Annotated in this window: 61 protein-coding genes, 1 tRNA gene, 1 riboswitch and 1 other annotated feature; of the genes, 59 read left to right on the top strand and 3 right to left on the bottom strand. The window is 43.3% G+C overall.

Translation table 11 applies throughout. The annotated features are described in order from the left end of the window. Positions 1–34: 34 nt before the first annotated feature. The 10 genes from DP120_RS16100 (at position 35) to DP120_RS16145 (ending at position 9,672) form a co-directional block, all read left to right on the top strand. Complete coding sequence (locus DP120_RS16100; RefSeq protein ID WP_112224668.1) at positions 35–1,048, top strand: glyceraldehyde-3-phosphate dehydrogenase; 1,014 nt, start codon at positions 35–37, stop codon at positions 1,046–1,048. Between the two features lie 315 nt (positions 1,049–1,363). Continuing rightward, entirely contained in the window at positions 1,364–1,747 is a 384-nt protein-coding gene (gene speD / locus DP120_RS16105) for an adenosylmethionine decarboxylase (RefSeq protein WP_112224669.1), read from the top strand. A 613-nt stretch (positions 1,748–2,360) separates the two neighbouring features. Then, the gene (nrdR, locus tag DP120_RS16110) at positions 2,361–2,837 is read left to right on the top strand and encodes a transcriptional regulator NrdR (RefSeq protein WP_112224670.1); all 477 of its coding nucleotides are present in this window, start codon (positions 2,361–2,363) and stop codon (positions 2,835–2,837) included. An 11-nt stretch (positions 2,838–2,848) separates the two neighbouring features. After that, positions 2,849–4,210, top strand: a complete 1,362-nt coding sequence (locus DP120_RS16115; RefSeq protein ID WP_112224671.1) for a replication initiation and membrane attachment family protein — start codon at positions 2,849–2,851, stop codon at positions 4,208–4,210. After that, on the top strand, positions 4,211–5,146 hold the full coding sequence (gene dnaI / locus DP120_RS16120) for a primosomal protein DnaI (RefSeq protein ID WP_112224672.1): 936 nt from the start codon (positions 4,211–4,213) through the stop codon (positions 5,144–5,146). A gap of 408 nt (positions 5,147–5,554) precedes the next feature. Continuing rightward, positions 5,555–7,483: a threonine--tRNA ligase gene (gene thrS, locus DP120_RS16125; protein ID WP_112224673.1), complete on the top strand. Its 1,929-nt coding sequence runs from the start codon at positions 5,555–5,557 to the stop codon at positions 7,481–7,483. Positions 7,484–8,047: 564 nt separating this feature from the next. After that, positions 8,048–8,569 carry a translation initiation factor IF-3 gene (infC, locus tag DP120_RS16130; RefSeq protein ID WP_218673378.1) on the top strand — a complete coding sequence of 174 codons (522 nt, stop codon included), beginning with the start codon at positions 8,048–8,050 and terminating at the stop codon, positions 8,567–8,569. Positions 8,570–8,597: 28 nt separating this feature from the next. Next, positions 8,598–8,798, top strand: coding sequence for a 50S ribosomal protein L35 (gene rpmI, locus DP120_RS16135; protein ID WP_084246435.1), 201 nt, complete (start codon positions 8,598–8,600; stop codon positions 8,796–8,798). 174 nt (positions 8,799–8,972) lie between these two features. Next, positions 8,973–9,332, top strand: coding sequence for a 50S ribosomal protein L20 (gene rplT / locus DP120_RS16140; protein WP_084246433.1), 360 nt, complete (start codon positions 8,973–8,975; stop codon positions 9,330–9,332). 61 nt (positions 9,333–9,393) lie between these two features. Continuing rightward, complete coding sequence (locus DP120_RS16145; RefSeq protein WP_112224674.1) at positions 9,394–9,672, top strand: DUF1294 domain-containing protein; 279 nt, start codon at positions 9,394–9,396, stop codon at positions 9,670–9,672. Here DP120_RS16145 and DP120_RS16150 read toward each other — a convergent pair. Further along, complete coding sequence (locus DP120_RS16150) at positions 9,669–10,061, bottom strand: sigma-w pathway protein ysdB (RefSeq protein WP_112224675.1); 393 nt, start codon at positions 10,059–10,061, stop codon at positions 9,669–9,671. The two genes, DP120_RS16145 and DP120_RS16150, sit on opposite strands and share 4 nt — an antisense overlap. 92 nt (positions 10,062–10,153) lie before the next feature. Here DP120_RS16150 and DP120_RS16155 point away from each other — a divergent pair, with 92 nt between their 5' ends. The 12 genes from DP120_RS16155 (at position 10,154) to DP120_RS16210 (ending at position 21,484) form a co-directional block, all read left to right on the top strand. Continuing rightward, positions 10,154–10,639 carry a dUTP diphosphatase gene (locus DP120_RS16155; protein WP_112224676.1) on the top strand — a complete coding sequence of 162 codons (486 nt, stop codon included), beginning with the start codon at positions 10,154–10,156 and terminating at the stop codon, positions 10,637–10,639. 80 nt (positions 10,640–10,719) lie between these two features. Beyond that, on the top strand, positions 10,720–11,808 hold the full coding sequence (locus DP120_RS16160; protein ID WP_112224677.1) for a M42 family metallopeptidase: 1,089 nt from the start codon (positions 10,720–10,722) through the stop codon (positions 11,806–11,808). A gap of 458 nt (positions 11,809–12,266) precedes the next feature. Continuing rightward, positions 12,267–13,205, top strand: coding sequence for a nuclease-related domain-containing protein (locus DP120_RS16165; protein ID WP_112224678.1), 939 nt, complete (start codon positions 12,267–12,269; stop codon positions 13,203–13,205). 438 nt (positions 13,206–13,643) lie between these two features. Further along, entirely contained in the window at positions 13,644–13,859 is a 216-nt protein-coding gene (locus DP120_RS16170; RefSeq protein WP_112224679.1) for a helix-turn-helix transcriptional regulator, read from the top strand. Beyond that, positions 13,849–14,349, top strand: coding sequence for a hypothetical protein (locus DP120_RS16175; RefSeq protein ID WP_112224680.1), 501 nt, complete (start codon positions 13,849–13,851; stop codon positions 14,347–14,349). Before DP120_RS16170 ends, DP120_RS16175 begins: the two co-directional genes overlap by 11 nt. Then, positions 14,346–14,795: a small multi-drug export protein gene (locus tag DP120_RS16180; protein ID WP_112224681.1), complete on the top strand. Its 450-nt coding sequence runs from the start codon at positions 14,346–14,348 to the stop codon at positions 14,793–14,795. The genes DP120_RS16175 and DP120_RS16180 overlap by 4 nt, the downstream gene beginning before the upstream one ends. A gap of 57 nt (positions 14,796–14,852) precedes the next feature. Then, the gene (locus tag DP120_RS16185; RefSeq protein WP_112224682.1) at positions 14,853–15,620 is read left to right on the top strand and encodes a TrmH family RNA methyltransferase; all 768 of its coding nucleotides are present in this window, start codon (positions 14,853–14,855) and stop codon (positions 15,618–15,620) included. A 48-nt stretch (positions 15,621–15,668) separates the two neighbouring features. Next, positions 15,669–15,895, top strand: a binding site (T-box leader). Positions 15,896–15,934: 39 nt separating this feature from the next. Next, complete coding sequence (pheS, locus tag DP120_RS16190) at positions 15,935–16,972, top strand: phenylalanine--tRNA ligase subunit alpha (protein ID WP_101801731.1); 1,038 nt, start codon at positions 15,935–15,937, stop codon at positions 16,970–16,972. 12 nt (positions 16,973–16,984) lie between these two features. Further along, positions 16,985–19,384, top strand: coding sequence for a phenylalanine--tRNA ligase subunit beta (gene pheT / locus DP120_RS16195; protein WP_112224683.1), 2,400 nt, complete (start codon positions 16,985–16,987; stop codon positions 19,382–19,384). 202 nt (positions 19,385–19,586) lie between these two features. Continuing rightward, positions 19,587–20,024, top strand: a complete 438-nt coding sequence (locus DP120_RS16200; RefSeq protein WP_112224684.1) for a type IV pilus modification PilV family protein — start codon at positions 19,587–19,589, stop codon at positions 20,022–20,024. Continuing rightward, the gene (locus DP120_RS16205; protein WP_112224685.1) at positions 20,021–20,488 is read left to right on the top strand and encodes a type II secretion system protein; all 468 of its coding nucleotides are present in this window, start codon (positions 20,021–20,023) and stop codon (positions 20,486–20,488) included. The genes DP120_RS16200 and DP120_RS16205 overlap by 4 nt, the downstream gene beginning before the upstream one ends. A 9-nt stretch (positions 20,489–20,497) precedes the next feature. After that, positions 20,498–21,484, top strand: coding sequence for a hypothetical protein (locus tag DP120_RS16210; RefSeq protein WP_112224686.1), 987 nt, complete (start codon positions 20,498–20,500; stop codon positions 21,482–21,484). Positions 21,485–21,626: 142 nt separating this feature from the next. Here the strand turns inward: DP120_RS16210 and rnhC are convergent, their stop codons facing one another. Continuing rightward, positions 21,627–22,559, bottom strand: a complete 933-nt coding sequence (gene rnhC, locus DP120_RS16215; protein ID WP_112224687.1) for a ribonuclease HIII — start codon at positions 22,557–22,559, stop codon at positions 21,627–21,629. A gap of 131 nt (positions 22,560–22,690) precedes the next feature. Between rnhC and zapA the strand changes: the two genes are divergently transcribed. The 15 genes from zapA to DP120_RS16290 all read left to right on the top strand — a co-directional run bounded on the left by zapA (position 22,691) and on the right by DP120_RS16290 (position 38,548). Next, on the top strand, positions 22,691–22,951 hold the full coding sequence (zapA, locus tag DP120_RS16220; RefSeq protein WP_112224688.1) for a cell division protein ZapA: 261 nt from the start codon (positions 22,691–22,693) through the stop codon (positions 22,949–22,951). Positions 22,952–22,956: 5 nt separating this feature from the next. Continuing rightward, positions 22,957–23,493 (top strand): CvpA family protein, encoded by a 537-nt coding sequence (locus tag DP120_RS16225; protein WP_084246399.1) that lies wholly within the window; start codon positions 22,957–22,959, stop codon positions 23,491–23,493. A gap of 108 nt (positions 23,494–23,601) precedes the next feature. Further along, a complete protein-coding gene (gene polX / locus DP120_RS16230) occupies positions 23,602–25,305 on the top strand; it encodes a DNA polymerase/3'-5' exonuclease PolX (RefSeq protein WP_112224689.1) in 1,704 nt (567 codons plus the stop codon). Positions 25,306–25,317: 12 nt separating this feature from the next. Next, complete coding sequence (locus DP120_RS16235; protein WP_112224690.1) at positions 25,318–27,681, top strand: endonuclease MutS2; 2,364 nt, start codon at positions 25,318–25,320, stop codon at positions 27,679–27,681. Positions 27,682–27,702: 21 nt separating this feature from the next. Beyond that, a complete protein-coding gene (locus tag DP120_RS16240; RefSeq protein WP_084246393.1) occupies positions 27,703–28,116 on the top strand; it encodes a DUF350 domain-containing protein in 414 nt (137 codons plus the stop codon). A 239-nt stretch (positions 28,117–28,355) separates the two neighbouring features. After that, a complete protein-coding gene (locus DP120_RS16245; protein ID WP_112224691.1) occupies positions 28,356–30,047 on the top strand; it encodes an AMP-binding protein in 1,692 nt (563 codons plus the stop codon). Between the two features lie 42 nt (positions 30,048–30,089). Then, positions 30,090–30,719: a TetR/AcrR family transcriptional regulator gene (locus tag DP120_RS16250; RefSeq protein WP_112224692.1), complete on the top strand. Its 630-nt coding sequence runs from the start codon at positions 30,090–30,092 to the stop codon at positions 30,717–30,719. A gap of 17 nt (positions 30,720–30,736) precedes the next feature. After that, complete coding sequence (locus DP120_RS16255; RefSeq protein ID WP_112224693.1) at positions 30,737–31,510, top strand: enoyl-CoA hydratase; 774 nt, start codon at positions 30,737–30,739, stop codon at positions 31,508–31,510. A 20-nt stretch (positions 31,511–31,530) separates the two neighbouring features. Then, positions 31,531–32,304: an electron transfer flavoprotein subunit beta/FixA family protein gene (locus DP120_RS16260; RefSeq protein ID WP_112224694.1), complete on the top strand. Its 774-nt coding sequence runs from the start codon at positions 31,531–31,533 to the stop codon at positions 32,302–32,304. A 99-nt stretch (positions 32,305–32,403) separates the two neighbouring features. Beyond that, positions 32,404–33,369, top strand: a complete 966-nt coding sequence (locus tag DP120_RS16265) for an electron transfer flavoprotein subunit alpha/FixB family protein (RefSeq protein WP_112224695.1) — start codon at positions 32,404–32,406, stop codon at positions 33,367–33,369. Positions 33,370–33,522: 153 nt separating this feature from the next. After that, the gene (gene trxA / locus DP120_RS16270; RefSeq protein WP_084246381.1) at positions 33,523–33,837 is read left to right on the top strand and encodes a thioredoxin; all 315 of its coding nucleotides are present in this window, start codon (positions 33,523–33,525) and stop codon (positions 33,835–33,837) included. A gap of 47 nt (positions 33,838–33,884) precedes the next feature. Beyond that, positions 33,885–35,678: an excinuclease ABC subunit UvrC gene (gene uvrC, locus DP120_RS16275; RefSeq protein ID WP_112224696.1), complete on the top strand. Its 1,794-nt coding sequence runs from the start codon at positions 33,885–33,887 to the stop codon at positions 35,676–35,678. Positions 35,679–35,720: 42 nt separating this feature from the next. Beyond that, positions 35,721–35,894, top strand: a riboswitch (Lysine riboswitch). Next, entirely contained in the window at positions 35,893–36,102 is a 210-nt protein-coding gene (locus tag DP120_RS16280; protein WP_112224697.1) for a hypothetical protein, read from the top strand. It overlaps the preceding riboswitch by 2 nt. After that, positions 36,053–37,264, top strand: a complete 1,212-nt coding sequence (locus tag DP120_RS16285) for an aspartate kinase (RefSeq protein WP_112224698.1) — start codon at positions 36,053–36,055, stop codon at positions 37,262–37,264. The genes DP120_RS16280 and DP120_RS16285 overlap by 50 nt, the downstream gene beginning before the upstream one ends. A gap of 357 nt (positions 37,265–37,621) precedes the next feature. Continuing rightward, on the top strand, positions 37,622–38,548 hold the full coding sequence (locus tag DP120_RS16290) for a nuclease-related domain-containing protein (protein WP_112224699.1): 927 nt from the start codon (positions 37,622–37,624) through the stop codon (positions 38,546–38,548). A 268-nt stretch (positions 38,549–38,816) separates the two neighbouring features. On the opposite strand, the gene DP120_RS16295 is transcribed toward DP120_RS16290, so the two are convergent. Then, on the bottom strand, positions 38,817–39,218 hold the full coding sequence (locus DP120_RS16295) for a YslB family protein (RefSeq protein WP_112224700.1): 402 nt from the start codon (positions 39,216–39,218) through the stop codon (positions 38,817–38,819). 203 nt (positions 39,219–39,421) lie between these two features. On the opposite strand from DP120_RS16295, the gene DP120_RS16300 reads away from it, so the two are divergent. The 22 genes from DP120_RS16300 to DP120_RS16400 all read left to right on the top strand — a co-directional run bounded on the left by DP120_RS16300 (position 39,422) and on the right by DP120_RS16400 (position 56,164). Further along, complete coding sequence (locus DP120_RS16300; protein WP_133257405.1) at positions 39,422–40,033, top strand: succinate dehydrogenase cytochrome b558 subunit; 612 nt, start codon at positions 39,422–39,424, stop codon at positions 40,031–40,033. 45 nt (positions 40,034–40,078) lie between these two features. Beyond that, positions 40,079–41,827: a succinate dehydrogenase flavoprotein subunit gene (gene sdhA / locus DP120_RS16305; protein ID WP_112224702.1), complete on the top strand. Its 1,749-nt coding sequence runs from the start codon at positions 40,079–40,081 to the stop codon at positions 41,825–41,827. 33 nt (positions 41,828–41,860) lie between these two features. Continuing rightward, positions 41,861–42,628, top strand: coding sequence for a succinate dehydrogenase iron-sulfur subunit (gene sdhB / locus DP120_RS16310; protein WP_112224703.1), 768 nt, complete (start codon positions 41,861–41,863; stop codon positions 42,626–42,628). 160 nt (positions 42,629–42,788) lie between these two features. Continuing rightward, a complete protein-coding gene (locus DP120_RS16315) occupies positions 42,789–43,256 on the top strand; it encodes an acyl-CoA thioesterase (protein WP_112224704.1) in 468 nt (155 codons plus the stop codon). A gap of 75 nt (positions 43,257–43,331) precedes the next feature. After that, positions 43,332–43,784 carry a MarR family winged helix-turn-helix transcriptional regulator gene (locus tag DP120_RS16320; protein WP_112224705.1) on the top strand — a complete coding sequence of 151 codons (453 nt, stop codon included), beginning with the start codon at positions 43,332–43,334 and terminating at the stop codon, positions 43,782–43,784. Positions 43,785–43,794: 10 nt separating this feature from the next. Beyond that, the gene (gene racE / locus DP120_RS16325) at positions 43,795–44,604 is read left to right on the top strand and encodes a glutamate racemase (RefSeq protein ID WP_112224706.1); all 810 of its coding nucleotides are present in this window, start codon (positions 43,795–43,797) and stop codon (positions 44,602–44,604) included. A 75-nt stretch (positions 44,605–44,679) separates the two neighbouring features. Continuing rightward, positions 44,680–45,429 (top strand): ribonuclease PH, encoded by a 750-nt coding sequence (gene rph / locus DP120_RS16330; protein WP_112224707.1) that lies wholly within the window; start codon positions 44,680–44,682, stop codon positions 45,427–45,429. Then, positions 45,426–46,016: an XTP/dITP diphosphatase gene (locus DP120_RS16335; protein ID WP_112224708.1), complete on the top strand. Its 591-nt coding sequence runs from the start codon at positions 45,426–45,428 to the stop codon at positions 46,014–46,016. The genes rph and DP120_RS16335 overlap by 4 nt, the downstream gene beginning before the upstream one ends. Positions 46,017–46,171: 155 nt before the next feature. Further along, positions 46,172–46,245, top strand: a tRNA-Arg gene (locus DP120_RS16340). Between the two features lie 145 nt (positions 46,246–46,390). Further along, positions 46,391–47,356 carry a tyrosine-type recombinase/integrase gene (locus DP120_RS16345; RefSeq protein ID WP_233785923.1) on the top strand — a complete coding sequence of 322 codons (966 nt, stop codon included), beginning with the start codon at positions 46,391–46,393 and terminating at the stop codon, positions 47,354–47,356. A 787-nt stretch (positions 47,357–48,143) separates the two neighbouring features. After that, positions 48,144–48,329 (top strand): hypothetical protein, encoded by a 186-nt coding sequence (locus DP120_RS16350; RefSeq protein WP_112224709.1) that lies wholly within the window; start codon positions 48,144–48,146, stop codon positions 48,327–48,329. Beyond that, entirely contained in the window at positions 48,316–48,471 is a 156-nt protein-coding gene (locus DP120_RS18530; protein WP_165843817.1) for a hypothetical protein, read from the top strand. The genes DP120_RS16350 and DP120_RS18530 overlap by 14 nt, the downstream gene beginning before the upstream one ends. 125 nt (positions 48,472–48,596) lie before the next feature. Beyond that, positions 48,597–49,586 (top strand): hypothetical protein, encoded by a 990-nt coding sequence (locus tag DP120_RS16355; RefSeq protein ID WP_112224710.1) that lies wholly within the window; start codon positions 48,597–48,599, stop codon positions 49,584–49,586. A gap of 285 nt (positions 49,587–49,871) precedes the next feature. Continuing rightward, positions 49,872–50,219: a hypothetical protein gene (locus DP120_RS16360; protein WP_112224711.1), complete on the top strand. Its 348-nt coding sequence runs from the start codon at positions 49,872–49,874 to the stop codon at positions 50,217–50,219. Positions 50,220–50,229: 10 nt separating this feature from the next. Continuing rightward, positions 50,230–51,456, top strand: coding sequence for a M26 family metallopeptidase (locus DP120_RS16365; RefSeq protein WP_112224712.1), 1,227 nt, complete (start codon positions 50,230–50,232; stop codon positions 51,454–51,456). Then, positions 51,456–51,719 (top strand): hypothetical protein, encoded by a 264-nt coding sequence (locus tag DP120_RS16370; RefSeq protein WP_112224713.1) that lies wholly within the window; start codon positions 51,456–51,458, stop codon positions 51,717–51,719. Before DP120_RS16365 ends, DP120_RS16370 begins: the two co-directional genes overlap by 1 nt. Positions 51,720–51,736: 17 nt before the next feature. After that, entirely contained in the window at positions 51,737–52,222 is a 486-nt protein-coding gene (locus DP120_RS16375) for a hypothetical protein (RefSeq protein ID WP_112224714.1), read from the top strand. A gap of 55 nt (positions 52,223–52,277) precedes the next feature. Further along, a complete protein-coding gene (locus DP120_RS16380; RefSeq protein ID WP_112224715.1) occupies positions 52,278–53,147 on the top strand; it encodes an SU10 major capsid protein in 870 nt (289 codons plus the stop codon). Positions 53,148–53,231: 84 nt separating this feature from the next. After that, complete coding sequence (locus DP120_RS16385; RefSeq protein ID WP_233785921.1) at positions 53,232–53,402, top strand: helix-turn-helix domain-containing protein; 171 nt, start codon at positions 53,232–53,234, stop codon at positions 53,400–53,402. A gap of 165 nt (positions 53,403–53,567) precedes the next feature. Continuing rightward, on the top strand, positions 53,568–54,458 hold the full coding sequence (locus tag DP120_RS16390; RefSeq protein WP_112224717.1) for a hypothetical protein: 891 nt from the start codon (positions 53,568–53,570) through the stop codon (positions 54,456–54,458). Beyond that, positions 54,442–54,642, top strand: a complete 201-nt coding sequence (locus tag DP120_RS16395) for a hypothetical protein (protein WP_112224718.1) — start codon at positions 54,442–54,444, stop codon at positions 54,640–54,642. Before DP120_RS16390 ends, DP120_RS16395 begins: the two co-directional genes overlap by 17 nt. Before the next feature lie 358 nt (positions 54,643–55,000). Further along, entirely contained in the window at positions 55,001–56,164 is a 1,164-nt protein-coding gene (locus DP120_RS16400) for a hypothetical protein (protein ID WP_112224719.1), read from the top strand. The last annotated feature ends 13 nt before the right edge of the window (positions 56,165–56,177 follow it).

Genomic DNA, 56,177 nt, shown 5'->3' on the forward strand with positions numbered 1-56,177 from the left:
AAATAAGTATAACTTAATTAATGGAGGACTATAAATGACAGTTTCTATTGCAATTAATGGATTTGGCCGTATAGGCCGTATGGTGTTCAGACAGGCAATCTTAATGGATGACATAACTATTTCAGCAGTAAATGCCAGCTATCCTGCTGAAACGTTGGCTCATTTGATAAAGTATGACACAAATCACGGTACCTTCGACGGAGAAGTAAGCGCCGAAGAAGGGGCTATAATTGTTAATGGAAAACGAGTTGAATTGGTCAGCGAACGCGATCCATTGAAACTGCCATGGAAAGCAATGGGTGTGGATATTGTTATTGAAGCTACCGGGAAGTTCAATGCCCGTGATAAGGCAGCTCTTCATCTTGAAGCTGGAGCGAAAAAAGTCATCTTGACTGCTCCTGGGAAAAACGAAGATATTATGATCGTAATGGGTGTCAATGAAGATAAATTGGATATTGATAAGCACGATATCATTTCCAATGCCAGCTGCACGACGAACTGCCTTGCACCAGTTGCCAAAGTTCTCAACGATTCGTTTGGAATCGACAACGGTTTGATGACAACTGTACACGCTTACACGAATGACCAAAAAAACTTGGATAACCCGCATAAGGATCTTCGCCGTGCACGCGCCTGTGCCCAGTCGATCATTCCGACTTCAACCGGAGCAGCAAAAGCTTTGTCGCAAGTCCTGCCTGATCTGGAAGGGAAAATGCACGGATTGGCGCTGCGTGTACCGACACCGAACGTGTCCCTTGTTGACCTTGTGGTTGATTTGAATAAAGACGTTACGGTCGAGGAAGTCAACCAGGCCTTCATCGATGCCGCAAACGGTCCGATGAAAGGGATTTTGAATTTCACAATGGAACCGCTTGTATCCAAAGATTTCAATACAACCACGGATTCAGCCATTGTCGATGGTCTGACTACGATGGTGATCGCAGGCCGCAAAGTGAAAGTCCTGGCATGGTATGACAATGAATGGGGCTACTCAGCTCGGGTAATCGATCTGACAAAACGGGTCGCTTCTGCAATGAGTGTAATATAATGACACAAACCACTTTTTCGTTTAGTATGAAAAAGTGGTTTTTTATTTGTAAGAAAAATCCACGAAAAAAAATAAATCTTTATCAGATTTATTTGTTGCATTTCAACTGAATACATCATATACTATGATTCGTAGCAAAAAAAGCTACTTTCTTCCGGTCGATTCCAAAGCTCAATGAGGAATCAGGACGAAACATTTTTATTCACATGACTGCTTAAAGGGTTAGGACCTCTTTGGACTAACTTTCCCCCGTGGTAGTCAACTTTGAATATTTTGAGCACGAAACCAAAATGATATCAAAGGGGGAAACGAACCATGGAAACAATGGGACGTCACGTAATTGCAGAACTTTGGCAGTGTGATTTTGACAAATTAAACGATATGGATTTTATCGAAAAAACTTTTGTTGATGCAGCACTCAAATCAGGGGCAGAAGTCCGCGAGGTCGCTTTTCATAAATTTGCGCCACAAGGTGTAAGCGGCGTAGTAATCATTTCTGAATCACATTTGACAATCCACAGCTTTCCTGAACACGGCTATGCAAGTGTAGATGTATATACTTGCGGAGATATGGATCCGACTATTGCAGCGGATTATATCGCTAAGGCACTTGGCTCACAATCGAGCGAAGTTAAAGAATTGCAACGTGGAATGGGTCCAGTCGGTGCTGGAAAAACCAAAGTTACAGTAACTGCATAATCCATTTAAACCAAGACATTAAATTAAGACATAAAAGCAGGGGAACTGATCCCCTGCTTTTTCTATTTGTTTGTACATAGTAATATATATTTTATATAGGCCGCTTTGTCGCTTTGGACTAAGCTCTCACAATAAGCCGAGAAGAGCACTCGTCTTATTGCTCCGCTCCGTCCTGGCGCGCTCCTTCGCTGGATTCACTTCTGGACATGATATGAAATTAAGTGGACTTAATAACAAGAGTTGGGCTGTTATGCACTCGGGCGATGGCCCGAGTTAGCTAAGCTCAATCTATTAGTTTTTCTCTAAAAAGTTGAACTAACTAAATTGCATTGTATGGACTGATTCGTTTCTTAAAGAGGTTTCTAGAGATATGAAGCAAAACAGCGAAGACGCCCAGGGGACCAAGCGAAGTGCTGAGATCCACTCGGGTGAAGTGAAACGAGAACGAGTTAGCTCAGCGCAAGCCCCCAGGCAAGCGTAGTTGTTTTGCGGAATATCGATTGTTAAAGATTAGTAATTCTCTAATATTATTAGATTCCAAAATGAAATATTATAAACCCGGAAATTTTGTTATACTTAGAGCAACAGAAAGAGAATTTGGGGAGATGTCAAAATGAAATGTCCGGCTTGTCAGCATAACGGTACCCGCGTCGTGGATTCGCGGCCAGTAGATGAATTGAAATCGATCAGAAGAAGAAGGGAATGCGAAGAATGCGGCTATCGATTCACCACTTTCGAGAAAGTGGAAGAGATGCCGCTGATTGTCGTGAAAAAAGACGGTTCCCGCGAAGAGTTCAGCCGCGAAAAAGTATTGCGCGGCTTGATCCGTGCTTGCGAGAAACGTCCGGTGCCACTGGAAACACTTGAGGAACTGGTTTTCAATATCGAAAAAGATCTTCGCAGAATTGGCAACGCCGAAGTGAAATCCGAACAGGTCGGAGAAATGGTGATGGACCGGCTGGCAGCAATTGACGAAGTGGCTTATGTCCGTTTTGCTTCTGTCTATCGCCAGTTCAAAGATATTAATGTATTTATAGACGAGCTGAAGGATTTATTGAATAAGAATCCGGAAGATAAGATATCCGAGTAAGGCGGTGAATTATGACTGCATTCTATAAAGAGCTGCAGGCGGCTGATGCTTTTAAAATTCGTCTGCCTTATCCATTTTCAAATTACGACCGCCAATTACTGACTCTTCTTTATCAGCCGATGGTCGGTGCAGAAGCCATATCCCTTTACCTGACGCTTTGGGCGGAAGGGGAAGCGGAACGGACGGAGACACCGCATTATACGCTGATGAATACTTTGGGTATGCCGATTGCCAAGATTTTTGAATCGCGTATCCAGCTGGAAGCTATCGGATTATTGAAGACTTATAAAAAAGGGACAGAATCCCGTACCTTTTTATATGAGTTATGCCCACCGCTTGATCCTAAAGATTTTTTCACTGACCCATTGCTGTCGATGTTCCTGTTCAGCAAAATTGGGGATATCGCTTACCGCCGGGTACGGGACCGGTTTATCCTGCCTGCGGAAGACATGGAATCCTTTGAAGAAGTTTCACGGACCTTCACGGATATTTTTCAGCCGGTCCATGCAAAAGCCGGTTATCCGAACGATTCACAAAAAATGCAGCAGCGCAGCAGAAAAGGTTATGAAGCGGAGTATGATTTCGATTTCAACCTTCTCCACCAAGGGCTTTCTGAGCAGCTGGTGCCCAAACGGGTGTTGACTGCATCGATTAAAGACACCATCTGCAAATTGGCTTTCCTGTACGGATGGGGACCGCTTGAAATGCAGAAAGTGATCCTACTGGCCATTGACGATGATTATCGTCTTACTATAGAAGGAATTAAAAAATCCGCATCTGAGTATTATAAGATGACGGTATCTACAACTGCGCCAAAACTGGAACCGGTTCTTGCGAAAGCACCTGAACCGGAAGCTGAGCCGAAGAACCGTCAGGATGAATTGATTCTGTACCTGGAATCTGCATCGCCGATTGATGTGCTCCGGGATATTGCCGGCGGTAAAGAGCCTCTTTCTGCAGATGTGCAGCTTGCCAACAACCTGGTCATGCAGCATGGCATGGAGCCGGCGGTAGTGAACGTGCTGCTGCAATATGTTCTTCTGCGGACCGATATGAAATTGACTAAAGGTTATGTGGAAAAAATCGCTTCACACTGGATCCGTAAAAACGTGTCCACTGCTGCAGAGGCGATGGAACTCGCGCGCACTGAACATGCCCAATATATGAAATGGAAATCGGAAGGCTCGCCTGTTGCCGCCTCGAAATCTTCGTCACGTTCTAACGGCAAGCCTGTCCGTGAGGAAAAACTGCCGGAATGGTTCTATACGAAAGATGAGCCGCAGGCAACAGCTCCACAGAAAAATGAAAGCCTGGAAGTCGAGAAGCAAAAACTCCTGGCAAAACTTGCTTTGAAAAAAGGGAAGGGTGATTAAATGGAACCGATACGGGAAACCTTAAAACGGGTTGTCAATGCACCGGCTTTTTCAGAGCGTTACAATGATATGCGCAAGGAAGTGCTGGAGAACCCAGGCGTCCAGAGTTTTCTTGAAGAAAATGCCTCTGAAATCGATAAAAGCATCGTCGACCGCGGCATGCACAAATTATATGAGTACATCGACCAATCACATGACTGCAATAAATGCCCGAGCTTAGACGGATGCATCAATCATTTGAAGGGCTTCGAACCCAATCTGGTGCTTGAACGCAACACGATCGGCATTGCATATACGCCATGCAAATCTAAGAATGCTTATGACAATAAACGACGTGCAAGCTCCCTGATCCACAGCATGTACATGCCGAAAGAAGTTATGCAGGCGACGCTGTCCAATTTCGAACCGGACGACAGCCGGATGGAAGCATTCCGGGCAGTCGGCGCATTTCTTGATCAGGCAACAGGACCGGATAACCTGCCGGAAAAAGGTTTGTTTTTCTACGGCAAATTCGGGGTGGGAAAATCCTATCTGTTAAGTGCGGTGGCAAATGAGCTGGCGGAGATAAACGTCAAATCGGTTTTGGTATTCGTACCCGAATTCATGCGTGAAATGAAGCAGGCAATCGGCGACCAGACGCTCCAGGAAAAAGTGGACTACGTCAAAAAGGCGGATGTTCTGATGCTGGATGATATTGGAGCGGAAGCGATGTCGAGCTGGACGCGTGATGAAGTGCTGGGAACCATTCTTCATTACCGCATGGCAGAAAAGCTTCCGACTTTCATGACTTCGAATTTCAGCTACTCTGAACTTCAGCATCACCTTACTTATTCTCAACGTGGTGAAAAAGAAGATTTAAAAGCGGCACGTGTTATGGAACGGATTCGTGCACTCACGAGTCCTGTGAAAATGGACGGCCGCAACTGGCGTAATTAAATTTGGTGCGAAGTCATTATAAATGCATTTTATTTACAGTGATTGCATTTTAAATGCTTTCGGTTTATAGTAAATACAATCGAAATATGATTTTAAATGCGACGACGAGGACAATAATGGATTGCACGACTTCCAGAGAGAGAAGCCCAGGCTGAAAGCTTCTTAAGAAACGGCAATCCATTTACCGCCTCCGAGCAGCAGCTGTGAACATTTTATTTAGTAGCAGCTGCCGGCAACCGGCCCGTTAGCCGATGCAGAGCTTCGTCCCATTCAGTTTACTGATTGGGGCAGAAGAAGGGTGGAACCACGAACTGAGCTTCGTCCCTTTGGGATGGGGCTTTTTTGTGTTCCAAAATGTTTCTGCAATTGGATCATGGAAAAAGATGAAAATCAAAAGGAGAGATTGCTATGTCAGACATGATCAATTTAAAATTTCCGGATGGAGCCGTAAAGGAATTCGAACGGGGCACTACAACAGAAGATGTGGCGGGATCAATCAGCCCTGGCCTTCGTAAAAAAGCTTTGGCTGGTAAAATCGGCGACCGCCTTGTTGATTTGAAAGCACCACTGAACGAAGATGGAGACATTGCAATCATCACAGCGGAATCGGATGAAGCATTGGAAATCCTTCGCCACAGTACAGCGCATTTATTGGCGCAGGCGGTTAAACGTCTATACCCGGATGCGAAGCTGGGTGTTGGTCCAGTGATTGAAAATGGTTTCTACTACGATATCGATACAGAATCAGCGATTACTTCTGAAGACCTTCCGAAAATCGAGAAGGAAATGAAGAAAATCATCGGTGAAAATCTTGAAATCGTCTGTCATAGTGTTTCCCGCGCAGAAGCGCAGGAACGTTTTGCAGCAATTGAAGATCCGTACAAACTTGAACTTCTTGAAGCAATTCCGGAAGATGAGCAGGTTACAATCTATGAGCAAGGTGAATTTTTCGATCTTTGCCGCGGCATCCACGTTCCGGCAACAGGCAAGCTGAAAGAATTCAAATTACTGAGTGTGGCCGGTGCATATTGGAGAGGCGACAGCGACAATAAAATGCTGCAGCGTATTTATGGCACTGCGTTCTTCAAAAAAGAAGACTTGAAAGCGCATCTTGAAATGCTTGAAGAAGCAAAAGAACGCGATCATCGTAAAATCGGCAAGGAATTAAATCTGTTCATGAATTCGCAGAAAGTCGGCCAGGGGCTGCCAATGTGGCTGCCGAAAGGCGCGACAATCCGCCGCATCATCGAGCGTTATATTGTTGATAAAGAAGAACGTTTGGGTTACGACCACGTCTACACTCCAGTTCTTGGCAGCGTCGAACTTTATAAGACAAGCGGCCACTGGGACCATTATCAGGACGATATGTTCCCGGTCATGAGCATGGATAACGAAGATTTGGTGCTTCGCCCGATGAACTGTCCGCATCACATGATGATTTTCAAACAGGGTATTCATTCATACCGCCAGATGCCGGTCCGTATCGCGGAACTTGGCACAATGCACCGTTATGAAATGTCCGGCGCCTTATCAGGATTGCAGCGCGTTCGCGGTATGACTTTGAATGATGCGCATTTATTCGTAAGACCTGACCAGATCAAGGACGAATTCAAACGTGTCGTCAATCTGGTGGTGGAAGTCTATAAAGACTTCGACATCAAAGATTATTCATTCCGCGTATCTTACCGTGATCCGGAAGATAAAGAAAAATACTTCGATGACGATGCCATGTGGGAACGTGCACAATCCATGCTGAAAGAAGCAATGGACGAAATGGGCTTGGATTATGTGGAAGCAGAAGGAGAAGCGGCATTCTACGGACCGAAATTGGATGTCCAGGTGAAAACTGCGCTCGGCAAAGAAGAGACTCTTTCTACAGTACAGCTTGATTTCCTGTTGCCTGAACGCTTCGACCTTTCCTATATCGGAGAAGACGGCAAACAGCACCGTCCGGTTGTTATCCACCGTGGTGTCGTTTCAACAATGGAACGTTTTGTCGCATTCCTGATCGAAGAATATAAAGGTGCTTTCCCGACTTGGCTAGCGCCAGTCCAAGTGGAAATCATCCCGGTATCACTCGATGTCCACAGTGACTATGCCAATGAAGTGCAGGAAAAACTGCAGTCGCACAAACTGCGTGCCGATATTGACGGACGCGATGAAAAACTGGGCTACAAGATCCGCGAAGCTCAGATGCAGAAAGTTCCTTATATGCTCGTTCTTGGTGATAAAGAGATGGAAGACGGTTCTGTAAATGTCCGTAAATACGGTGAGCAGAAGTCGGAAAGCATGCCGTTTGATGACTTCCTGTCGATGATTCAGGGAGAACTTCGATAAGTTTGGATTAGAGAAATACCATATATACCGCTTCGGTATACCGCTACGGCGCTATGGACAAGCCTCTCGCAATAAGCCGAGAAGACCACTCGTCTTCTGCCCGGTCGGCATTCGCCTGCTCCTGAACCGCGCCGGCACTGAGAGAGACTTCTAGAGATATGGAGCAAAACAGCGAAGCGCGGTCGAAGGTCTTTCGACCGGCGCTTTGCGACGAAGCTAGCGCAGCGATGCAGGAGCACGAGGTTTTGGCAAGCTTATCTGTTTTGCGGAATATCGTCTATGTAAGGTTTATTGAGATGAACTGTTGACACGCCTATAGGTGCGTGGTATTATAAATAAGGTTATAGAATACTTATATGTGCAAGCAGGAGCACCCGCTTCTCACCTGATCGACCAAATGTTGGCAGGTAGACACGATTTGACTATTTCACGCTGAGGCGTGCTGTCATAAATTGCGGGTGGGCCGAACGAGGTCCATCCGCTTTTTCTTTGGATCGGAACCTGTAAGCCGACATGGTCGGTTACGCATTTTAAGCTATTCGCAACACTATCCGGAGGTGGATTATTATTAGCAAAGACAGTAATGTAAACGAAGGCATTCGTGCACGGGAATTACGGGTTATTGATCAAAATGGTGAACAGCTCGGCATTAAAACGCGCAACGAAGCCCTAGAAATTGCAGGTCGTGTCAACTTGGATCTGGTTCTTGTGGCTCCTCAAGCTAAGCCGCCGGTTGCCCGCATCATGGACCATGGTAAGTTCAAGTTTGAGCAGCAGAAGAAGGAACGTGAGATTCGCAAGAATCAAAAAGTCATCGTAGTGAAAGAGGTTCGTTTGAGCCCTGGAATCGACGACCACGACTTCAACACGAAGCTTCGGAACGCAATCAAGTTCCTTGAAAAAGGCGACAAAGTCAAAGCTTCAATCCGTTTTAAAGGCCGTGCGATTACGCATAAAGAAATCGGACAACGTGTCCTTGAACGCTTCGCAGAAGCGTGCAAAGAAGTTGCTACGGTTGAACAGCGCCCTAAAATGGATGGACGCAGCATGTTCTTGATGCTGGCTCCAGTCAACGAAAAAGAATAACAGTACAATTGTTTAGGAGGAACTCGAAATGCCGAAAATGAAAAGCCATAGCGGTGCGTCAAAACGTTTCAAGAAAACTGGAACTGGTAAAGTAAAACGCAATCGTTCACACACAAGCCACTTATTTGCAAACAAATCGACTAAGCAAAAGCGTAAACTCCGTAAAGGAAAGCTTGTATCTTCAGGCGATTTGAAACGCATTAAATCTTTGATCTACAACATGAAGTAATAACGAAAAGCGAAAACGGCCGTTCAGCTCCGGCAGACTTAAGATGAACTTCCGAAGCGGCGTTTTTTGCCGCACAGGAAGGGCAGCTTAAGACCGAGGAGCTGGCCCGTTGGAGTCTGGACAAGACCGAACCAAAAATCGAATTCTTTATATTCAAGCAGGAGGTAATGTATTATGCCACGCGTAAAAGGTGGAACAGTGACGCGCCAGCGTCGTAAAAAGGTCATTAAATTAGCAAAAGGTTATTATGGTGCGAAGCACATCCTTTTCAAAGTAGCAAACCAACAGGTGATGAAGTCAGGTAACTATGCTTACCGTGACCGTCGCAACAAAAAACGTGACTTCCGCAGATTGTGGATCACTCGTATCAACGCAGCAGCTCGTTTGAACGACATCTCTTACAGCCGTCTAATGAACGGTTTGAAAGTTGCCGGCATCGACATCAACCGCAAAATGCTAGCTGAAATCGCTGTATCTGATGCAGCTGCATTCACAGCACTAGCTGACCAAGCTAAAAAAGCATTGAACAAATAAGATAAATGCACAAAAAAGACTGGCGATCATTCGCCAGTCTTTTTTAATGGAGGAATAGTAAATGTTTATTGTGATTTCCGCTTATATCGCTATTTTATCCCTGATGGCATTAATAATGATGAAAGCCGATAAACGTCAGGCGCAGAAGAGAGGCCAGCGAATTCCAGAAAAAAATCTGTGGAGAGTCGCATTGTTCGGCGGGGGAATCGGCGCCTATATCGGCCTGATGGCATTCCGCCACAAAACCAAGCACACGAATTTCCGGATCGGATTCCTGATGCTGGCGGTTCTTCAAGCAGCGCTGCTCGTCTGGATTTACAGTGAATATGGTCTTCGTTAAGCGTCATTTCCGCTCTTCATCAATTGTTCGATCGGGTTTTTCCAGTTGATGGCGGCATTCGGGTAATTCATTTGGATTTCCTTTTCGAGAAAGTGGAAATCCTCTTTAGTGAAACCTTGCAGCATTGCAGGGTCTTCTGCCCAAACGAAGATTGAAACCACTTCAAACGCGTCGTCGGTCGTGCCGAGGTATTTTTCCCCTTCAAAGATGACGCCGCGCAATGTAATGAAGAAGTTTTTGCGTACATTTTGGACATCATCATAGAAATAATAGGATTTACTTTCGACCGCAGCATCGAATTTTCGTTTCGGGTCGAATACATAGCGCAGCAAACGATAGAATAGATATATAATTAATGCAATAACAATGAAACGGATGATGATGGCCATGCAAAATACCCCCTTGCAAAAGTGGTTGTCATATATAATACGGACATAAAGAATTATGGTTTCAAGATTTATTGAAAAAAAGGAGAATTCTTATGAATTTAGAGAAATTATTCACTATGCAGGAAGAATTGGACAGCTACATACAGACTAATAATGAAGTAAATGAAGATCTTTTCGAAAAAAAAGGGCTTGCGCTCATCGTGGAACTTGCTGAACTCGCGAATGAAACCCGCGCTTTCAAATTCTGGAGCGCCAAAGGACCATCGGAACGTGAAGTGATTCTGGAAGAATACGTGGATTCCATCCATTTTTTATTGTCCCTCGGAATCGAAAAGGACTTGAATATGCTGAATGAATGGCCTGATCCATTAAGTGAGCAGGATTTGACCGCAATCTTTCTGAAGACAAATAAAAGCATACTGAATTTCATGGAGAAGCATTCGATGTCAACTTACCAGACAGTGTGGAGCTGTTACGGTGCAATTGCTGATATTCTCGGATTCACCTACGAGGAAGTACTTGAAGCATATGTCGCGAAAAACCAGAAGAATTACGACCGCCAGAAGGATGGGTATTAATTCTGTTAGATGAATTTTTTGAAAATATACGCAGGTTCATTTATAATGGAGAAGTGAGACTATTTAGGAGGTCGAAATAAATGGTAAAATTAGACGAAACGCTCCAAATGTTAAAAGATTTGACTGATGCAAACGGTATTCCAGGCAATGAACGCCAATCGCGCGAAGTCATGAAGAAATACATAGCGCCTTTTGCAGATTCAGTTGAAACGGACGGGCTGGGAAGCCTGATCGCTAAAAAAGAAGGGCTAGCTGACGGACCGAAAATCATGGTTGCAGGCCACCTTGATGAAGTAGGCTTCATGATTTCCCAGATTGACGATAAAGGATTCCTGAAATTCCAGACTGTCGGCGGATGGTGGAACCAGGTTATGCTGGCACAGCGCGTAACCATCACTACACGCAGCGGCAAGGAATATATCGGCGTTATCGGCTCGAAACCGCCGCATATCCTGTCTCCGGAAGCACGCAAAAAACCTGTTGAAATCAAAGACATGTTCATTGATATCGGCGCATCGTCACGCGACGAAGTAAAAGAATGGGGCATTACACCGGGCGATATGGTGACACCTTATTTTGAATTCAACGTGATGACGAACGAAAAATTCCTTTTGGCAAAAGCCTGGGACAACCGTATCGGCTGCGCAATTGCCATTGATGTGTTGAAAGGTCTTAAAGGCCAGGACCATCCAAATGTCGTTTACGGCGTAGGAACAGTGCAGGAAGAAGTTGGACTTCGCGGCGCGAAAACAGCGACTGCGAAAATCCAGCCGGACATCGGATTTGCAGTGGACGTGGGCATCGCCGGCGACACTCCTGGCATCACAGCTCAGGAATCCAACAGCAAAATGGGTGACGGACCACAAATTCTTCTATTTGACGCTTCCATGGTTTCGCACCGCGGTTTGCGTGAACTGGTTCTTGATACGGCAGACGAAGCTGGCATCCCGTACCAATTCGAAACGATTGCAGGCGGAGGAACAGACGCTGGCTCGATCCACTTGACGGCGAACGGTGTTCCGGCATTGGCGATTGGCGTGGCAACGCGCTACATCCACTCACACGCCGGTATCCTTCACCGCGACGACTATGAAAACGCAGTGAAACTAATCATCGAAGTCATCAAGAAATTGGACAAAGACACAGTAGCGAAAATTACATTTGAATAAAATATGGAGATCCTCTCGCTGTGGCGAGGGGGTTTTTTGTTGTTTTTTTGCGGATTTTGGAAGTGAGTGATCATAGAACCTTGTGAGTGATCATAGAGCTCCCAAAAGTGCTCATAGAATCTGTTGAGTGATCATAGAATCCTGTGAGTGATCATAGAACCCCAAAAAGTGATCATAGAAAATATAACGAGCCGATCTTGTCGCTTTTCGCCTGCGAAAAGCATCCATTTAACGGTTTTGAACTTTGGAAAAGCATTCGCAATGAAGAAATCCGCAAAAAAGTAACAGAAAGAAAGTATTCTCGTCCCAAATCACCAAATAGCCCCTACTTCAAACCCTGAAATATCGCGCATGCCTGTAAAAAAGAAATAAGAAAAATAAATTAACTATTCAAACAGCCAAATGCTATAATCCGAGTAAGCAGAAAGGAGAGAATCAAGATTCTATCTAAAGTTGATATGTTAAAAAGAGCCATTCGGCGACTAAAGGAGAATACACCGGAACGCGAATTGTTGGAAAGGGAATTATTCCTTGCAGAAGCGGGAATCCGTGGGGAGAAGCGGCTTCAAAAAAAGTTTGTGGAATTTTATTCATCTGAACCTTTTGAAATTCTTTGGAATACAAGCCTTACTCTCGGCAACTGGCCAGTGCAGATCGACGGATTGCTGCTAACACAAAAAGTTGCGGTTATTCTCGAGTCGAAAAACATCAGCGGTGAGCTGCATTTTGAAACTAGAACTGGCGAGTTCTTCCGTAATGATGTAAATGGTGTGAAAACAATTATGGATAATCCGGCAGTTCAAGTTGAAAAACATATGCGTTTTATAAGAATGTGGTTTGCTGAAAACAAAATCCCCCTTCCGGTAGACGGCATGCTCGTTTTCACTGCTTTAAAAGCTGAATTATGTTCACTTCCACAAAATACTCGCACCTGCAGACACCACCACATGATTGAACTTCTATTTAAAACCATCGAAGAGTATCCATCCAGCACTCAGCAAAACCGTCATGCCCTTAAAAAATATAGAAAAATAATCGAAAATCAACTTACACCATATATTCAAAAACCGATAGCAGTTCAGTATTCCATGGATCCGCATCTATTTAAACGTGGAATTTATTGTGAAGCCTGCAAAACGTTTAACGTTGCCCGAGAGCGTCGACGCTGGCAATGTGACGCATGCGGAATAACTTCCTTAACTGCAGGTGAAGAAGCGGTATTGGATTACTTCGCAATATTTGGATTTCAGGCAAACAATGAAAAACTTCGGACCTTTTTAAATGTAGATGATCGACATATTGTGAAGCGTCTGTTGTCACAAGAAATTTTGACGAAAGAAGGAAGCAGAAGACACAGCAAATACTCATTGAATGAAGGAAAAACTTTGCAGGAGTGACATAGAATTTGCTGAGGGATCATAGAATCTGTTGAGTGATCATAGAACCCGAAAAAGTGATCATAGAATCCTGTGAGTGATCATAGAATCCTCTGAGTGATCATAGAATCTTAAAGAGTGATCATAGAAAATAAAACGAGCCGATCTTGTCGCTTTTCGCCCGCGAAAAGCATCCAATCAGTGGTTTTGAAGTGAGAGAAGCTTACGAAATGACGTATTTCAGCCGGAATCGGAACGGAATGTGGATCCGATACTTTAAAAAAGAGACTAAAACGTCCAAACCAAACCCAAAGGCATGCGCACTCCCGCGCATGCCTTTTACAATGCCCGGACCGCTTCCAGCGCTCCAATAAAAAGTTAATAAAACTTTACTTAATGTTAAGTATAGTGTACATTATGTTATATATACCGAACATCTTCATGGGAAGGATGAAAAGGATGCTGAAAAATCGGGTGAAGGAAATGCGTGCCCGCCACAGCTTGACGCAGAGCGACTTAGGTAAGCAAGTCGATGTGACACGGCAGACGATCGCATTTATTGAAAAAGGGGAATTTTCCCCGTCAATTACATTGTCACTGAAATTGGCGAAGGCTTTGCAAGTGGACGTCAATGAATTATTTTGGCTGGAAGGGGATGAATATAATGAAAAATGATTTTCGCCTAAAATATCCTTTGTGGATGATGGCTTTTATCGTGCTATTGGCTATAATCGCCTACTCACTGGATTCGCCTGTAGTGGAATACGTCAATAATAGTAATGAAACTAGTATGGAGATGACTATTGAACCTGCAAAGGGAATTGTCCTGCTCGTCTCACTTGTTTTGTATTTTACTTTGCTCGCCATCTTTTTACTCCAATTGAAAAAGTATAATCGGCAGAATCCTACTCAAAAAATTTCAGCAATTTCCATTCGGCCCCCTGAATATCTGGAGCAGGACGAAGGCATGACCTACATCACCCGCAAAGCAGTTCAAAAAGTTTACACATATATCACGTGGGCATTGCCTATTCTGGCTACAATCGCCATCATTCTGCCATTGTCCAAGCTCTACATTATTTATGGAATTTTAGCAGTTGCACTGGGACAGTACCTTATTTTTTATTTCGAAATCCGCAAGCACGTTAAGGAGGAAACCGAATGATTTACGAATACGCCCTGGTATTTATCGGAGCCGCAATTCCGTGGTTTGAAATCGCTTTGGTCATACCGCTCGGCATCGTTTGGGGGCTGTCGCCGTTTTGGGTCATGCTGCTGGCTTTTGTCGGTAATATGGTGACAGTGCTTGCGCTGATCATCGGCTTCGACAGATTCAAGGATTGGTACAATAAACGGCAGGAAGCGAAAGGCAAAACGCAAAATAAAAAAAGTGAACGCGCCAAACGGATCTGGAATAAATACGGGTTGCCGGGACTGGCATTGCTTGGACCAATCCTGATCGGTACGCATATCGCTGCCTTCATAGGAATGACACTTGGCGCGACGAAAAAGAATACAACAATTTGGCTGACAATAAGCATTGCCATCTGGACATTAACATTTGGCATCCTGACAGCACTTGGCTTTGATTTCTTCACACGGGAACTCTAAAGAAGCAGCAGTGGTGTGCTATACTAAAGCTATTCTGACTTAAAGGCGTGATCAATTATGAAACGAATCGAATCACTTCAAAATTCATTAGTAAAGCATTGGAAAAAGCTTGGAACCACTCGCAAGGAACGCGACAAATTTTCGGAATTCCTCGTGGAAGGGTTTCATTTAACGGAAGAATCCCTTAAAAAGAAAGATCTTGTTAAAGGATTGATCGTCCGTGAAGGCGTCGATATTCCTGACAGCTGGAACATAGAAGGAGTCACGTTGTATTCGGTGACTGCCGCAGTAGCGAAAGAAATTTCCGAGACGGAACATTCGCAGGGGATTTTTGCCCATTGCGCGCAACCCGAGTTCACTGAAGAGGATCAACAGAACTGGACGCGTCTATTATTGATCGATGCGGTGCAGGATCCGGGCAATATCGGCACAATGATCCGGACGGCATCCGCTGCCGGCATCGATGCTGTCATTCTTGGCAAAGGCTGCGCAGATCCTTTCAACCCGAAAACGGTTCGTTCAGCACAAGGTTCACATTTTCAGATTCCAGTTGTCCGCGGGGAGCTGGGAGAATGGGTGCCGCAGCTAAAATATGCAGACATACCGGTGTTCGGCACGGCATTGCAAGGAGCCATTCCGGTACACGAAGCTGAAACGAAAGAGAAGTTCGCGCTGATTGTCGGCAACGAAGGAAGCGGAGTTTCGCCCGAGTTGCTCGTACAGACGGAACAGAATCTGATGGTGCCGTTATACGGCAGCGCGGAGTCGTTGAATGTTGCAGTGGCGACAGGGATTTTATTGTACAGCCTCGTTCCGAAGAACTAAGGTTGATAATACAGTGGAACTTTCGTATAATTAACAGGTAAATAAAACACAAAAGCGTTGACCGGGAAAAGTACGGAGCCCATTTGCATCAACAGGAAGTTTGCGCCTTGACTGAAAGCGCGGATATGCAAACGTTTCGGAAGTTCACCCCGCGAGCTGCCGCCGGGACCAGCATGTTGCTGTAAAGGTGGGCCGGTGAAGAGCCGTTACGTAAATGAGTGATTGCCTCTGGGCGATAACTAGGGTGGTACCGCGAATAATGCCTCGTCCCTTTTCAGGGACGGGGCTTTTTTATGTTTAGAGGAGGAGAAAAAATGGAAGCACAATTGAATGAGTTGAAAACACAAGCGCTGGATAAGATTGCTGCCGCATCAAACGTAAAAGAACTGAACGCTGTCCGCGTTGCATATCTTGGTAAGAAAGGTCCGATTACGGATCTGCTTAAAGGCATGGGCAAACTGCCTGCCGAAGAACGCCCGAAGATGGGTGCACTAGTCAACGTGGTAAGAGAAGAAGTGACAGCGCGCTTAGAAGAGCGCATGGCGATTCTTGAGGAACAGGCAATCAATGAAAAATTGCAAAGTGAAACAATCGACATCACGCTGCCAGGACGTCCGGTGAAATCCGGCAACGCCCATCCGTTGACGCGTGTCATTGAAGAAATCGAAGATCTTTTCATTTCCATGGGATATGAAATTGAAGAAGGCCCGGAAGTGGAGAAAGATTACTATAATTTCGAAGCGTTGAATTTGCCGAAAGGGCATCCGGCGCGTGATATGCAGGATTCCTTCTATATATCTGAAGATATTCTTTTGCGCACGCATACATCACCTGTGCAGGCACGTACGATGGAAGCGAAAGGCGGAGAGCCGATCAAAATCATCTGTCCGGGGAAAGTTTATCGCCGTGATAACGATGACGCAACGCATTCACACCAGTTCACGCAAATTGAAGGGTTAGTTATCGGCGAAGATATCCGCATGAGCGACCTGAAAGGGACACTTTCTGTATTCGCCAAGAAAATGTTCGGGGAAGACCGTGAAATCCGTCTTCGTCCAAGTTTCTTCCCGTTCACGGAACCATCTGTTGAAATGGATATCTCCTGCTTCAAATGTGGAGGAGAAGGCTGTAACGTCTGCAAGAAAACCGGCTGGATCGAAATTCTTGGAGCGGGTATGGTGCATCCGAACGTATTGGAAATGGCAGGCTATGATTCGAAGCGCCTGACCGGATTCGCTTTCGGAATGGGACCTGAACGCATTGCGATGCTGAAATACGGCATAGAAGACATCCGTCATTTCTACACAAATGACGTCCGCTTTTTATCCCAATTTCAACGCACGGAAGTTTAAGGAGGAAATGACATGTTAGTATCGATAAAATGGTTGAAGGATTATGTAAATACACAGGAATTGCCGCCAGCTGAACTCGGCGAGAAAATCACACGTGCCGGAATCGAAGTGGACGCAGTAATCGACCGTTCGGAAGGCCTTTCGAATATCGTCGTCGGTCATGTGGAATCATGCGTAAAACATCCGGAAGCGGATAAATTGAATATCTGCCAGGTGAATGTCGGGGAAGAAACTACACAGATCATCTGCGGCGCACCAAATATCGCAGCTGGCCAGAACGTGATTGTTGCCCGTCCGGGTGCACGTTTACCGGGTGGCATGAAAATCAAGAAAGCAAAACTGCGCGGCGAAGAATCGAACGGTATGATTTGTTCCCTGCAGGAACTTGGCATTGAAGGCAAACTGGTTCCGAAAGCATACGCGGAAGGCATTTATGTATTGCCGGAAAACGCGGAAGTCGGTTCGGATGTCATCACTAATTTTGATTTGGATGATACGGTCCTTGAACTTGGTCTTACGCCAAACCGTGCGGATGCGATGAGTATGCTCGGAGTAGCATACGAAGTCGGGGCGATTCTGGAAGAAGAAGTGAAACTGCCGGAAATTACGTATAAAGAAGCGGAAGACAAGGCGTCTTCCATGCTGACGTTGAACATCGATTCACCGGAAGCCAATCCGTTATACGTGGCAAAAGTAGTGCGCAATATCGAAGTGAAGGAATCTCCGATGTGGCTGCAGCAGCGATTGATGGCAGCAGGCGTCCGCCCGCATAATAATGTGGTCGATGTTACGAATTATATCTTGATGGAATACGGCCAGCCATTGCACGCATTCGACTATGATTTGCTGGAAACCGGCAACATCACAGTTCGCCATGCCAAGACAGATGAACTGATTACGACACTTGATGGCAATGAACGCAAGCTTTCACTGAACAACCTGGTGATTACAAATGGTGAAAAACCAGTGGCGCTTGCAGGAGTCATGGGCGGTGCGAATTCCGAAGTCAGCAAGAACACAACAACAATCGTTATTGAATCGGCTTATTTTGAATCCGGCTCTATCCGCCAGACATCGAAAGAGCATAACCTGCGCAGTGATGCGAGTTCCCGCTATGAAAAAGGTGTGGATCCAAACCGCGTAATTCCTGCTGCAGAACGTGCCGCACAATTACTTTCGGAACTTGCAGGAGGAGAAGTCCTTGCCGGTTCGGTAATATTCGATCAGCTGCAGCGCGAAGAGAAAATCGTCAATGTGTCCCCGGATTTCATTAACAGCCGACTTGGCATGAAAATCCGTCTGGACGACATGCTGGACATATTGAACCGTCTGCAATTCAAGACGGAAGCGATGAACAATCAATTGATGATTTCTGTTCCGACACGCAGACAGGATATTCAAATTGAAGAAGACATTGTAGAAGAAATCGCCCGTCTTTACGGCTATGATGAAATTCCGTCAACCTTGCCGGAAACTGCAACGTCTCCGGGAGGATTGTCGCCGTATCAGCAGAAACGCCGCATTGTCCGTAATTATATGGAAGGTGCAGGTTTGCTCCAGGCGACTACTTATTCACTGACTTCTGAGAAATCAGCAACTCAATTTGCAATGAAACACACGGAATTGACACGGTTATTGATGCCTATGAGTGAAGAGCGAAGCACTTTACGCCAAAGCCTTCTGCCTCATTTGCTGGAATCCGTTTCCTATAACACGGCAAGACGCATCGATTCTGTTGCTCTGTATGAAACCGGCTCAGTATTCCTTAAAGGGCAGGATGAATTGCTCAATGAAGAAGAACATTTGGCGATTGCCGTGACCGGTTTATGGCTGGATAACAGCTGGCAGGGAGAAAAGAAAGCCGTCGACTTCTTTGTGGTCAAAGGTATTGTTGAAGGTTTAGCTGCCAAACTGGATGTGGAATTGGAGTTTGAACGCGGTGAATTGGATGGCCTCCATCCTGGAAGAACTGCGTTTATCACACTTGATGGCCGCCGCATTGGCGTCATCGGCCAATTGCATCCGAACGAACAGAAGGCGCGTGACCTGAAAACGACAATCGTAATGGAATTAAGCCTGGCTGAACTGTTCAAAGAACAGACAGAAGCTTTGGTATATACACAAGTGCCACGCTATCCGTCAATTACTCGCGACGTCGCGCTGGTACTCTCTAAAATAGTCGAAGCCGGAACGATTGAAAAACTGATCCGTTCTGCAGGCGGTAAACTATTGAAAGATGTTCGCGTATTCGACCTTTACGAAGGTGATAATCTTGAAGCCGGCAAAAAATCGGTGGCGTTCTCGCTGACGTATTTCGATCCGGAGAAGACTCTGACAGATGAAGAAGTAACTGCCGTGCATGAAAAGGTGGTTGCAGCATTGATAGAATCAGGTGCGGAACTGCGCAGCTGATAAAATAGAAGATAATCAACCGGAATCCTTGGATTCCGGTTTTTTGTTATTTCTTTCTTTAAGCTTGAGAAAATAAGTTTTAGAATGAATAGAAATGACTAGTAAAAAAAGAAAGCTATGGTAAAATTAATTTGATTAACATATAAAAAAGTTAAATTATGTAAAAATTTAACGAATGGTTACAAAGCCCTGGAGGTAAACGATGAAAAAGATTTTAGTTAAAGAAAGCGGCATGACTCTAGTAGAATTGTTGGCTGCAATTGCCCTTTTGGGAATTGTTTTATTTACCTTTATGTCGATCTTTACGCAGTCTGCGAAATTCTCTGCCCATAATCAGGAAACATTGACGGCTGTTCAGATTGCTGAGCAGGTAGTTTCAGATGTAAGGGATCTGGAGACGATTTTAACCTTGAATAATATTGGTAACTATAAAAAAGTCGGCAATTTTATTGAAGATAAAAATACATATGATCATTTTGTCATTAAAATATCAGAAGAAGAAGTGCAAGTGACTAGCCCAGATGCTCCGGCCACTGCACTTACACTAAAAAAAGCGAACATCTCCGTCAAAGCTAAACCAGGTTTTGGAATCAACGAACCGGAATTTAAGACAGAAATGTATTTGAAGGTTCAGCCATGAAAAATGAAAAAGGAATCACTTTAGTGGAATTGATTGCCGTACTTGCAGTAGCCGGAATCACAGTAGCGCTTATTGCCAGCGTTTTATCCAGCGGCACAAACGCTTCTCAAAGGACAAGCATGAATCAGCAGCTGCAACAGGAAGGAAATATAATAGTAGAAAAAATTCGTGCACAATATTTATTGAATCAAAAAGAAGACACAGTTCCCGATAAATTTGAAATCGTAGTCGAAAACGATAAATTGATTTTCAAGGATGATACAGGTACAAATATGGTTATCTCAGAAGGTTTTAAATACGATTTAGATCCGGCGTCAGCAGATAACACATCTCCTACCAAGAAAAAAGTGGTGCTTGATAGGACACAGAAATCAGTATTTAACCTGCTAATCCGCGGTAAAACTAATGGAAACTCACCGAACCAGGAATATAAAATTAACACGTCATTCAGCAAGTTAAATTAGGGGGATCACATGAAGACTTTCAAAAATGAAAAGGGATATGCGTTATTGATGGTGTTAATGCTGATCCTTCTGTTTACCGTCCTGGGAATGGGACTTATGGCGACGAATATGAATTCTGCGAAGCAGTTTAATACCAAGGAAGAACAAGTAAAAGCTCGGCATCAGGCAGAAATGGGAGTTTTACATTACCAAGCCCAACTGATAAGTATTGTAGAAGAAAATAAAAATAATGAAGTAGTACCTTGTGCTAAGTTTCTAAATGAAGTAGCAGTTTTATCAAATGATAATAATTCCGAATACAACGTAAGTAAACAAGATATAGAATGCGAGTTGTCAGAAGATGTTATAAAAATCTCTATTGAAAGTACAGGAAAATATATTGATAAGGAAGATAAGATTAAAGCTAAATTTAATATAAAAAATTCAAGCAGAACAAATCTTGAAGAAGGAGAATTACCAGGGCCTTCCGATTATAATGATGATACAAAAGTTGTTGAAGGAGGACTAACAGTTGAAAACGGCTTTTATTCTCCTACTGAGGATAGTTTATATGTAAAAGGGGATTTTAAAGTACAACATGGAAACAGCAACGGTGGAAATGATATTTTAATAAATAGAAATCTGTTCATTGACCAAAATATGTCTATACAAAATCACGCTTGCATAGTTACGAGAGGGAATCTAATTGTTAAAGGTAATATAACCTCTACAAATAAAGTTTATATATTCGTTTATGGAGATGCTTATTTTAAATCTAATACTTATAAATCAAGTAATAATAATTTCTTTGTAACAGGAAAAGTCTTCGAAAACGGGAAAGAAGTGCGCAACGATTTTGAACCGGTCCCTTCAGGATACCTCTATAATTATCACAATGGTTCAGATAGCGGGAATGATAAGAAAACCTGTCCTCTGCCAGGCTCCGGGAATCCTGGAAAGTTGTCTGGTAGCTGGCAAATAGATGAAAACATTGACGTTGATTATTTCGTAAATTAAATTTTCTTATTGAATTTGCTTTTGATTTTTTATTAAAAGATATTAAAAAATAATTTTTGCTTTAAGCAAATAAATAATAAAGTCATCCCAAATACTATATAGGGATGACTTTATTACATCGGTTTACATAATAAGAATATCCCTAACTCCGTCTCTTCCCAGCCAACAACCTCGCCTTACCAGTATTCGCAAAATGCCACTTCGTCAAACTCTTCAAATACTCCTCGCCGTGCTTCCGGATAATTTTTGCAGCCGCTTCATCCACAATCTTGCCGGCGCCTTTCGGAAGAGTGACGCCAGCTTCCGCGCTCATGCGATCCATTTCTTCCAGGAAAGCGACGCGCGCTATAATCGAAGCGCAGGCAACTGAAACATGAAGGCCTTCCGCTTTAGTCGAGAACAGAACATTCTCGCGGATAATATCTTTTTCACCCTTGATATGATTATAGTAAATGCCGCGTTCGGCAAACTGGTCTATGAGAATGGCGTCCGGTTTTACCGGTTCCATTTTTGCGAGCACATGTTTCAGCGCCTGGTTGTGGAGAAGGGCTTTTATTTTTCCTTGAGACCAGCCTTGTGCTTGAACTTTATTATATTTTTCATTTTTTAAGGTAAGGACCTTGTGGACGAATGCTTCTCGAAGATCCGGTGCGATTTTGCGCATATAATCATCATTGAGCAATTTCGAGTCTTTGACGCCAAGTTCGTGGGCGAGGGCCACTTTGTCTGCTGGCACGAAACAGGCGGCGACCGTAATCGGTCCAAAGAAATCACCGGTGCCGGTTTCATCCGAACCCAATACGGAAAGCTTCGCAAAATTTTCGGGAAGCTTGTCACCTTTAGCGCCGGAAACTTTCGTGGAAGTGTTGTCTGCTTCTCCCCATTTACCAGCTTCCCGTTCAGCTCCAGCCCCCTGGAACATGACTTTTCCGGAATTGTAGACGGTCACTACCGTATCAGTCAGTTTGGCTGTGAAGCGGACGTATTGCGCTTTGGCTGGCGTCTTTTTATTTTCATAATGCTTGATGATTTGGAGGAGACTTTCCTCTGGAAGTTTTAATACGACATTGGACATAGGACAGTCTCCTTTCTAATGATTCACAAGTTGCTTGTGTTCATGTTATGATTATGTATAGAAATAAATTGCATTGGCTGGAACATGCCGATGCTGTTATGCCGAGGCATAATTGATTGGGGGATGGAACATTGTCGGATCAGCAAAGAATTCGCACATCAGTTGAGATCTACGGCCATACTTACAAGATGGTAGGCACTGAAACCTCTGGCCACATGCGTTTAGTGGCATCTACAGTGGACGAGAAGATGCGTGAGATTCATGCGATGAATCCATCTCTCGATAGTTCGCGCCTTGCAGTATTGACTGCAGTAAATGCGGTACATGATAATCTTAAACTGAAAGAGCGCATTGAACAATTGGAAAATGAATTGAAAAAACCGAAGGGCTGAAGTAGATGCTAGATATAATTTTATTTCTGTTGCTAATTGCCGGCATCATTGTCGGAGCCAAACGGGGCCTTGTGGTCCAATTAATACATATGGTAGGGTTCATCATCGCGCTAGTCGTGGCATACCTCTATTATAAACCTTTATCCGAATACTTCGTCCTGTGGATTCCATATCCGGCAGTAACTGATGAATCCAGGTTTACGCTCGCGATCGAGCAATTGGATCTTGACCAGACCTTCTATCAATTATTTGCCTTCGCACTTATTTTCTTTGTCGTCAAATTCGGATTGCAGCTGATTGCTTCCATGTTCGACTTCCTGAAATATTTGCCGGTACTTGGTTTCCTCAGCAAAATCCTCGGTGCAATCCTAGGATTTATCGAAATGTTGATCCTGCTGTTTTTCTTCATCTATGTTTTCGCTTTGCTGCCGTTGGATATCATCCAGAACCAGCTCGAAAACTCAGGAATTGCCCAGGCAATCCTGGAACACACGCCTTATTTCTCTGAGAAAGTGAAAGAATGGTGGTATATTTATATGTAAGCACTGACTTCTCTCATTGCGGGAGAAGTTTTTTTGGAGTTTAGGGATAAAAAGTATATCCAGAGAAAGAGTATTACCAGATGAGCCACATTCACAGGAGGTCTCCCGATGAACAAAAAAGTCATCATCAGAACACTTGAAAAGATAGCTTTATATATGGAACTGAAAGGGGAAAACCCGTTCAAAGTGTCCGCTTTCCGTAAAGCGGCACAGGCACTTGAGCTCGATCAGCGCTCGCTGTCTGAAATCGAAGATGTCACGAAGCTGAAAGGCATCGGCAAAGGTACAGGCGACGTCATCATTGAGCTGTTGGACAGCGGAAAATCAACGGTTCTTGAGGAGTTGCAGGAAGAAGTGCCGAAAGGGCTCCTTCCGCTTATGAAATTGCAGGGACTCGGCGGCAAGAAAATCGCCAAACTGTATAAGGAACTTGGCATTGATTCTGCTGAAGCTTTGAAACAGGCATGCATCGATCACAATATCCAGAAGCTGCCCGGCTTCGGTCCGAAATCAGAAGATAAGATTTTGAAGGAATTGATGGAGTTCGACTCTAAACCCGGCCGCCATCCAATCTGGAAAACGGCTGAGGCGGTTGCAACCATCAATGAAATATTAGAGGGAATAAAAGAAGTCAGCGAGTTTTCAGTCGCAGGAAGCTACCGGCGGACGAAGGAAACGAGCAAGGACCTGGATTTCATTGTAGCGACTGGCGAGCCTGCAGTTGTCAAAGAGCAATTGCTTGCAGCGCTGCCGGTGCAGGCGACAATCGCTTCCGGTGATACGAAAGTATCCGTGACGGTCGAGTTCCAGGATCCGATTGATATTGATTTCCGTCTGGTTGCGCCGGAAGAATTTGTGACGGCGCTGCATCATTTCACTGGATCGAAAGACCATAATGTAAAGATGCGCCAGCTGGCAAAATCACAGGGTAAGAAAATCAGTGAATACGGAGTCGAGCAGGAAGATGGCTCTATCCAGACCTTCAAATCTGAAGAAGACTTTTTCTCCCATTTCGGATTGCCGTTCATTCCGCCATCTGTCCGTGAAGACGGACGTGAAACGGATCGCATTGAAGAATTGCCGGAGCTTGTCGCTGTTGAAGATATCATAAGCGACCTGCATATGCATACGGTCTGGTCTGACGGTGCGCATTCATTGAAAGAGATGATTGATGCTTGCCGAGGCCGCAATTACAAGTATATGGTCATCACGGACCATTCACAGTACTTGAAAGTGGCAAACGGATTGACACCTGAGCGTTTATTGGAGCAGAATGGTCAAATCCTTGAACTGAATAAAGAATACAGCGATATCGAAGTGCTGTCCGGAACAGAGATGGATATCTTGCCGGATGCTTCGCTCGATTTTGATGATGAAGTATTGAAACAGCTCGATTTCGTCATCGCCAGCATCCATTCCAGTTTCCAGCAGCCGCAGGAGCAGATCATGGAGCGCATTCATACTGCGATGAAAAATCCATATGTCCATATGATTGCCCATCCGACAGGACGTATTGTCGGCCAGCGCAGCGGCTACGATCCGGATATGGAGCAGCTTCTGGACTGGGCAAGTGAGTATGGTAAGATCGTGGAATTGAACGCCAGCCCTTACCGGCTTGATCTGGCTGTTGAATTTCTTGAAATGGCACAGGAAAAAGGTGTGCCGGTGGCTATCAATACAGATGCCCACGCCATTGACCAATTGGAAGTGATGGCAATAGGCGTGCGCCATGCACAAAAAGCCTGGCTGAAAAGAGATAATGTGGTCAATACGTGGCCGCTTGAAAAATTAAAAGCATTTTTGAAAAAATAGGAGGTGTCGCGAATGATCGCGGAACGCGCATTAAAGACACTCGAATTTTATAAAATCCGTGACGAAGTGGCGCGATACTGTACCTCTTCACTCGGTAAAAACCATATAGATAAACTGGTGCCGTCCGTTGAAATCCGGGAAGTGGAACAGCTGCTTGCGGAAATGGATGAAGCGGCCCAAGTGCTGCGTGTGAAGAACAACGTGCCGATGGGTGGGATTTTTGACGTCCGGATGCATGCAAGACGAGCGCAAATCGGAGGAGCGTTGAGCCCGGTTGAGCTGATGGAAGTATCATCGACAATCCGTGCCAGCCGAATCCTGCGCCAATTTTTCGAAGCAATCCGGGAAGAAGGGGATATCCAAGTCCCCCTATTTCTGGAGAAAAAGGAATCGATGCCGATTCTGACGCAGCTGGAGCATGACATCAATGCATGCATCGATGACAACGGCGGTGTACTGGACTCAGCCAGTTCAGCATTGCGGTCCATACGCCAGCAGCTGCGGTCCCAGGAAAGCCGTGTACGCGAAAGGCTTGAAAGTTTGGTGCGCGGCAAGAATGCAGCAAAAATGCTGTCTGATACGATTGTCACCATCCGTAACGACCGTTTCGTAATTCCCGTAAAACAGGAATACCGCAGCCATTACGGCGGCATTATCCATGACCAGTCATCTTCCGGCCAGACGCTTTTCATCGAACCGGATGCAGTGGTGCAGGCAAATAATGAAGTACGCCGTCTGAAAATGAAAGAGAAAGAAGAGATTGACCGTATTCTGCAGATGCTGTCGGCCCAAGTGCAGGAAGTGGCACACGACATCTTCGTAATGGTCGAAGTGCTCGGTGAAATCGATATGATTTTCGCCAAAGCGAAATACGGCTCAGCCAATAAATGCTCGAAACCTGCTATGAACACAGAGGGTTACATCAATTTGAAACGAGCCCGCCATCCTTTGATTCCGAAAGATGAAGTAGTCGCAAACGATATTGAATTCGGACGCGAGATTACCGCTATCGTCATTACCGGTCCGAATACCGGCGGTAAAACAGTGACGTTGAAAACGGTCGGCCTTTGTACATTGATGGCACAGGCGGGTCTGCCGGTTCCGGCGCTCGACGGTTCAGAATTGGCTGTATTCGACCAGATTTTTGCGGATATCGGAGATGAGCAGTCCATCGAACAAAGCCTGAGTACATTTTCATCCCATATGGTGAATATTGTCGACATCTTGACGAAATTCGATGAGAACTCGCTTGTCATCTTTGATGAACTCGGTGCAGGGACAGATCCGCAGGAAGGTGCCGCACTGGCGATTTCATTGCTTGACGAAGTCCATGGCAGAGGAGCGCGCGTCATTGCGACGACGCATTACCCGGAACTGAAGGCGTATGGTTATAACCGTCCGGGAGTGGCGAATGCCAGTGTGGAGTTTAATGTGGAAACGTTGAGCCCGACGTATCGTTTGCTGATCGGTGTACCCGGACGAAGCAACGCTTTTGAAATTTCGAAGCGCCTTGGGTTGCCGGAGCATATCATCACGCATGCGCAAAGCTTTACCGGCACGGACAGCCGCCAGGTGGATTCAATGATTGCGTCGCTTGAGAAAAGCCGCAGAGAATCCGAACAGGACGCAGAACGATCGAGCGAAGTGCTGAAGGAATCCGAGAAATTAAAAGAAGAGCTGGCTGCCCAATTAAAACAGTACGAGCAGAAAAAAGAGCAGCTTGAAGAAAAAGCGCGGGAAAAAGCACGCAAGATTGTCGACCAGGCCCGTACAGAAGCGGAAGAAGTCATTTCCGACTTGCGGAAGATGCAGCTGAATCAGCAAGGCTCCATCAAAGAACATCAATTGATCGAAGCGAAAAAACGTCTGGAAGGTGCTGCACCTGAAAACCGTATTTTGAAAAAAGCGGCTAAAGACAAACAGCGCGAAGTGAAATTGAAACCGAATGATGAAGTCAAAGTGATTTCATTCGGACAAAAAGGTACACTTGTCGAAAAAGTTTCCGACAAGGAATGGATTGTTCAAATCGGCATCCTGAAAATGAAGCTGCCTGAATCGGATCTTTCTTACACAAAACCGGAGAAGGAAAAAGAGGCGCGTACGATGGCGACTCTCAAAGACCGGGACAGCTATGTGAAGCTGGAGCTTGATCTCAGAGGCGAACGCTATGAAGATGCGTTGGCGCGTGTTGAAAAATACATCGATGATGCGTTATTATCGAATTACCATCAAGTTTCCATTATTCACGGAAAAGGCACAGGTGCACTTCGCCAGGGTGTCCAGCAGTATTTGAAAAAACATCCGCGCGTAAAAAGCTACCGCTTCGGTGAAGCCGGCGAAGGCGGTTCCGGAGTAACTGTTGCAGAATTGAAGTAGAGGTATAGGGGAGAATGAGCAATGTCAGAGACTGGGTTTTGGACGCATCCGCTTGTCGAAACGGCAGGCTATTTCAGTGTAGTAGTATTGTGTTTGATCGTGGCAATGGTAATATTCGAAGTCATCACCAAGTATAAAAACTGGGAAGAAATCAAAAAAGGCAATCTGTCAGTGGCAATGGCAACTGGCGGAAAGATCTTTGGCGTAACGAATATTTTCCGTTATTCCATCGAACAGCACAATACGCTGCCGGAAATGATTGGCTGGGGGGTCTATGGATTTGGCCTGCTGATTTTCGCCTATATCCTTTTCGAGTTTTTGACGCCGAAATTCAAAGTGGATGATGAAATTGAAAATGACAACCGTTCCGTCGGTTTAATTTCCATGATGATTTCGGTCGGGCTCTCGTTTGTAATCGGTGCAAGTATTTCATAGGAGTTGTGACATTTGGAAAATCTTATTAAGATCCTGATCGTTTGCTGTATTTTGTTTATGCTCGTCGGGGTTGTTTATCTTTTCATGTTTTAAAAGCAGTGGCCGCCAGCAGAAATTGCTGGCGGTTTTTCATATTTTGATCTTATTAAAAAATAAAGTTTGTAAGCGCTGACATATTTCTCTATAATTAAAAATAGGAATATTCACACGATTCTTATAATACAAAAGGAGGAAATAGAATGACAGAAAAACCATGGCTCGCGCATTACCCGCCTGAAATTCCACAGACCCTGGAATATGAGAGCAAGCCGGTACAGGATTATTTGACGCATACCTATGAAACCTCGCCGGAGAAAACGGCCATCCATTTCATGGGCAAAGATGTGACATACAAGGAATTGTATGACTCAGCGATGAAATTCGCCAGTTATCTTCAAAGTCTCGGCATCAAAAAAGGTGACCGGGTGGCCATCATGCTGCCAAACTCTCCACAGGCCGTTATCGGATTTTATGGTATTCTTTATGCCGGCGGCGTAGTGGTTATGACCAACCCGTTGTATACAGAGCGTGAAATTGCCTATCAGATGAAGAATTCTGGAGCAAAAGCGATTCTGGCAATGGATATCCTTTATCCAAGAATATCGAAAGTATTTAAGGATACCGATCTTGAAAATGTTATCATTACAGGTATCAAGGAATATCTTCCTTTCCCGAAAAACATGGTTTATCCTTTCATACAGAAAAAGCAATATGGGATTACAGTGAAAGTGGAGCATCGGGGCACCAATCATTTATTCTCTGAAATTATGAAAACGGCAACCACAGATGTTGCGAAAACAGAATTTGATTTTGAAAAGGATCTGGCTCTCCTTCAATATACCGGGGGAACGACAGGTTCACCAAAAGGCGTCATGCTGTCCCATAAGAACTTGATTTCAAATGCGACAATGTGCGATTCCTGGCTGTACAAGACTAAGCACGGTGAAGAAACGGTTCTCGGCATCATCCCGTTGTTCCATGTCTACGGCTTGACGACTGTGCTGATCTTATCAGTTATGCAGGGCAATAAAATGGTGCTTCTGCCGAAATTCGATCCTGAAACAGCTTTGAAAACGATCAGTAAACAGAAACCGACTTTATTCCCGGGGGCACCAACGCTGTATATCGGTTTGATGAACCATCCGGACATCAAGAAATACGACCTATCATCAATCAGCGCATGTTTGAGCGGTTCAGCACCACTGCCGGTCGAAGTACAGGAGAAATTTGAAAGTATTACAGGCGGCCGTCTCGTAGAAGGCTATGGCTTGACTGAAACTTCCCCTGTCACTCACTCAAATCTTGTATGGGGCGATCGAGTTAAAGGCTCAATCGGATTGCCGTATCCGGACACAGACTGCAAAGTGTTCCAGCCTGGAACGACTGAAATAGTGCCGCACGGTGAAATCGGCGAAATCGGCATCAAAGGGCCTCAGGTCATGCAAGGTTACTGGAATAACCCGGAAGCTACTGCTGCAACGATTGTTGATGGCTGGCTGATGACCGGCGACCTCGGATATATGGATGAAGACGGCCATTTCTTCGTAGTTGACCGCAAGAAAGATATGATCATTGCCGGTGGATTTAATATTTATCCACGCGAGATCGAAGAAATTCTGTATGAAAATGAAGCCATCCAGGAATGTGTTGTAGCGGGTATCCCGGATCCATACCGCGGCGAGACAGTGAAAGCATATATCGTCCTGAAAGAAGGCAAGTCGATTACAGAAGAAGAACTGGATGCTTATTGCAGAGAACATCTGGCAGCATTCAAAGTACCGCGCATCTATGAATTCCGGACTGAACTTCCGAAAACAGCAGTCGGCAAGATTCTCCGCCGCTCACTCATTGATGAAGAAAAGCAGAAGCTCAGTGAAGCTGTCCCTTCATAAAGCTTGACACAACAAGCAGTAAACTATAATATGAAAATATGAATGAATCGCCATTCATATTTTCATATTTTTTTGGGTGGTGAGGATTTGGTTAAAAAAGACAAACCGAAATACAAGCAAATAATCGATGCGGCGGTCATCGTGATTGCCGAAAATGGCTATCATCAGGCGCAGGTATCTAAGATCGCTAAACAAGCCGGGGTCGCGGATGGTACAATTTATTTGTATTTCAAAAACAAGGAAGACATTCTCATATCTGTTTTCCAGGAGAAGATGGCGGTTTTCGTCAGTAAACTGGAACAGATACTTGAAAAAGATCATTCGGCTGCTGAAAAATTGAAGCACATGATTGAGAGCCATTTTAATCTATTGGCGAGCGATATCCATTTGGCTATCGTCACCCAGCTCGAACTCAGGCAGTCAAATACCGAGATCAGGTTAAAGATCAACAGCGTCCTACGGGAGTATCTTTTGTTGCTTGACCAGATCCTGATCAGCGGCATGGAATCAAATGAGTTCGATAAGGATATGGATATCCGCCTTGCCAGACAGATGGTCTTCGGTACGATGGATGAAACCATAACGACCTGGGTCATGAATGAGCATAAATATGATCTGGTTGAATTGGCTCCGAAAGTCCATCATTTATTGATGAAAGGCATGCGTGCCTAAGAGAGGGGTTTACCTGTATGGAATTTATCAGTTATCGTGTAGAAGACGGTGTTGCGGTTGCAACAATCAACCGTCCGCCGGCAAATGCCTTGTCGCGCGCTTTAATCATGGAAGTCGATGAATTGCTCAATGCAGTCCAAAACGATGATTCAGTCCGCGCAATCGTATTGCACGGAGAAGGAAGATTCTTTTCGGCTGGAGCGGACATCAAGGAATTTACGCAAGTCACTTCCGGTGAAGAATTCTCTAAACTTGCGGCAAGCGGGCAGAAAGTTTTTGAACGGGTGGAAACATTCCATAAACCTGTTATCGCTGCAATTCACGGAGCCGCTCTTGGAGGCGGACTGGAGCTTGCAATGAGTTGTCAAATGCGTTTTGTTTCAGAAAATGCTAAGCTTGGATTGCCGGAACTTCAGCTTGGCCTTATTCCTGGCTTTGCAGGTACACAAAGATTGCCGAGATATGTCGGTGTTGCGAAAGCAGCTGAAATGCTGTTGACTTCCGACCCGATCAACGGAACGGAAGCTGCGCAATTGGGATTGGCGAACAGAGCGTATCCGGAAGAAGAACTTCTTTCGCAAACGCTTACAATCGCCAAGAAGATTGCCAAAAAGAGTCCGGTTTCAGTTAAAGCCGCGATTGATATGCTGCAGTATGCCAAGCATGCGGGCTATCATGAAGGTGTGGAAGCGGAAGCGAATTCATTTGGCACCGTTTTTGTGTCAGAAGATGCAAAAGAAGGAATCCAGGCGTTTCTGGAAAAACGCGAAGCACATTTTAAAGGGAAATAATACTTGGGAGGTCTACGTTAATGAACATTTATGTATTAGTTAAACGTACATTCGACACAGAAGAGAAATTAGTCATTTCTGGCGGCAAGATTCAGGAAGACGGAGCAGAATTCATCATCAATCCATACGATGAATATGCAATCGAAGAAGCGATCAATGTCCGCGATGAGCACGGCGGTGAAGTCACTGTCATCACGATGGGCGGAGAAGACGCTGAGAAACAGCTTCGTACAGCACTTGCTATGGGTGCAGACAAAGCGGTTCTTATCAACACTGAAGACGATGTAGAAGAAATGGACCAATTCACTTCAGCTTACATATTGGCTGAATATTTGAAAGATAAAGAAGCTGACCTTATCCTTGCGGGTAACGTTGCAATCGACGGCGGTTCAGGACAAGTCGGACCACGTGTTGCAGACCTGTTGGATATCAACTATGTTACAACGATCACCAGCCTTAAAATCGAAGGCGAAAAAGTAACGATCGTCCGCGATATCGAAGGAGACGCTGAAGAGCTTGAAACTTCATTGCCATTGCTGGTAACTGCACAGCAAGGATTGAACGAGCCGCGCTATCCATCACTTCCAGGAATCATGAAAGCGAAGAAAAAACCGCTTGAAGAACTTGAACTGGATGACCTTGATATCGACGAAGACGACGTTGAAGCTAAAACAGAAACAATCGAAATCTACTTGCCACCAGCTAAAGCTGCAGGCCGTATTCTTGAAGGCGACATTTCCAACCAGGTAACTGAACTTGTCGGCTTACTGAAGAATGAAGCGAAAGTAATATAAATGACAGATGCGGAAACGGCCGATGTCAAAACTGGCCGTCCCGTTTTGAACAGATAAAATGATTCGAGTTTTTACATCTACTTAGGAGGTAAACGGACTATGTCGAAAAAAGTATTAGTATTGGGCGAAACGCGTGAAGGTTCTTTGCGTAACGTTTCATTTGAAGCAATTGCCGCAGCTAAAAAAGTCTCCGGCGGCGGAGAAGTAGTAAGTGTTTTGATCGGTGATTCAGTTGCTGAATTCGGAGCTGAATTGGTGAATTATGGTGCTGACCGTGTAATCACTGTCGAACACCCGCACTTGAAATCATATACTTCTGATGGCTACAGCCAGGCTATGATGGCTGTCATCGACCAGGAGCAGCCGGAAGCATTGGTCTTCGGCCATACAGCAGTCGGTAAAGATCTTTCTCCAAAAATCGCTTCTAAATTGCAAACTGGTTTGATCTCTGATGTTACAGATATCGAAGGAGAAGGCGATGATGCAGTATACATCCGTCCGATCTATTCAGGTAAAGCATTTGAAAAAGTGAAAAATAAAGGCGGAATCGACTTTATCACAATCCGTCCAAACAACATTGCGCCTCTTGAAAGAGAAGAGCGTTCTGGCGATGTCAGCTCATTATCAGTGGACATCACAAACTTGCGTACAATCATCCAAAACGTTGTCCGCAAATCTGCTGAAGGTGTTGACCTTTCAGAAGCGAAAGTCATCATTGCAGGCGGACGCGGCGTGAAGAGTGCAGAAGGCTTTGAGCCATTGCAGGAACTTGCTGACCTTCTTGGCGGAGCAGTTGGCGCATCCCGTGGAGCATGTGACGCGGATTACGTCGATTACTCACTTCAAATCGGCCAGACTGGTAAAGTCGTAACACCTGACCTTTACATCGCAGCCGGCATTTCCGGTGCTATCCAGCATTTGGCTGGTATGTCCAACTCAAAAGTGATCGTGGCGATCAACAAAGATCCAGAAGCGAACATTTTCAAAGTTGCTGACTACGGTATCGTGGGAGACTTGTTCGAAGTTATTCCGATGCTGACTGAAGAGTTTAAGAAAGTAATGTAATTTATCTATGGAAGGCCTGCAATTTGCAGGCCTTTTTCTTCTGTTTATTCAGTGCCTAACAGGGTAAACCAGGAGTAGGCAAAAAAATAGCTAGTGAAAAAAACGCGTGCTATAATTTGAATATAGTTTGGTAAAACTAAGGAGGAATTATTCATGGCAATTGTACACGGAACAGATCAGAACTTTTCACAGGAAGTATCAGAAGGACTAGTACTAGTTGATTTTTGGGCAACTTGGTGCGGACCTTGTAAAATGATTGCTCCTGTATTGGAAGAGCTTGACGCTGAAATGAGCGATAAAGTGAAAATTGTAAAAGTGGACGTTGATGAAAACCAGGAAACAGCTGGACAATACGGCATCATGTCAATTCCGACTCTTCTATTGATGAAAGATGGAGAGACAGTGGATAAAGTTGTAGGCTTCCGACCAAAAGAAGCATTGGCTGATTTGGTTAACCAACACGCATAATTCTTAACCGGGTCCATGGTGGCCCGGTTTTTTAATAGGGTGAGAATATGGCAAACGAATTGATTCAACATAAATTAGCAGTACTGCCGGACCAGCCTGGCTGTTACCTCATGAAGGACCGGCAGGATACAATCATTTATGTAGGTAAGGCGAAGGTGTTGAAAAATCGTGTGCGCTCTTATTTTACAGGCAGCCACGATGCAAAAACGCAGCGCTTGGTCAATGAAATCGAGGATTTCGAATACATCGTTACGTCTTCAGATAAAGAAGCGTTGATTCTGGAATTGAACCTCATCAAGAAATACGATCCGAAATACAATATCATGCTGAAAGATGATAAATCCTATCCTTATTTAAAAATAACAGGTGAGCGGCATCCGAAACTGATCATTACGCGTCAGGTGAAGAAAGATAAAGGGAAGTATTTCGGCCCTTATCCGAATGCCTATTCGGCGAGTGAAACAAAAAAATTGCTCGACCGCTTGTATCCGTTGCGGAAATGCCATCAGATGCCGGACCGCGCTTGCCTTTATTATCATATGGGGCAGTGTCTTGCACCGTGCATAAAACCAGTTGAAAAAGAGACTTATACGGAAATGATCGATGCCATTTCGAAATTCCTGAATGGCGGTTTCCGCGAAGTCAAACAGGGCCTGGTCGAAAAAATGTCTGAGGCAGCTGAGAATCTGGAGTTTGAACGTGCCAAAGAGTACCGTGACCAGATCAGCCACATTGAAAACGTCATGGAAAAACAGAAAATGGCGATGAACGACTTCACCAACCGCGACGTTTTCGGCTATGCAGTCGACAAAGGCTGGATGTGCGTCCAGGTCTTTTTCGTGCGCCAGGGCAAATTGATCGAGCGGGACGTATCGCTGTTTCCGCTTTACCGTGATCCGCAGGAAGAATTCATGACTTATCTCGGCCAGTTTTATGAGAAGTCGAATCATGTGAAACCGAATGAGATTTTATTGCCGGAGGGTGAAGATGCAGAGTTGGTCAAGGATTGGCTCGGTGTCCGTACGCTTGTGCCGCAGCGCGGTAAGAAGAAAGATCTTGTGCTGCTGGCGAAGAAAAATGCTGAAATCTCGATCAAAGAGAAGTTCCAGCTGCTTGAACGACAGGAAGAACGCACAATTGGAGCTTGCCAGGAACTTGGCGAGGCGATGAATATTGAGACGCCGCTGCGAATCGAAGCGTTCGATAACTCGCATATCCAAGGAGCCGATGCCGTATCAGCGATGATTACGTTCATCGACGGCAAGCCTTCCAAAAAAGATTACCGCAAGTACAAAACGCGTACAGGATCGAAGCCCGATGATTATGCGGCTATGCGTGAAGTCATACGGCGCCGCTATTCACGGGTGCTGAAAGATGGATTGCCGTTGCCGGATTTAATTGTCATTGATGGCGGGAAAGGCCAGATGTCATCGGCGCGTGAGATTCTGGAAGATGAACTTGGCCTGTCGATCCCGATTGCCGGTCTGGCGAAAGATGACAAGCACCAGACTTCGCAATTGTTATACGGCGACCCGGTCGAAGTGGTGCCGCTGAAACGGACGAGCGAAGCGTTTTACCTGATGCAGCGCATACAGGATGAAGTTCACCGGTTCGTTATCACATTCCACCGCCAATTGCGCGGCAAGAATTCAATCGTGTCGGCGCTCGACGGACTGGAAGGCGTCGGTCCGAAACGCCGGCAGCAATTGCTCAAGCACTTTGGATCCGTCAAACGAATTAAAGAAGCGGACACTTCGCAATTGATGGAAGCGGGCATGCCGGAAAAACTGGCCGAATCGATTCAAAGGTATTTTGCCGAAGAAACATTGTCATCTGAATAAGTTCGTGTTATTGTAATAAACATAAATTGAATCACTTGTAAAAGTGGTGATAGAGGCGCGGGCGTCAAAAGTAGCCATCCGGAGATTTGCAGAATCTGTGAAGGATGAGGAAAGGGACGACCGCCGAAGTGTGTGAAGGCTGCAGCCGAACATGCTGGTTCTGCATTTAAGAGATGCAGGGCTGTCAGAGTCAAACTCTGGAGGGCTATCTCACATGGACGTTTTTTCGTACATGATTAAAGAGGTAGTTTGCCGGATCGACGGCAAGCTGCCTTTTTTCGTGTCTGGTACTGGTGTTCTTTTTGTGAAAGCGGAAATGGATGCCGGCGCTTTTCATGCTGGGGGCCACATACTAATGTGGGAGTGGATGATTAATGGAAACGATTGTTATGAAATTTGGCGGAACTTCAGTGGCGACGCCTGAAAAGATTATCGGAGTGGCTAAAAGGGCGATTAAGGAAAAAGAGCAGGGCAAGCGGGTGGTCATAGTGGTTTCGGCGATGGGAAAGACCACTGATACCTTGCTCGGACTCGCAGCAGAAATTTCTGCCGAGCCCCCGAAACGCGAGATGGATATGCTTCTTGCGACCGGTGAGCAGGTGACGATTTCATTGCTTGCGATGGCTTTCAAGCAACTGGGACACGAAGCGGTATCGTTCACCGGCTGGCAAGCGGGCATCGAAACTGAGTCTGTTCCGCGGAATGCGCGCATTGAGCAAATTCATACCGACCGGCTTGAAGCGGTCCTGAACAGCGGATTTTTCGCTGTAGTGGCCGGCTTTCAGGGCGTCGACCGCATCGGCAACATCACGACGCTTGGCCGCGGGGGTTCCGACACAACTGCTGTTGCGCTTGCAGCAGCGTTGAAGGCGGAGAAATGTGATATCTACACGGATGTCGACGGCGTTTATACGTCGGATCCCCGTTTTGTGAACGGTGCGCGCAAGCTGGAGCAGATATCCTACGATGAAATGCTTGAGCTCGCAAATCTAGGCGCAGGCGTACTTCATCCGCGTGCTGTAGAATTCGCGAAAAACAATAACGTCCCTTTAACCGTTCGGGCAAGCTATTCCGACGAACCGGGAACTATCATACAAGAGGTGGTCACTGTGGAAAAAAATCTTATCGTCCGTGGCGTAGCATTCGAGCCCGGCATTGCCCGTGTAACCGTTACATACAATAAACCCTTCAACGGTTCACTTGCGAATATCTTCATGACGCTGGCAGAAAACCATATCGACGTCGACATCATCGTGCAAAGCATTTCGGAAGAATTCCAGCCTTCCGTTTCATTTTCAATAAAAGAGGACAGTCTTGAAGAAGTGCGTCGTGTGCTCGATGACAATAAAGAAGCGATCGGCTTCAAGTCGACCGAATTCGAAGTCGGCCTGGCAAAAGTCTCAATCGTCGGTTCCGGCATGGTATCCAATCCGGGTGTCGCTGCCCGCATGTTCGATATCCTGCGCATGTCGGAAATTCCGGTCAAAATGGTCAGCACCTCAGAGATCAAGATTTCCGTCGTTGTGCCTGGCGGAGACATGGAGAAATCCGCGAATGCGCTGCACGAGGCATATGGGTTGGGTTGAGTATTGGAAAAGAGATTTTCCCTGCTCAGAGTTAGCTCTTCAGAAATTTTTGTGGGATAAAATAGTGAAAAAATAGCTTATGCTGAACCCGGCGGTTGCCGGGTTTTTTGTTTTTTTAGTGATAAAACCGTTTTGATGCATAAGGGCAAGAGCGGATTTTTCGCCGTGGCGGAAAAATCCAATGTCTGGAGGAAATCTTCGCGTATGCGGAGATTTTTTTCAATATATGTTTTTTCTGTTCAGCATTGATGATTCAAAATTAGTTTTTCCGGTACAGCACTGAGGATTGGAGAAATGTTATAATTCAGATAATTATAAGGGGAGGCGGCGGTTAGGATAGGGGAGAAAAGTTTTTTGATGTGGGAAGGGGTAAAGCTGCTAATGGAGCGGTTGCCGGCTGGGCATCCGGAGCAGCCATATTTGAAAAAGGAGTTACATCGGTACGAAGCTGGCTGGAAAGGTGAGCAGCGCTTGATTGCGAAAATGAGTGAGTTTCATTGGAGTGAACCTTATGAATTGCTTTGGGATGTCGGTTTAAAACTGGGCAACTGGAAAGCCCAAATGGATGGCTTGCTGGTGACGGAGCGCTGTGTCATCATTATCAGTTCGAAGAATATCAGCGGAAAAATCCATTTCGATGCAGTGACTTCTGAGTTTTACCGGTTTAATAATGAAGGCGAAAAAATGGTAATGGAAGATCCGCAGGTGCAGCTGGCCAAGCACATCCGCTTTCTCAAGCTGTGGCTGAAACAGAGGAAAATTTCGCATCCGCCGATTGATGGAGTGGTCGTCTTTACGCCGAGGCATTGTGAGTTTATTTCGAAGCCAGCGGATAAGCATATCTGCAAGACGTATCAGGCGGTTGAGACGATTTACACAATTCTTGAAGCGCATGTTATTTCGGCTGACTCCCCTAAGCCGAGCAGATTGCGGAAGCTGATTGAATCGAACAGTTATTCATACGAGCGACCGCCGTTGTGTGAGTATTATCGGATTGATCCGCGAGAGTTGAAGACGGGTGTGAAGTGTGTGGCGTGTGGGAAGATTGCGGTGGAGCGGTTGTTTAAAGTCTGGGAATGCAGAGAGTGCGGCCACCGGGATCCGAATGCCCATCAACAGGCTTTACAGGAGTATTTTGCATTGGTCAGTCGTGAGATTGATAATAAGGAATTTCGGCGGTTTAGTGGGATTGAATCACGATATGTTGTTTTCAGAATGCTTTCTGATGCTGGACTTGTAACTGAAGGAGCAAAAAGGAATCGCAAGTATATCAATGAAAACTAATTCTTTGTTTGAAAAACACCTATTCAAGTAGGTGTTTTTTTATTTTTATTAGCAAAAAGTTATCGCTACGCACATAAAACTGAATCTGCGCACATAAAATGACGTCACCGCACACAAATCCGGATCTGCGCACACAAATGCCTCTCACCGCACATAAATTCGGCTCACCGCACACAAACAGCCGCCACACCCCCACCCCCGACAAAATTTCCCCCACAAAAAAACCGCCCCCACACCCCGGATACGGTCAATCCACATTATATTCCACTCAAATTTGCTCTCGCAGATCCGTTTTCAGCGTAATTCGGACCAACTTCTTCTTCGGCAGCACTTCGTCGTAGGCTTCTGTCAAAAAGCCGCCGATTTTCTGCTGTTGCTGGGCCAGGAAGCCGGCTTCGAGCTTGAAGCAGCGGTTATCGAGTTTGAAAGGGCGCAAAACGAAGACAGTTTCGTCTTTGCCAGTTTTTTCTGTCACTAATTCGCCAAATCCGGCCTGCTCAAAAAAGTCGCCGGCTTCGTCCAAAGAGAAAAGGGGGAATTTCCGGGCAAGGGATTTGCCGGCCCAATAGAGGACGTCGTTTTCGTGTTTGCCCAGTATATCGGATAATACATAGTCGCGAATAATTTCATAACCGAAATGTTCGTTGGTTTCAGGTTCTTTTGCAGTCATCGTAAACCCACTTTCAATATGTAGAAACCCCGTAGGGAATCTTCTGAATTAAGACAAGTTGCCTTGACGCTCATAATTGAGCGGAGTACAATAAATATGTCATATTATTGTATCATGATGTTCCATGCAGTCAATGGATGCTTTCGTAAAATATCGATTGCTCCGTTAACTGCCTTATTAATGTTTTGAGGAGGGTAAAAGTTTTGGATAATCGTGAATTTTTATTGCGCAGGTTGCATTCATTGCTTGGAATCATTCCACTTGGGATTTTCCTTACACAGCATTTAATCGTCAACCATTTCGCAACACAAGGTGTCGAGGCATTTAACAACGCATCCCACTTCTTAGCGAACCTTCCGTTCGTCATTTTCCTGGAGATTTTCGTTATTTATCTGCCGATTATGTATCATGCTTTCTACGGTGTATACATAGCTTTCACTAGCAAGCACAACCCAGGACATTATAGTTATTTGCGCAATATTTTATTTACTGCTCAGCGTTATACAGGAGTATTCCTCGTAGTCTTCATCGCTTGGCACGTATTTGAAACACGCTTCCAGGTGGCTATCGGAAATGCAGCAGAGGCTGATTTCAACATGATGGCTAATATTCTGGATAATCCTTGGATGTTTGCATTTTATGTTGCCGGCGTTCTCACAGCTACGTTCCACTTGGCGAATGGCTTGTGGTCATTCCTTGTAACTTGGGGCATTACTCAATCCGAGAAAGCTCAACGATACACGACATACTTCACACTTGTGGTGTTCATTGTATTGTCGGTAATCGGTATCCGCGCTTTATTGGCATTCGTTTAAGACGAATTCGATCATTGGTGAATTAAAAGAGGAGTGAATACCAAAATGGCGAAAGGCAAACTTATTATTGTCGGTGGCGGGCTTGCCGGTTTAATGGCGGCTGTAAAAGGCGCAGAGGCTGGCGCGTCAATCGATTTATTTTCAATCGTTCCGGTTAAACGATCTCACTCTGTGTGTGCACAGGGCGGTATCAACGGAGCGGTAAATACCAAAGGTGAAGGCGATTCACCGGATATTCACTTTGACGACACGGTTTACGGCGGGGATTTCCTTGCGAACCAGCGTCCGGTCAAAGCGATGACAGATGCGGCGCCAGCGATTATCCGCTTGCTTGACCGTATGGGCGTTATGTTCAACCGTACGCCTGAAGGTTTGCTTGACTTCCGCCGCTTCGGTGGAACGATGCACCATAGAACTGCTTTTGCCGGCGCGACTACTGGCCAGCAATTGCTTTATGCACTTGATGAGCAAGTGCGCCGCCACGAAGTAAGCGGTCTTGTACAGAAATACGAAGGATGGGAATTCCTTGGTTTGATTCTTGATGAAAACGGCGTTAGCCGCGGAATCACTGCACAGAACATGACGACTATGGAAATCCAAGCGTTCCGCGGAGATGCTGTAATCATGGCAACCGGCGGACCTGGAATCATCTTCGGAAAATCGACGAACTCTGTTATCAACACAGGTTCAGCGGCTTCCATCGTTTATCAGCAAGGCGCTTATTACGCAAACGGCGAATTTATCCAGATTCACCCAACTGCGATTCCGGGAGACGACAAGCTTCGCTTGATGTCTGAATCGGCACGTGGTGAAGGTGGCCGTATCTGGACTTATAAAGACGGAAAACCTTGGTATTTCCTCGAAGAAAAATATCCTGCTTACGGAAACCTGGTTCCTCGTGATATCGCTACACGCGAAATCTTCGATGTCTGTGTTAACCAAAAGCTCGGCATTAACGGCGAAAACATGGTTTACCTGGATCTTTCACACAAAGATCCGAAGGAATTGGATATCAAACTTGGCGGAATCATCGAGATCTATGAGAAATTCACAGGTGATGACCCACGCAAAGTTCCGATGAAAATCTTCCCTGCAGTCCATTATTCAATGGGCGGATTATGGGTTGATGATCACCAATTTACAAGCATTCCAGGTGTTTTGGCTGCAGGTGAATGTGATTATTCCCAGCACGGTGCAAACCGTTTGGGCGCAAACTCACTTCTTTCAGCTATCTACGGCGGAATGGTGGCAGGACCGAACGCGCTTGATTATATCAAAGGCCTCGAGGTTCTTGCCGAAGATATGCCTTCTGATATTTTCGATCAGGCAGTTGCTGAAGAGCAGCGCAAATGGGACGAAATCCTGGCACTTAACGGAACTGAGAATGCCTATGTTCTTCACAAAGAGCTTGGCGAATGGATGACGGATAACGTAACAGTTGTTCGTTATAACGACCGTCTTCAGAAAACGGACGAGAAAATCCAGGAATTGCTTGAGCGTTTCAATAACATCAACATCACAGACACTCAACTTTGGAGCAATCAAGGCGCAATGTTCACACGTCAGCTGAAAAATATGCTACATTTAGCACGAGTGATCACACTTGGAGCGTTGAACCGCAACGAGAGCCGCGGAGCTCACTACAAACCTGATTTCCCGGAACGTAACGATGAAGAATTCTTGAAAACGACTATGGCAAAATTCAATGGCTATGACGCACCGATTTTCCATTATGAAGAAGTGGATTTTTCACTAATTCCGCCGCGCAAGCGTGATTATTCAGCCAAAGCATAAGTTAACGAGTCAAAGAAGGGAGATAGAATTATTATGGGTGAAGCAGCAAAAACGGTAATTTTTGAAATCGAACGCCGTGATTCAACTGATAAAGAATCCTATTTCGAGAAATTCGAATTGCCATACCGCGCGAACATGAATGTCATTTCGGCATTGATGGAAATCCGCCGTAACCCTGTCAATATGGAAGGGAAGAAAACAACACCTGTAAACTGGGACATGAACTGCCTTGAGGAAGTTTGTGGAGCATGTTCAATGATTATCAACGGCAAAGCACGCCAGTCGTGTACAGCCCTGGTCGATCAATTGGAACAGCCGATCCGTTTGCAGCCGATGAAAACATTCCCTGTTGTCCGCGACCTTGTCGTTGACCGCAGCCGCATGTTTGATTCATTGAAAAAAGTCAAAGCCTGGGTTCCAATCGATGGAACGCATGATCTTGGCGAAGGTCCACGTATGCCTGAACGTAAACGCCAATGGGCTTACGAACTTTCAAAATGTATGACTTGCGGTGTATGCCTTGAAGCATGCCCGAACGTCAACGATAAATCCGATTTCATCGGAGCTGCGCCACTTTCTCAAGTTCGCTTGATGAATGCGCATCCAACTGGTGCCATGAACCGTGATGAGCGTTTGAACGCAATCATGGGTGAAGGCGGCCTTGCAAGCTGCGGTAACTCACAAAACTGTGTTGAATCTTGCCCTAAAGGTATTCCTTTGACAACTTCAATCGCAGCGTTGAACCGTGAAACTACAGTTCAAATGTTCCGTAACTTCTTCGGAAGCGATCACGCAGTCTGATTTATACAGAAACCTTCACTTCGGTGAAGGTTTTTTTATTAGGGTTTTCAGGTCAAAAAGATACTAAAAACGACCCTGCGGAAATGAAATATGGAGCCTCGCACCCTGGTTTTTGTTATACTGATAAAATAGTAAGGGATATTTTATTGGAGGAAATTAAATGAAAGCTAATTACATTACAGATTTTGAACAATGGAAACAGGAATTCAGTTTTTCTGCTCCGGTACAGGTGCGGTTCTCTGAAACGGATATGTTCGGCCACGTTAATAACACTGTGCCGATCACTTATTTTGAATTTGCACGCATCGAATACATGAAGGAACTGGGGCTGATGCAGCGCTGGCTGAAAGGGGATGGCGATTTATTCCCTGTTATCGCCGACATGCAGGTGGATTATACGCAGCAGGTTTACTTCGATGAAAAACTCGATGTATATGTTAAAATCGCTTCGATTGGCAGATCTTCGATCGACGTCCATTACTGGGTCGTAAACGCAAAAGGGGAAACCTGCTTTACCGGAAGAGGGGCCATGGTTCAAATTTCCAAAGCCACCGGCAAGGGACACCCGTGGACAGATGAAGAAAAAGCGCTTTTTGAAAATAAGCAGTTTATTTCATCAGAAAATTAAGTCAGTTCTTGCTAAATCAGAAAAAAACCTTCACTATATAAAGTAATAGTTGTATTCAAGGAGTGGACATGGATTATGAATGAAAACAAAAATGACATCCCCCATGATAAAGAGCGCGTTGCCTTCATGGAAAAAGAGCTGCGCTATATCTCTGGGATCATTAAGCAAAAAGGCCGTGAAATCCTTAATTCCTACACCATCACACCACCTCAATTCATCGCGCTGCAATGGCTGTTTGAACATGGCGATATGACGATCGGCGATCTGTCGAACAAAATGTATCTGGCATTCAGCACGACGACTGATCTGGTGGATCGTATGGAAAAGAATGAATTGGTAGTGAGGATCCGCGAAGAGCAGGATCGCCGGGTTGTGCGCATCAAGCTTTTGAAAGAAGGCGAACGCATCATCGAAGAAGTGATTGAAAAGAGACAGGATTATTTACAGAACGTCCTGACCGAATTCAGCGAAGAAGAAGTGGAGCAATTTTCATTCCTATTGGAGAAATTGCACACGAACATGAAATAGGGGCGGAAACATGCAAGCGAATGCGCCAATCGGAGTAATTGATTCAGGAGTAGGCGGGTTGACTGTCGCAAAGGAGATTATGCGGCTTTTGCCACACGAAAAAGTGCTGTATATCGGAGACAATGCCAGATGTCCATATGGGCCACGTCCTCAGGCTGAAGTCCGGAAGTACACCTGGCAGATGGCGAGTGCACTGGTGGACAAGAATATCAAGCTGCTCGTCATCGCCTGTAACACGGCGACTGCGGCAACGCTTGATTCTCTGCAGAAAAAATTGTCCATCCCTGTGATTGGCGTCATTTTTCCAGGAGCTCGCGCAGCGATGAAAGTTTCCGTTACCAAGGAAATTGCGGTACTCGGCACACTCGGGACTGTGAAGAGCGGTGCTTATGAAAATGCTTTGAAATCGTTGATGTCGTCCTGCCACATCGTCCAGCTGGCGTGCCCGAAATTTGTGCCGCTTGTCGAAAGTGACGAATATGAAGGTGAGTTTGCGAGAAAAATGGTATGGGAAACACTGGGCCAATTGGAACGAAAACATTTTGATACGGCGATACTGGGCTGCACCCATTATCCGCTGCTCCAGGAATTCATCCAGGAGAAGTTCGGTCCGTCGGTGGCTGTATTGTCATCAGCATCCGAAACAGCAAAAGATGTCGAAAACCATTTGCGCTTTCAAAATATGCTGGCTCCAGCGAAAAGGCTGCCAGTGCATCAATTTTACACTTCAGGTTCCACATCGATTTTTGAAACGATCATCAAAAAATGGCTGGAGATCGAAAAACCGATTATCCATTCGATAAAATTCCCTCAAACCTGATGGCGCTGCTGTCAGGTTTTTGTCGCTCCCTATAAAATATGGTACGCTAATCGAGTAAATATAAGGAGGATATCCATGACAAGAGCAGATGAAAGAAAAGCGGACGAATTGCGTCCAGTTGATATGCAGGCAGATTATTTAATTCACCCTGAAGGTTCAGTGTTGATCACGGTAGGCCAGACGAAAGTGATCTGCACCGCGACAATCGAAGAGAAAGTTCCAGGTTTCCTGCGGGGACAGGGGAAAGGCTGGATCACAGCTGAATATTCCATGCTGCCGCGTGCTACAGGCAGCCGTAACCGCCGTGAAGCATCAGCAGGCAAAATCGGTGGCCGTACGATGGAAATCCAACGATTGATCGGCCGTGCGCTGCGTGCTGTTGTCGATCTTGAAAAACTGGGTGAGCGGACGTTATGGCTTGATTGCGACGTTATCCAAGCGGACGGCGGCACTCGGACTGCTTCAATTACAGGGGCTTATGTGGCGATGGTTATGGCCATCAGCAAACTCGAACTGACAGCTTTCCCGGTAACGGATTTTCTGGCAGCGACAAGTGTCGGCATTACGCATGACAATGGCGCCATCCTTGATTTGGATTACAGCGAGGACTCAACAGCTGAAGTCGATATGAATCTGGTGATGACCGGGAAAGGCAATTTCGTTGAACTGCAGGGCACTGGCGAAGAATCCACCTTTACACGTGCACAATTGAATGAAATGCTGGATCTTGGTGAAGCAGGTATCCGTCAATTGATTGAAAAGCAAAAAGAAATTCTTGGTGATACCGCACTCCGGATCGGAGAAGAAACGAGGTCGGAATTATGAAAGAGATAATCATTGCGACAAAAAACAAAGGCAAAGCGAAAGATTTCGAAGAACTGCTCGAACCAATGGGTTATAAAGTACTCACTTTGCACGATGTGGCACCGCATCTTGATGTCGAAGAAACAGGCGAGACCTTCGAAGAGAATGCGGTATTAAAAGCAGAGACCATTGCGCAGGAACTGCAGGCGACCGTAATTGCAGATGACAGCGGCCTTGAAATCGATGCCCTAAACGGTGAGCCAGGCGTCTATTCCGCCCGCTATTCAGGGGAAGAAAAAAATGATGATTCCAATATCGACAAAGTGCTGCAGAAATTGGTCCAGGTTCCGGATGATGAAAAAACAGCTCGATTCCGCTGCGTCCTGGCTCTGGCATCACCGGGTAAGGAAACCATCATCTTTGAAGGCGCCGTTGATGGCCTGATCACCGATGAAAGAAAAGGCGATAATGGCTTTGGTTATGATCCGATATTCTATGTCCCAGCCCTCGAAAAAACGATGGCTGAAATGAAACCTTCAGAAAAAGCAGCGGTTTCACATCGTGGAAATGCTATTCGGGAATTAGGGAAAGCAATGCCTGGGCTTTAAGACAACTGAGCCAACACTGATTTCTTTTCTTTTTTAATATTTTTTTAAAATAACGTTGACTTTTCATTAAAAGATTTCTATAATTAAAATTGTCTTTCGAAATAGAATGCAAAGCCGGCTGGCAACAGTTCATCTTGCATTGAGCAGAAAGCCATGTCCCAGTAGCTCAGCTGGATAGAGCAACGCCCTTCTAAGGCGTCGGTCGGGCGTTCGAATCGCTCCTGGGACGTAATTATGGAAACCAGAAACATTGGTATATCAACGTTTATAAGCATTAAGGTAAAAGGTCTGGATTAGAACTTACCCCCTTTTATCCTTAATCTAGACGTTGAACCGAAACTACCTTCTAATCTTATTGATTAGGAGGTTTTTTTGTGTCTAAAAGAAGTGGTGTGTTTGATGTACCGCTAGATGTATCAAATTTAGTCAGAAACAAAGATGTAAAAGTAAAAAAATCTTTATCTATTGAGCAAGCTTTATCAATTTTAGTTAAGCAGATGGAAGTTAGCGGATTTAGGAAGAGGACAATCAGCGATTATCAATTGCACATGAAGCATTTAATGAAGGTTACAGGTGTTACATATCTGAATGAAATAACATCTGACACTATTTATGAATGGCTCGGCTCAATGGCTGTATCTAATCAAACTAAGCTCACACGTTTAAAATGCTTAAAAGCTATATTATCTAAGTGCTTTGATAATGGTTGGTATGAACAGAACTTTTGGAAGCCAATTAATATTAAAGTGGATAAAAGCGTAAAAAAGGGGTCTACAAGCAACGATATAAGCATTTTGCTATCTCTGCTTGATCTGAACACTTTTATTGGTCTAAGAGACGCTGTAGCAGTTATAACGCTTTTTAAAACAGGAGTCAGGATTAAAACTTTAGGTCAGTTAGAAGAGAAGCACATTGACTATGAAAATTTAATGTTAAACCTTGATGGTTCAATTCTAAAAAATCATAAACTCTTGCAGCTACCAATTGATGAACAAATGGTAAAGCTGTTTAAAGTATTGATTCAGCAGAATGAAAAAATCAGAGCTAGATATAATCAAAATAATGATTATCTTTTTATCAGTCGTAAAGGTACAGGAGTTAATACAAAATCTACTAACAATATCATTTCTAAGAGATTGCATAAATATAGTGGGGAGTTTGGATTGGAGAATATTAATCCTCATGCAATTAGAAGAGGGTACGCTAAAGAGCTTCTTAACAAAGGGGCAAATATTGCTTTGATTTCAAAAGCTTTGTCACATTCAAATTTAGCGGTAACTACTCAGTATTTAGATTTAGATATAAATGAAGTGGCAAGCAATTTAAGAGAATATTTATAGGCATAAAAAAAAGAAGATCAGTGATTGCAGTCACTAATCTCCTTAACTAAATATAGAATACTCCCGTATTCAAAATTGTACCTTCATGTTATCGCAAAAAATGCGATTTTGCAAGGGTTGTTAAGTATTGTCTTTTTTCGGGGGTAGTCATGAGGGGATTGCCGTTCAAACCTCATTAAAAATCCTACGTCAAGAATCCCAACTACAGCAAAAATGGGGATATATCCAACATTAAGAGTTTCCTCGTTTGCTCGTTGGAAGAACAGGTGAGTGCGACCTTTAACTGTACGGTTGGATTATCGGGTCTACTAAGGTAGCGGTAATCATATTCTGGATTCATACAGGACGATAATTGTATGGGAATATGAGAAGTGAAAGCTTCCAATTGAGCGAGGACGTTAAAAACCTCATTTCGACACAATGACGCTGTTGAAAACGTAATTGTTGCTTTTGCTCAGATATTAGATTTATTCCTATGTCTGAGCAAAGGTAACAATTCCACGATACTTCCTATTTCTTCTCCAATTCTGCTGTCGAAAAAGCGTGAGAGTCAAGAGATTAAAAACAAAAAGGCAGAGATAATCACTAGGCAGGAGAATAGAAAACAGGCAGATCAAAACAAGATATTGAAAGAATGGATTCCCATTTAAATATTTAAATAAAATATGAGTTTTATTGGACAACAAAAACATATCACTGTAGTATAAAAGTTAAGTTAAATGGTAATATATGTAATTTATGACAAGGTAAATATTATAATTTATTTATTAGTGAAAGGGGTTTTAAAATGGCTGTGATTATTAAGAGTGAAGCATATAAGAAACAGTTTGAAGATGTAGTTTCTAAAGCAGTTCCAGAAGAAACGATAACTAGATTAGGTAATAGAATACAAGAAATCTATGCAGATAAAGTTGAGAATGAAGAACATAAAAATGAAAATGAGAAAAGAGGGAATCTTTATGGGAAAAACTAATACGATAAAACTAAAAGGATACACTGTACCTGAAAAAGTAAATCCCGAAAATGTTCATTCAATTAAAGAAACATTAGCAGAAATGGCAATTTACTATCTAAGAAATAGGGAAGAAATTGAAAACCAGAAAGAACGACAATAGAATTTATAATTTATTTTTAAATCGCCTTGATAGAATTATGTTGCACACCTAGAATAAAAGTATATGGACTTTTTTGGTAGTCCTCTTTTATTAGGGGATATACTCAAAAGAGAAGAGGAAACAAAATGAATTTTAAAGAGAAGATTGAAGCACATCAACAGGGGAAATACGATTTTACGACAGAACTATTAGAATTAGCTCTATCCGATATGGTTAAAACTACAATGATCTGTACGCAAGTTGAACAGGAATTTTACAATGAAGAAGATGGACATTACACATTAACATTCAATCGCTGGCGACCAAAGTATACAGTGAAAAAGAATACTGCTGAATATCGTATGGCAAGGAATATTAAAATCTGGATAGCTAGATACACTAAGAAAGCTAATGGTATGAGAAAGAAATATTTATTTGAAGGCAGCCAACATGAAATTTATGATGGTGACGCTTTGCACACCATTTACAGCACATTTGTAGAACATGGATTTCATTATCACAAAGATGATTTTGACAAAGTACCTGCTAAAGTTTGGGATAAAATTGGCAAAGGAACTGTCTATCAGGAATTTATGGAATTTAGAAATATTCTCCCTGCAATTAATAGAGCAAAGAGCAAATTAGTTGACCAGTATACACCTATAATCTTAGAGTCGCTTAATGAGGTTCTTCCTAGCGTTGATTTGAGTAGAGAAGAAGATGAAATTATTGGATTCATAGCAATTAGCACAAAGCGTAAAGTTGATCGGAAGCTTACAAAACTGCTAGGAACAAAAGTTCATAATATTAACGGTGAAAAGTATTATGTAACTAAAGAGGATATTCGTAAGAACAAATTTATTAAGACAAAAGCAGATAACGTTTTAAAGATTAATGTTAGTAAGCTTACATCTAATCAATTAAATTTTTACTTTAGCTTGAAGGATATGATTCAGAAAGAAATCAACGCTATTAATATTGAGCCATTCACGTTTGATATTGATGGAAATATCATTGGATTCAATAAGAGGTTTTTTGCTTCTCAGATGGATATGAAAGAATCAACTTTTAAAAATAGATTGAAACGGATTCAGACAAAATCAAAACTAGCTGATGATGAAAAGCTGGCTATTTAGTAACACTAGAACGTAACACTTATTGTTTATAATTAGGTACAGTGTAGGGGTAAAAGAGTCAAACCTTTTACTTCTCACTGACGTATATTTTTCCTCCAGATTTATATGCGTAATTTATTTTTACTACACATAATGAACACTAATGAGGAGTCAAGACCTCTGTTCAGCTTTAACTATTATAGTTCCCCCATGAAAGAACCTCTTACAGCCATTAGAGGTTCTTTTTCTTATGCTTACTAATCAAAAATTTCAATAAAACATTTAAATGAAAAGAGGTCATTTTTTATGGCAGAGATTAACCAATACGGTTATCAAAAAATTCGTGAGTTTATTTTAGCGAATTGGAACTACTTAGAAGTACGCACACCAACAGGTACAGTTTTAAAACGTTTTGGAACTGCTGACGGTCTTGTAATCACAGGAACAGGCACAACTCAGACAATTGAATACAAAGTCGTTATCAGTGGCTCAGACGCTAAATTCGCTAATCAAGTAGTTGGCAGATCAGTAGTATTTGATTCAGCTACAGGAATTAACGCAATTGCTACAGAAAGCTTCACAAGTTTTACTTTTGAATCTGCTGATGATGAATTAACTATTATTCACAAACTACAAGTACCGCAAGTATTGTAGGTGACGTTATATGCTAGGTTCAGGCACACAAGCTAGTCCTTATCAAATTACTACAGCAGTAGAATTTAACTCTATTAGAAATAACCTGACAGCTTATTACATCTTAATGAATGATATTTCTCTTACTAGCTACACAAATTTTGTTCCAATTGGTACATCAACCACAGCTTTTAAAGGAACTTTAGATGGCAATGGTTTTAAAGTAAGAGGTTTAAAGGTTAATAGAAACGCTACTTATACTGGTCTATTTGGCTATATCGAAAACGCAACGATTAAGAAGTTAGGTGTAGTTGACGCTAATGTAAACTCTCAAACTTCTAACTATTCAGGAATCATAACTGGTCAGATGATTGGTGCTTCTTTTATTGACCAATGTTATTCCACAGGCGTTTTAAATGGGCAATATGGTCAAGGTGGAATATGTGGTTGGCACTCAGGAGGAACGATTTCTAATAGTTGGTCAAACGCTTCTATTAATTCTTTGGGGCGTGTAGGAGGAATTGTAGGACATATAGTTTCTACAAGTGGCTTTGTCACAACTTCTTATTCTTATAGTCCAATAACAGCACCTCAATTAGCAGGTGGAGTTGTCGGCTCAACAGTAGTAGTAGCAAACACGACTAACTCTTACTTCAATACAGACATATATCCAACTAGCTCAGGTGGAACAGGATTAACAACTTCTCAATTTGCAAATTCAGTTAACTTAGTTGGATTTGATTCAGCAATATGGGGTTTCGCTGATTATCCATTCCTTAAAGCTTTTGGTGTTCCGTCTCTTCCTGCTAAGAAAGTTACAGTAACCGTAACAAGTCATTCAGGTATCGTTTTAAGCTTTCTCAATCGCTCAAAGCGTCAGTTGCAGTCAGTTGTCACAACTACTCAACCAATCACTTCAAACGTCTCTAAGAGAGCCACAGCTATTGCAGAATCAATGATAGACGATATTGTGAGCAACGTTGAAGTGTTAGCTAATGCTAATATCAAAACTCACATTATTTCTTCTGATGTTTCTGGAATTGGTTCTACTATTGAACGAAAAGTGAAAGCTATCAGATCAGTAGAATCGGACTTGCAGCCATTCAGTATTATTACTGAGGTTATCGTTCCAGTAGATATTCAGCGTCCTGTCTATGCAATGGTTTACATCATGGAGAATCAATCAAATATTAATTCAATTACAAATAAATCAGATACAGATATAAGAGAAAACGCAACAGAAACGAGCGTGATTTAATGTTAAGAAATGACACAGTGAGATTAAACGTACAGTTTAGGGATTTCAATGGCAATGCTATTAATCCTAAAAGTGTAAAGCTAGTTATTTATGATAAGCAAGAACTTGTTGTGGAAACAATCACAGAAGGAGTCATTGATTTATCGCAAGGAAATTACTTTTATGACTATACCGCTGACTCAGATTTTATCTATGAGTTTAGCGGTATTTATTTTGGCAAACCCGTTGTTGCTAGAGAAGCAGTACAGGTCAAATTTAACTAACCAAAAGGAGAATCATTATGGAAAACAAAACAGAACAAACTACTCAATTAGCTACAGAAAAGACAATCACTGATTATGTTGAAGGTGGAATTGATTCAGCAGAAAAGATTATTGCAGACCAGAAGAAGATTCAAGCCAATCTTGAAGAAGAAGTTAAACCTAACGCAGAAGAAAAACTTGAAGAAACTCTTGATAAAACAAATGACACACTAGATGAAGTCGAAAAGAATCTTGAGAAACGTGAACAAGAATTGCTACAGCGTGAAGTTAAAGCAGAGCTTAAAGATAAAGGTTTGGATATGTTCGCTGATGTAATCAATATTACAGACGCTAAACAACTTCCTGACATGGTTAAGAAACTTACAGCTATTGTAAATGACATTAAAGTGTCTCTCTCATATAAACCGGCAGATAACACTAAGCAGGACGCATATACGATTCATGAACAAAATAAAGATACTAAATCAATGATTGGCAACAAACTAGCTAACTTTTTCAAATAATGCGGTGGCTAATTGCCACCAACAAACTTAAAATTAGAATGGAGAAATATACATTATGTTTAAATCAAGCAACTTCACACAAGCAGAACAAGTATCACTATCTAAAGAAATCGCACTTATCGGAGTTCAGGCAACTCCTTTCACTTCTTTGCTAATGGCAAAAGGAAATGTTGAGAAAGCTTTGTCTACAGTTTATACATGGAGAGAAAAAACTCTTGACCATGCAGAAGATCTTTCTGCTCTTGAAGGTGGAGACGATATTGTTTTCTACGAAACAGCACGCGCTGAACTTAGCAACGTTCTAGAAATCTTCAAAAAAGGTGCTTCTATTTCTGGCACAGCAGAAGCTATGAAATCTGTTCAATTCGCTGAAGAGATTAATGATCGACTTCTTGAATTGAAAATCAATATGGAGAAGAAATTTATCAATGGTCTTAAAGCTGACGGTTCTGCAACGCCATTCAAACGTCAAATGTCTGGTCTTATTGAATTTGCTGACGCTGCTAACGCTGTTGCAGTTACAGCTACTATCACAGAAGCAGACGTTAAGAAAGCAATGCAGAACCTATGGTCACAAGACCTTGCAGAAGGAACTGTATACGCTCTGATTAACGCTTCACTGAAAGAACAAGTTGACGCTATCTATGCTGACAAATACGGATACCAGCACGTTACTACTGACTTTGGTTTGCTTGTTGAATCAATCAATACTAACTATGGCCGAGTAAACTTCGTATTGTCTAAGCACGTTCCTGCTGACAAAGTTGTATTCTTCAATGACAGTTATGTAGATATTGCTAACCTTCGTGACGCTCATTTCGAACCTTTAGCTAAAACTGGCGATAATGTTAAAGGACAAGTTGTAGCTGAAAGCACTTTGAAAGTTGGAAGCAAGAAAGCTGTTGCAGTATTGACAGTAGCTTAATCTTATTGGCACTTACCTTAATTGGTGAGTGTCTTTTTTTAATACATGAAAATCAAAAATTTAAATGGGAAGAAGGGAATCAAAATGGAGAAGATCGAACTATTTCTACTTAGAAGAAAAAAGGGAATCAAGCTACGTGAAATTGCTGAGTATATACATTGCAGCATTGCCATGTTGAGCTTATGGGAAAATGATAAATCTAATCTAGATGTCAATAAACAGGTTATGTACAAAGAGTTTATCGAGAGATACTAATCACATAAAAGAGAATCCACTATGAGAAGGAGTTGTATAAATGACGGAATCAACTTAGCTTTCCTTTTTCTCTAAGTAGGCAGTCGCCTGTTTCTGTATTTATAGAAATGCAGTGAGGAAAAGGAAGCAATAACCCCAGGAAACTAACTTGATGAATCATTCATCATGCAGAATAAAATCAGAGAGCTTTACCCACAATGGACAAATGAATTAGACAATGAGAAACAGAACTTAATTATGACAAACGATATGGACAGCTTATTGTCCTGTATGTTCCTGAAACACCATTTCGGATTAGAAGTAAATACGTTCTACAGTTTCCACAGCGTCAATAAAATTAATGCAGCAGATCAGCGTGAAGCTATCGGAGTAGATTGTGCTTTGAAAGAAGGCAAGTGTTTTGATAATCACATGGTACGCTCAGACGAATCGAGTTACATCAATGTACAGTCAGCCAATATTAATAACGTCTCAGGCGTTCACAGAGGACGTTATACAGATAAATTTGCTATGAGTACGCTAATTCAACTCTATGCTATGTACAATGTTCCACTTCCTGAATCAACTCAGGGCAAGTTAATCCTTCTTTGCACAGATGTAGGTTTCAAAGGTTATTATGATGAACGCTACAGAGATACTTTCTTATCTTATTTAGAGAAGTTTGGCATGATGGAATTGGTTGAAGTATTGGATATGTTTACACAAGATCAAATGTATTGGTTCATGCTACGTGCTGAATTGGATATTAGTATTAGATTGAACCAATCAGGCAAGAAGAAAGGCAAACTGAGCTTTGAATCTTCTGGTAACAATCCTGACTTAACTGCTAGATGGGAACAGACGATAAACCTAGAGTGGTATGAACAGCATTTAGGATTCTCTGTAGAGCTTCCAGAAGCTTCATTTGAGAGGTTTGAAAAGTTTGCTGCTAGAACTATTGAATGGAATGAACTAGACGCTCAGACAATGCAGAGAGCTTTCAGTTATGCGTTTATCAATAAGAGAAAGATTATGATTTCTGAACGAAAGGAGAATCAATATGAAACGATTAGATGAAGTTACCAGTACAGATTTCTTTTATTGCTACACGAAATCTCTGTCATTGTTTCTTAAAGAGAAAGGTATTCCATATATCATTAAGGCAAACAGTATTAAAGACGGAAACACGTTTACTCTATATGTAAAATGTGCTGAATTACAAAAAGCTTTAGATGATTATATGTTAAAGGTGGGGCAATAGATGTTGCACATCTATTTTTGTAGCCCCACACCCCAACTATAAAATTTTTTATGCCATTTGCGAACACTTCAAAACTGTTATAAAATATATATTCTTTATATAACAGTTTTGATTAGTTCGCAAAATGAATATTATAAAGATATGGAGAGATAAATATGAGAGTCGGCAATTACAATTGCTTTAGCTATAAGCAAAAAGAATTTTTAACACAGCATGGCATAGAACCAATTCATGAAATGGTTCATCATAAAACCAATCGTACCCTATGGGTCTTTACTAGAAATGAATCTTTAGATAATTTGCTGTCAGAATGGCAATCAAATAAAAAATAACTTGTAGACGTAAAAGGAGAATCTTAATGGAATTTGTAGACGGAATGAACGACTTAGAAGCAGTAGAATATTGTATTGATATGGGAATTGAAGAAGCTAAAGGATTGCTTGAAACTTATAAATCTGCTGATCGGTTCACAAATATGAAATCTGTTCAGGCATTGCAAAAACTTTTAGTGACAATTCATCATGATGTTGAACTTGCCACTAATCCCAAAACAAATAAACCTTTCTCAGGAAAGAAGAGAAGGCATTTAGTTGGTGATTTAAGAATCGAAAGAGTTAAAAAGGAAGATGGACGAGAGAGCAATAGTAGAAAACCTACTGCTGATGATTTTATCTTAGATGAATTTATTTTTAGCAAGTTAGTTAAATTAAATGGTGGAAATCGTCCTTTAAGAAATTGGGTAAAGGAGATTGAACTTTATAACCTCTACAATGTGGATAAAGAAGAAATGAAATCACTAATTGAAAACGTTCACTCAGAAGGAATTGCTTTTTTCAATGCTGTAAATGTGGTTAATAAATTCTTTGATACTATCGACAAGAGAAATACTAGCATTGTTCAAAGTGCTATTAATAGATTGTCTAAAGATAATAAAATCCAATCAACTATACATTATGTTTTTAAAGGGTTGGACAATGATTTTATTAATGTGTCCGAGGAACTTTATGAACAGGTCAAAAGTGAGGTTAAAGAGTTGGTTGAAGAAATGGAATTAAACTACAATAGCTATATTTCTCAGAAAATAAATTCCCAGTATAAAAATGTAGAATACTTTGAATGCCAAAAGGTAGTTAATAAGTATTTAGCGGATAATCATAAAATACAATATTTTTACAAAACAATTGGTATTAAGATTCTTGATAAATCTCTTGCAAGAGAAGTTAGCAGATCAGAAATGTTAGAAGCATATTTTAATCGTCTAATCTCCCTCACATTGCAGAAGCAAAAGAGAAAGGATTATCAAGACACACGCTTTGTAGAAAAAGAATTTTATCGCTTAAATACCTTTGTTCTTTTAGATTTGATAGGTATTGAAGTTTCGCAAGATATTATAAATGAGGATAAACTCACGATAAAAGAACGCTCTGAGCAAGTTTATAGCAACAATTCTAGTTATCATGTCACTGCCGGTGATAAAATACCCAATAACGCCGTTTTAAAATTCCCCATTTATCAAGGATAATCGACATATACCA

The sequence above is a fragment of the Planococcus halotolerans genome, from assembly GCF_003289955.1.
In the GTDB taxonomy this organism is placed as follows: domain Bacteria; phylum Bacillota; class Bacilli; order Bacillales_A; family Planococcaceae; genus Planococcus; species Planococcus halotolerans.

Excerpts from the sequence above, each read along its gene's own strand:
- DP120_RS16290 (WP_112224699.1), top strand. The coding sequence starts at position 37,622 with ATGTGGGAAGGGGTAAAGCTGCTAATGGAGCGGTTGCCGGCTGGGCAT.
- DP120_RS16180 (WP_112224681.1), top strand. The coding sequence starts at position 14,346 with ATGATTTACGAATACGCCCTGGTATTTATCGGAGCCGCAATTCCGTGG.
- sdhB (WP_112224703.1), top strand. The coding sequence starts at position 41,861 with ATGGGTGAAGCAGCAAAAACGGTAATTTTTGAAATCGAACGCCGTGAT.
- DP120_RS16360 (WP_112224711.1), top strand. The coding sequence starts at position 49,872 with ATGGCAGAGATTAACCAATACGGTTATCAAAAAATTCGTGAGTTTATT.
- DP120_RS16350 (WP_112224709.1), top strand. The coding sequence starts at position 48,144 with ATGGCTGTGATTATTAAGAGTGAAGCATATAAGAAACAGTTTGAAGAT.
- DP120_RS16285 (WP_112224698.1), top strand. The coding sequence starts at position 36,053 with ATGGAAACGATTGTTATGAAATTTGGCGGAACTTCAGTGGCGACGCCT.
- DP120_RS16315 (WP_112224704.1), top strand. The coding sequence starts at position 42,789 with ATGAAAGCTAATTACATTACAGATTTTGAACAATGGAAACAGGAATTC.
- DP120_RS16380 (WP_112224715.1), top strand. The coding sequence starts at position 52,278 with ATGTTTAAATCAAGCAACTTCACACAAGCAGAACAAGTATCACTATCT.
- DP120_RS16165 (WP_112224678.1), top strand. The coding sequence starts at position 12,267 with ATGTTAAAAAGAGCCATTCGGCGACTAAAGGAGAATACACCGGAACGC.
- DP120_RS16235 (WP_112224690.1), top strand. The coding sequence starts at position 25,318 with ATGATCGCGGAACGCGCATTAAAGACACTCGAATTTTATAAAATCCGT.
- DP120_RS16150 (WP_112224675.1), bottom strand. The coding sequence starts at position 10,061 with ATGGCCATCATCATCCGTTTCATTGTTATTGCATTAATTATATATCTA.
- pheS (WP_101801731.1), top strand. The coding sequence starts at position 15,935 with ATGGAAGCACAATTGAATGAGTTGAAAACACAAGCGCTGGATAAGATT.
- DP120_RS16295 (WP_112224700.1), bottom strand. The coding sequence starts at position 39,218 with ATGACTGCAAAAGAACCTGAAACCAACGAACATTTCGGTTATGAAATT.
- DP120_RS16390 (WP_112224717.1), top strand. The coding sequence starts at position 53,568 with ATGCAGAATAAAATCAGAGAGCTTTACCCACAATGGACAAATGAATTA.
- racE (WP_112224706.1), top strand. The coding sequence starts at position 43,795 with ATGCAAGCGAATGCGCCAATCGGAGTAATTGATTCAGGAGTAGGCGGG.
- DP120_RS16385 (WP_233785921.1), top strand. The coding sequence starts at position 53,232 with ATGGAGAAGATCGAACTATTTCTACTTAGAAGAAAAAAGGGAATCAAG.
- DP120_RS16250 (WP_112224692.1), top strand. The coding sequence starts at position 30,090 with ATGAATCGCCATTCATATTTTCATATTTTTTTGGGTGGTGAGGATTTG.
- DP120_RS16225 (WP_084246399.1), top strand. The coding sequence starts at position 22,957 with ATGCTAGATATAATTTTATTTCTGTTGCTAATTGCCGGCATCATTGTC.
- DP120_RS16255 (WP_112224693.1), top strand. The coding sequence starts at position 30,737 with ATGGAATTTATCAGTTATCGTGTAGAAGACGGTGTTGCGGTTGCAACA.
- DP120_RS16170 (WP_112224679.1), top strand. The coding sequence starts at position 13,644 with ATGCTGAAAAATCGGGTGAAGGAAATGCGTGCCCGCCACAGCTTGACG.
- rph (WP_112224707.1), top strand. The coding sequence starts at position 44,680 with ATGACAAGAGCAGATGAAAGAAAAGCGGACGAATTGCGTCCAGTTGAT.
- rplT (WP_084246433.1), top strand. The coding sequence starts at position 8,973 with ATGCCACGCGTAAAAGGTGGAACAGTGACGCGCCAGCGTCGTAAAAAG.
- sdhA (WP_112224702.1), top strand. The coding sequence starts at position 40,079 with ATGGCGAAAGGCAAACTTATTATTGTCGGTGGCGGGCTTGCCGGTTTA.
- DP120_RS16200 (WP_112224684.1), top strand. The coding sequence starts at position 19,587 with ATGAAAAAGATTTTAGTTAAAGAAAGCGGCATGACTCTAGTAGAATTG.
- DP120_RS16395 (WP_112224718.1), top strand. The coding sequence starts at position 54,442 with ATGAAACGATTAGATGAAGTTACCAGTACAGATTTCTTTTATTGCTAC.
- DP120_RS16355 (WP_112224710.1), top strand. The coding sequence starts at position 48,597 with ATGAATTTTAAAGAGAAGATTGAAGCACATCAACAGGGGAAATACGAT.
- DP120_RS16175 (WP_112224680.1), top strand. The coding sequence starts at position 13,849 with ATGAAAAATGATTTTCGCCTAAAATATCCTTTGTGGATGATGGCTTTT.
- polX (WP_112224689.1), top strand. The coding sequence starts at position 23,602 with ATGAACAAAAAAGTCATCATCAGAACACTTGAAAAGATAGCTTTATAT.
- DP120_RS16320 (WP_112224705.1), top strand. The coding sequence starts at position 43,332 with ATGAATGAAAACAAAAATGACATCCCCCATGATAAAGAGCGCGTTGCC.
- rpmI (WP_084246435.1), top strand. The coding sequence starts at position 8,598 with ATGCCGAAAATGAAAAGCCATAGCGGTGCGTCAAAACGTTTCAAGAAA.
- DP120_RS16280 (WP_112224697.1), top strand. The coding sequence starts at position 35,893 with ATGGACGTTTTTTCGTACATGATTAAAGAGGTAGTTTGCCGGATCGAC.
- trxA (WP_084246381.1), top strand. The coding sequence starts at position 33,523 with ATGGCAATTGTACACGGAACAGATCAGAACTTTTCACAGGAAGTATCA.
- DP120_RS16145 (WP_112224674.1), top strand. The coding sequence starts at position 9,394 with ATGTTTATTGTGATTTCCGCTTATATCGCTATTTTATCCCTGATGGCA.
- speD (WP_112224669.1), top strand. The coding sequence starts at position 1,364 with ATGGAAACAATGGGACGTCACGTAATTGCAGAACTTTGGCAGTGTGAT.
- DP120_RS16205 (WP_112224685.1), top strand. The coding sequence starts at position 20,021 with ATGAAAAATGAAAAAGGAATCACTTTAGTGGAATTGATTGCCGTACTT.
- DP120_RS16375 (WP_112224714.1), top strand. The coding sequence starts at position 51,737 with ATGGAAAACAAAACAGAACAAACTACTCAATTAGCTACAGAAAAGACA.
- DP120_RS16260 (WP_112224694.1), top strand. The coding sequence starts at position 31,531 with ATGAACATTTATGTATTAGTTAAACGTACATTCGACACAGAAGAGAAA.
- dnaI (WP_112224672.1), top strand. The coding sequence starts at position 4,211 with ATGGAACCGATACGGGAAACCTTAAAACGGGTTGTCAATGCACCGGCT.
- DP120_RS16185 (WP_112224682.1), top strand. The coding sequence starts at position 14,853 with ATGAAACGAATCGAATCACTTCAAAATTCATTAGTAAAGCATTGGAAA.
- DP120_RS16210 (WP_112224686.1), top strand. The coding sequence starts at position 20,498 with ATGAAGACTTTCAAAAATGAAAAGGGATATGCGTTATTGATGGTGTTA.
- rnhC (WP_112224687.1), bottom strand. The coding sequence starts at position 22,559 with ATGTCCAATGTCGTATTAAAACTTCCAGAGGAAAGTCTCCTCCAAATC.
- DP120_RS16245 (WP_112224691.1), top strand. The coding sequence starts at position 28,356 with ATGACAGAAAAACCATGGCTCGCGCATTACCCGCCTGAAATTCCACAG.
- DP120_RS16365 (WP_112224712.1), top strand. The coding sequence starts at position 50,230 with ATGCTAGGTTCAGGCACACAAGCTAGTCCTTATCAAATTACTACAGCA.
- pheT (WP_112224683.1), top strand. The coding sequence starts at position 16,985 with ATGTTAGTATCGATAAAATGGTTGAAGGATTATGTAAATACACAGGAA.
- DP120_RS16240 (WP_084246393.1), top strand. The coding sequence starts at position 27,703 with ATGTCAGAGACTGGGTTTTGGACGCATCCGCTTGTCGAAACGGCAGGC.
- DP120_RS16100 (WP_112224668.1), top strand. The coding sequence starts at position 35 with ATGACAGTTTCTATTGCAATTAATGGATTTGGCCGTATAGGCCGTATG.
- DP120_RS16370 (WP_112224713.1), top strand. The coding sequence starts at position 51,456 with ATGTTAAGAAATGACACAGTGAGATTAAACGTACAGTTTAGGGATTTC.
- thrS (WP_112224673.1), top strand. The coding sequence starts at position 5,555 with ATGTCAGACATGATCAATTTAAAATTTCCGGATGGAGCCGTAAAGGAA.
- DP120_RS16400 (WP_112224719.1), top strand. The coding sequence starts at position 55,001 with ATGGAATTTGTAGACGGAATGAACGACTTAGAAGCAGTAGAATATTGT.
- DP120_RS18530 (WP_165843817.1), top strand. The coding sequence starts at position 48,316 with ATGGGAAAAACTAATACGATAAAACTAAAAGGATACACTGTACCTGAA.
- DP120_RS16265 (WP_112224695.1), top strand. The coding sequence starts at position 32,404 with ATGTCGAAAAAAGTATTAGTATTGGGCGAAACGCGTGAAGGTTCTTTG.
- DP120_RS16115 (WP_112224671.1), top strand. The coding sequence starts at position 2,849 with ATGACTGCATTCTATAAAGAGCTGCAGGCGGCTGATGCTTTTAAAATT.
- DP120_RS16155 (WP_112224676.1), top strand. The coding sequence starts at position 10,154 with ATGAATTTAGAGAAATTATTCACTATGCAGGAAGAATTGGACAGCTAC.
- DP120_RS16335 (WP_112224708.1), top strand. The coding sequence starts at position 45,426 with ATGAAAGAGATAATCATTGCGACAAAAAACAAAGGCAAAGCGAAAGAT.
- DP120_RS16160 (WP_112224677.1), top strand. The coding sequence starts at position 10,720 with ATGGTAAAATTAGACGAAACGCTCCAAATGTTAAAAGATTTGACTGAT.
- uvrC (WP_112224696.1), top strand. The coding sequence starts at position 33,885 with ATGGCAAACGAATTGATTCAACATAAATTAGCAGTACTGCCGGACCAG.
- nrdR (WP_112224670.1), top strand. The coding sequence starts at position 2,361 with ATGAAATGTCCGGCTTGTCAGCATAACGGTACCCGCGTCGTGGATTCG.